A 57,671-nucleotide genomic window follows, 5' to 3' on the forward strand; every position below is an offset into this window, starting at 1 on the left:
TGGTCAGACACAGATAAGTGTGGGAGCTGGCTTGCCTGCGATGGCGGTGGGTCAGGCAGCTTATCTGCTGCTGATACACCGCCATCGCGGGCAAGCCCGGCTCCCACATTTGAACTGCGAAGGACGCAGAACTTTGGTCATGCACAAATAAGTGTGGGAGCTGGCAAGCCAGCTCCCACATTTGACCGCATTGCAGCATTGGAACGGGTTAAGCGGTTAGTCCGCGATCACCACAATCGACACTCGACGATTCTCCGTGCGCCCCGCCACCGTGGTGTTAGACGCCACCGGTTCGCTGCTGCCCAAGCCGCGCAGCTTAATGTTTTCTTCCTTCATGCCCACACCCGTCAGCACTTTGCCCACGCTTTTGGCGCGGCGCAGGGACAGTTGCTGGTTGTAGCTCTCTTTGCCCGAGGCGTCGGTGTGGCCGTCGACGCGCACGCGTTCGATGCCCGCGCCCACCAGGGCCTTGCCGATACGTTCGACGATGTCGGTGCTGGCTTTGTTGAGGCTTTCAACGTCGCTGCCGAACAGCACTTTGCCCGAGAGCCCGAACGCCCAGCCTTCGTCGGTGAGTTCGAAACCTTGCTGTTTGAGCACTGCGACTTGCGCCGGTGTCAGGCCTTTGGGTGGGGCTGTCTGGCAGCCGCCGAGGGCAAGGAAGGCCACCAGTAAAGTGATAAACATAAAACGCGCGTTCGAGAACAAGGGATCAACTCCTGTGGTTAACATTTGCGGCGGTGGGCTCCGATTCCGCCGTTTGCTGGCCGCCCTGGGATAAGCGTTTGGCCTGGTACATCGCCGCATCAGCGGCATTGAGCAAGGTGCCGGGAGTGGCGCCATGATCGGGGTAAACGGCAATGCCGATACTGAGGGAGGTTACAACTTGGGTGTTGCCGGGCAGTGGGATCGGCTTGTCCATGCTGGCAATGATCTTGTCGGCGATACGCTGGGCGTCCTCCACCTTGTGCAGGGGCGCGAGCAGGATCGCGAATTCATCGCCGCCCAGGCGCGCCACTAAGTCATCTTCACGCAATTGCGCGCGCACGCGCTCGGCAACGGCCACCAACACGGCATCACCGGCGGCGTGGCCGAAGTTGTCATTAATGTCTTTGAAACGGTCGCTGTCGAGGAACAGTACGGCGACTCGCTCATTGATCTTGGCGGCGCTGCGCAGGGCGCGGATCAGCCGGCCTTCGAAAAACGCGCGATTGGGCAGCCCCGTCAGGCTGTCGTGGCTGGCCTGGTGGGCGAGTGTTTCGTTTTCGCTTTGCAGGTGGCTTTGCCAGGCTTCCATCTCGCCGAGCAGGGCATTGAAGTCACTGCCCAGGCTGTCGAGCTCGGCGATCTGCGCCGGGGGTACGCGCCGGTCGAAATCGCGCTCGCTGCGGGCGGCGTGGGCTACGGCGGCAAGGCTTTGCAACGGTTTGGTGATGCCCAGCAACAGGCGCCGCGCCAAGTACAACGCCACCCAGGCGCTGAGGGCCGTGCAAATCACGATGCCGGCCAGGCCGCTGAGCAGGAAGCGCAGCAGGCTGCCGCCATGGCCGACCACATGAATGCTGCCGACCGTTTGCCCTTGACGCAAAATCGGCTGGCTGATGGGCTGTTCGAGCAAAGCATGCGCCAGCGCCAGTTCGACCTGGGACAACATGCCTGTTTCCGGCCGTGACCATTGGGCCAACAGCTTGCCGTTGGCATCGAACACTTCCGCCTGGGCCACTTCCTCGGTGGAGGCGATGAGGCTGAGGGCTTCGGTGGCGGCGGCACTGTCGTTGAACACCACCGCGGCTTCCACGGTGTAGTTGATGGAGCGCGCGATCAGGTGCAGGTTGTGATCGGCATACACGCGCAGCGCCAACACGCCGAGCAGGGTCAGGGACACGCTGGCCAGGGTCACCGCTACCAGCGCCAGAATCAGATGCCCTCGGCCGATGACTGAACGCAGGGTGGGCCGCGCGTTATGAGCCCTCATGGCACCGTCGCTCGACGGCGGGACAACTGCAACACGCTGGGGTGGATGCGCACGCCACTGCGGGCAACGGAATCCAGGTTGACCTCGAACGACACCTGCTGATCACCCACGCGCAGGCAGAACAGGCTGCCCACAGTGCATTGGTCGCCACCTTCGCTGATGCTGAGCACCGGGTGACCAATCAATGAGGTAAACAGCCGGGTGCGCTCATCGGCGCTGAGTTTGCCGATGTACACGGCGTCGCACGCACTGACAATATCGGGGTGATCGGCCAGCAGGCGCTGCACCACAACCGGACGGCCGGTCGCCTGGGTCGTGCCCTTGACCAGGTCGTCGGTGTATTGGGTCGGCCCGACAATGCACAGGCGCAATTGCGCAGGCTCTACGGGCCAGCGTGCATAACTGAGAATACCGAGCACCACCTGAGTCACCGCCTGGGCGCGTTGGTCCGCCGGGCTGGGTGCCTGGGCAAATGCTCGCGGCGCGAGCACGCACACAAGCGCCACCAGTAACATGCGTCTCCAGCTCAAACTGCGCTCTGTGGGCGAGACAGCCACGTTCATGCAGCAATTCTCTTCAGGTATTTTTTCAAGGTGATGCCGCAACGATAGCACAGCGGCGCAAAGCCCCGGGAAAGCGTGCTTTCGCGAGGCCTGCTATTTTTTCAGAAAAATCAGACGATCGAATCAGAAATATTTCATGACCGATCAGTCAGTTTTTATCCGCAGCGTCCAGCTCCAACATCAAACCACTCAGGCGCTTGACCTTGCGGCGCACGGCTTCCTCAAAGACGCCACCCCGCGGCTCGATCAGGCTGAACCAGCGTTTGGCACGGGTGATGCCGGTGTAGATCAGCTCTTTGGTCAGCACCGGGTTCAGCGCGTCCGGCAGGATCAACGCGGTGTGGGTGAACTCCGAGCCCTGGGATTTGTGCACGGTCATGGCGTACACGGTTTCCACATCGTTCAGACGGCTGGGCAGTACAAAGCGCACACCGCCTTGGCCATCGTTGCGTGGGAAGGCTACGCGCAATACCTGTGGGCCATCGTCGCTTTCGGGCAGTTTGAGCGCGATGCCGATGTCGCCGTTCATCAGGCCCAGGCCGTAATCGTTGCGGGTCATGAGCACCGGGCGGCCTTCGTACCATTGGTCATCACCCTCGATCAGCCGCACTTTGCGCAAGGCGGCGGTGATGCGCAGGTTCAGCCCTTCCACGCCCCAAGGGCCTTTGCGCACGGCGCAGAGCAGTTGGAAGGCATCGAACGCTTGCAGCAGCTGTTGCGCCCAGTGCGTCCAGGCGGCGTCTTCGCGCGGGGTGTCGAGGGCCGGGCGCGCGCTTTGCAGCAGGTTGAGGTAATAGCGATAACCTTGGGCGTCGTCGCCCTGCCCATCCAGCACCAGCCGCTCCAGGGCCTGGTCGTGTTCGCCCTTGAGGCTGAGGCAGAAGAGGTCGCTGTGGCTGCGAGCGGCCAGCAGTTTGCGCGCCTCTTCGGCGTTTTGCTGGTTGACCCAACGCGCCAGTTGGCCGATACCGCTGCCTTCGCCAAAACGTCGCGAGTAGCGCAGCATCACCACTTGCTGAGCCAGCGGATGGCTGCCGTCGAGGTCTTCGTGGAGGCCGCTGGTGCTGAGGTCTTCGCCGCTCACGGCTTGCAGCCATTGGCGTGTGTCGGGGCTGTACCAACCGGCTTCAGCGTCGCGGCACAAATCGCCGAGCACGGCGCCGGCCTCCACCGAGGCGAGTTGGTCCTTGTCGCCCAGCAACACCAAGCGGGCGTGGGGCGGTAAGGCGTCCAACAGGTTGGCCATCATTTCCAGGTCGATCATCGAGGCTTCGTCCACCACCAGCACATCCAAAGGCAAAGGGTTGCCAATGTGATGACGGAAGTGCCGCGTGCCCGGGCGACTGCCGAGCAGGCGGTGAACCGTGGTGACCTGGGTCGGGATTTTTTCCCGCACGCTGTCAGGCACGTTCAGCGACAGCACTTGCTGGCTGATGGATTCGGTGAGGCGTGCGGCGGCTTTACCGGTGGGCGCGGCGAGGCGGATGCGCAACGGGCTGCCGGCTTCCACAGCGGGGGCCTGCAACAGGGCGAGCAGGCGCACCACGGTGGTGGTTTTGCCAGTGCCGGGGCCGCCGGTGACGATGCTGAATGCACCGCGAGTGGCCAGGGCGCAGGCGAGTTTTTGCCAGTCGATGACGCCGTCGGGTGGCGGTTGGTCAAACAGACGGTTCAGGCGCTGGGGCAAATCGGCGGCGACGTTTTCCGCGGTCGCCAGGCGCAGGCGCAGCGCCGTGTCGATACGCCGCTCGTAAGTCCAGTAACGGCGCAGGTACAGACGTTTGCCAGACAGCACCAATGGCCGGCTGTGAGCGGCTTCGCTGCCATCAACCGCCAGGGCGACCAGGTGACTGGCGGCCAACGCTTGGCACCAATGCGCACCGTCGAGGCCGGTGAGCAGTTGCGACGGCAACAGCATGGCACCGGTTTGCACGTCGCCTTCGGGTGGCAGTGACAACGCAAAGTCCGGCGCCTTAAGGGTTTCGAACAGGTCGAGGCACACGTGGCCATGGCCCAATTGATGGCTGGTCAATGCCGCAGCCAGCAGCACCAACGGATCGGCTTGCGCGTCGAGTTCGTGGAGGAAGCCGACGAAGGCTTTGTCCAAGGCGCGCAGCCAGCCTCGGTCGACCCAACGTTCCAGCAGTTGCAGCAAGTCGGCAGCGCGGCTGAGCGGCAGCAGTTCCTCAAGCGGTAACGGCGACAGGCTCATAGCAGCACTCCTTGTTCCCAGGCAGGTTCGACTTTGGGCGGTATGGGTTTGCCCTGGAACAGCAGGTCCAAGCCTTCGATCAGTTCACGTGGTGGCCGAGTGAAATACGCGCCTTGGCTGGCCGCCTGAGTGCCGCGCAGGAACAGGTACAGCGCACCGCCGACGTGACGGTCGTAGTCGTAATCCGGCAGGCGTGCCTTGAGCTGGCGGTGCAGAGCCAGCAGGTAAAGTACATATTGCAGGTCGTACCGATGCTCGAGGATCGACTGTTCCATCGCGTCTTGGGTGTAGGCCGAATCGTCGGGGCCGAGCCAGTTGGATTTGTAGTCGGCCACGTAATAGCGGCCGTCGTGTTCGAAGGTCAGGTCGATAAAGCCCTTGAACATGCCGTTGAGCAACACCGGTTCGGCGGCGACCCGGGACACACCATTGTGGGTCTGCTGGCATACCAACTTGTCGAGGGCGAGCACGTCGACCTTGTGGCTGGCGAACCAGAACTCCATTTCAATCTGGTACTGCTGCAGGCTGCTCAGGGTGACGTGGTCGTTATCCACAGGCAGCGGGGTTTGCAGCAGATGGCCGAGCCAACCGCTGAGGGTGACGATCCAACCTTCCCAATTGCGCCGGTTGCAGCGCGCGCCCACGGCTTTTTCGATGGCCTCGGGTGTCACGTTGAAGCCCTCCTCACCCGCCCATTCCAACAGGCCGTGGAGGAAAGTCCCCGGATTAGGGCCACGTGGGAAACGGTGAATGTCACCGCCAGACGCCGCCACTTCGCGCGGAGCATCAGGGTCGAGGCGTTCGTCATCGAACAGCTTCTGGGCCTGTGGGTTTTCCGGCGCTTCGGGGGGGGCGGCACTCATGCTGTCGCCAATGCGCAATGCACTGTAGGAGGCGATCCACCAGTTCTCGGCAGCCTTGCGCTTGGGCAGCAAGGGCGCGAGCAAGGTGGCTTCGTTGCGCGGCGGGTGGAACAGGATGTCTAGCGCGTCGGGCACGTGGGCGTAGTGGATGGCTGCGCAGCCTTCCTGCAAGTCCAGCAGCCAGCGCGCCAGGCCGGCGGATTCGCCGAGCGATGCGCCGGCGCCGAGCAGATAACCCAGCGCTGACAGGTGCAAGACGGAGCTGTTGGTATTGCCACGCTTAAGGTCGGCAATGCCGAGCCAGCAGGCATGTTTGGCGCGGGTCAGTGCAACGTAGAACAAGCGCAGGTCTTCGGCCAGGCGCTCATCGTCGGCCTGGGCGATCAACTCGGCGCTGGGCCGCAGGCTGACGTGGGATTTGCCGTGTTCGTCGTGGTAATGCAGCGGCAATCGGCTGCCATCCACCGGTTTGGCCGAGCAGATAAAGGGCAAAAACACCAGGTCGTATTCCAGGCCTTTGGACTTGTGAATGGTGACCACTTTGACCAGTTGCTCATCGCTTTCCAGGCGCAGGATCTGTTCTTCACCGGCCTGACCAGACAGCGCCAAGTGTTCGGCCAAATGGCGGATCAGCGCTTGTTCGCCGTCCAGTTCCGACGCGGCCTGTTGCAGCAGTTCGCTGAGGTGCAGCAGGTTGGTCAGCACACGTTCGCCATCGCTGCGGGCGATCAGGGTTTGCGGCAGTTTGAAATCGTGGAGCAGGCGCCGCAGCATCGGCAGCACGCCTTGGGTGCGCCAGATTGCACGGTAGCCACGGAACTGCATCACGCGGGTTTCCCACGCCAGTTCGTCCTGATTCAGACGTTCCAGTTCCGGCAATGAGAGGTTCAAGGTGACGCAGGCCAGGGCGGCGCGCAGCGGGCGCTCGACGTCCGGTTCGGCGCAGGCCTTGAGCCAGGCCAGCAGGTCATGGGCTTCCTGGGCGGCGAAGACGGAGTCTTTGTCGGACAGGTACACGCTGCGCACGCCACGGGCGGCCAACTCAGCGCGCACGGCTTGAGCTTCCTTGCCGTCGCGCACCAGGATGGCGATGTCTGACGGGAGTACGCCTTTGAAACTGCCATCCTCTTGTAGGAAACCGGCAGTGCGTTGCTGTCCGCCATTGAGTAACGCGACGATTTGCGTGGCGCAGGCGGCAGCCAGTTGCTGGCGATACACCGCGTTGGAAATCGGCTGGTCGGTGGGCAGGTGCCAGAGGTTCATCGCCGGCAGCGTTTGACCATCGACCTGCAGTTGCTCTTTACGGCCTTGGGATAACACCGAGTGGAACGGCACCGGGTTGTCGCCATTCGGCTCGCGGAACAGGAACGCACCACGGCCGGTTTCCGCGCGTTGGAACACGTGGTTCACCGCCTCGACCATCGCATGGCTGGAGCGGAAGTTGGTGCCCAGGGTGTGATGGCGGCCAGCGGTGGACTGGCGGGCGCGCAAGTAGGTGTAGATGTCGGCACCGCGGAAAGCGTAGATCGCCTGCTTGGGGTCACCAATCAGGAACAGGCCACTGTCGAGGTGGTTTTCTTCGATGCGGTAGATGCTGTCGAAGATGCTGTATTGCACCGGGTCGGTGTCCTGGAATTCATCGATCAGCGCCACGGGGAACTGCTCGCGGATCACACTGGCCAGACGCTCGCCGCCTTCGGCTTGCAGGGCGGCGTTGAGGCGAATCAGCATGTCGTCGAAGCCCATTTCGGCACGACGGCGTTTTTCTTCTTCGAAACGTTTACCCACCCAGCCGGCGGCGTGTTGCAACACCGCAGCGTCGGGCGTTGGCAAGGCATCGAGGCTGGCTTTGAGACTGGCCATGGCGTCAATGCCAGGGTGGCGCGGCGGTTCGCCCTTCCAGGCTTCGGCCATGCCGTCGGGCGTGAGGCGGGTGAAGCCGGTGCCGATGTCCAACTGCTCGAGGGTTTCGTCAGCGGCCCAGGCACTGATCTTTTCGAACCAGGGCTCGAAGTAACGCGCTTGCATCTTGCGGCCGTCGACGGCTTTGGCGGCCACGGCCTGCAGGCAGATATCACGCAGCTCGGCGGCCCATTGTTGCCAGGGTGCCTTGAGGGTGACCAGCGCTTCGCGGCGCTCTTGCAGGCAAGCGTTGATCAGCTCGGCTGGCTCGCGGGTTTCGTCAGTAGGCCGTTCGCTGCCGAACAGCGCACGCACGCGCGGCATCAGCGCGGCGGGGCCGCTCCAGTTTTTGCGTACCCAATTGAGTGCGTCGTCATGCATCGGGTAGCAGAACAGCCGCCAGTAGTCGCGCAGCACTTCGCCGAGCAGGTCGCTGTGGTCGGTTTCCAGGGTCTGGGTGAACAGGCTGCCGCTGTCGAACGCGTGTTCGCGCAGCATGCGCTGGCACCAACTGTGGATGGTCGAGACGGCCGCTTCGTCCATCCATTGGGCGGCGATGTCCAGACGGTTGGCGCAGGCAGGCCATTGCTCGGGGCGGTATTGATCGCGCAGGTCGGCGATCAGGGCGTCAGGCTGGTCGATTTCGTCGCGGAAAAAACGCGCCGCCTCGGCGAGGCGGATACGGATGCGTTCGCGCAGCTCTTTGGTGGCCGCGTCGGTGAAGGTCACCACAAGGATTTGCGGTGGCAGTAGTTCGCGACCGAAGCCGGACTCATCACCCCCATGGCCAAGTACCAGGCGCAAATACAGGGCGGAAATGGTAAAGGTCTTGCCGGTGCCGGCGCTGGCTTCAATCAGCTGGCTGCCTTTTAGCGGGAAGGCCAGGGCTAAAGGTTTGCCGATCATGCGCTGGCCTCCTCACGGGTGAGCGATCGCCAGGGGGCGTTGAGCAACGGGCGATACAGGGTTTCGCACCAACCTTCGAATTCTTCGCTGGCTACCAGGGTGGCGTAGTCGGGGAACTGGCGGGTGAGCGCCGGGGTTTCTCGTCGTTCGCCGTCGGTGGTCAGGCCGTCGCCTTCGTAGGCTTTGCTCGCGGCGGCCTGGGCCTTGACGGGGTCGGTTTGGCCGAGCCAGGCAAAGGCGGTTTTCACGGCCACGGGGAGCGGTTTTCGCATGCCGGTGTGCCAGGCCAGCAGTAGGTTGCCGAGGATTTCCTGAGCATTGGATGTATCCAGTGGGCCCAGTAACAAGGTGTCGTCACTCGCGACCAAGCCGGTGCTGAGTGGCAGGCCGCAGGCGCAGGCAACGACGTGATTGACCCATGGGCGAATCAGGCGATGCCACTTGCGGGTCTTGATTGAGCCAATGCTGTTGGGAATGGTGGTCACACTTAACAACCCGCCATCACTGCGCCCATGCAGGCCACTAATCCAGCCTTCCAGCTGCAGACCTTGGTGCTCAAAACTGATCGGCTCGGCGGTTGTTTGTGGAGTAGGCCACAGCGCCAGTAAGTGTTGATAACGCTGCAGCAAATCGGGCAATGGCTCGATCAGTTCGTTACGCAGGCACTCGCCAAAACCGACCATTGGCAACAGGCCACTGCCTTGCAGGCGCAGCGCCTGGGCGTGTAGGGCCTGATCCACGTGATCGGGCTGGGTCAGCGCGGCGTTCAGCAGGCTGTCGCTGAGGCTGTAGCGTTGCAGCGCGTCGAGGACGAAGGGCTCTTCATCGGCCAGAGGCACTTCAGCGGCTTCGAAGAACACTTTCAGACGCTGGCTGAAGAAATGTTTGACTGGGTTGCGTAGGAAATCCTGCAACTGGCCAAGGCTCAAAGGTTCTTCTTGTTGGTGTGGCGCCAGTTCGTGTTCTTGTGTGGGGACATCGGACGCTTCGTGGAGCAACTGCCACTCACGTGCGTAGCTGAACAGTGGGTCGCCGGCATGGAAGTAGCGTGCGCTGAACGGTTGGAGTGGGTGCTCCTGGGTCATCGCTTCCAGCAGCGGTTCTTCTGCTTGTGCGTTGTGCCATCCGCTGGCGAGATGATCGCGCAGTTGGCCAATCAGTACGGAGGCCGGGCGGTCGCTGTTGTCACGGATGCTGCGGCCGACCCAACTGATATACAGCTGGTCGCGGGCTGACAGCAGGGCTTCGAGCAGCAGGTAGCGGTCGTCTTCACGGCGTGAACGGTCGCCGGGGCGGTAGTCGCTGCCCATCAGGTCGAAGTCCAACGGCGGTTGGGCGCGCGGGTAGTCGCCGTCGTTCATACCCAACAGGCAGACAAGCTTGAACGGGATGGCGCGCATAGGCATCAGTGTGCAGAAATTGACAGCGCCTGCGAGGAAGCGCTGGGACAGGCGGCCTTGGTCCAGACCGGCCAGCCAGGCTTCGCGGACTACGGTGAGAGGTAACTCGTCTTGCAGGCCGACGGACTCGCAGGTCTCTAGCCAAGTCTCTCTGAGTTGTTCGAGTTGGCCCAGGAGGTAGTCGTCATGTTCACTGCTGGGCAGGAAGAATAACTGCATCAGGCGCTGCAGACGCGCGCCCCACTCTGTTGGAGGCGCTGGTTGGGACAAGGCTTGATGCGCGTCATTCAATGCATCCAGCAAGGCGACCAGCGGGCCAATCAATGCGGCATCGAGACCACCGATTTCATCATAGGGCTCGATACCATCGCAGGCCGCGCCGGTGCCGACGGCATAGCCCAACAACATGCGGCGCAAGCCGAATCGCCAACTGTTTTGCTCCAGCTCGTTTGGCAAGCCCAGGCCGGCACGTTGCTCGGCGTTAAGGCCCCAACGGATGCCGGCGCCTTCGATCCAGCGGTGCAGTGTGGGCAGGTCGCGCTCCTTGATCGCGAAACGTTCGCGCAATGCAGGAACGTCGAGCAGATCGAGAATTTCGCTCACCGGGAAGCGGCTGTCCGGGAGTTTCAACAAGTGTTCGACGGCGATCAGCAGAGGGTCGCGGCCGCGCTGGCCCTGGTCGGTAAGGGTGAAGGGGATAAAGCGTGGGTCAGTTCTTTCCAGTTGGCCGAACACGGCGCGAATATGCGGTGCGTAGCTGTCAACGTCGGGGACCATGACGATGATGTCGCGCGGGCGCAGCGTAGGGTCGGCACTGAAGCGTTGGAGCAGTTGGTCGTGGAGAATTTCCACTTCGCGTTGGGCGCTGTGGGCAATGTGGAAGCGGATGGAGCTGTCGTTATTGAGGTCGACGCCGGGCCACAGCTCACGCGTTTCGTTGAGTGGGCGCAGTTCGAGAATGTCGTCCTGCAACTGGTTGAGCAGCGTGGTCGGTTCGCTTTCGCTGAACAGGTCGATGCGCCCGTCACGGAAGGCGGCGCGGTAGCTGTTGGGGTCGTCGTAACTGTCCAGCAGGCTGATGTAGTCACGGCCCTGTTTGCCCCAGGCGGCGAGCAGCGGGTGCGCATGCTGGTGCAGGGTTTGCGGGTCGATGGTGACTGGCATTCCGACTTTGCGCGCTTGCCGTTTGTACTCGTTGCGCAGCAGGTCTTTGTCCGCGACGATGTCAGACCAATGGTGGCGGCAAGGGTTGTGTACGCACAGCAAGACTTGGCTGAATCTCGCCAGGCCAGCGAGCGCTTCCAGCGCCTGTGCGGGCAAAGAGGAAATGCCGAAAACAATCACTCGGGACGGCAGGCCTTGGGGGGCTTTTTCAAGGGTGTTGATCCGTTCAATGAAACGCTGATGAACACCGGCGCGGCTTTCAGCCATGCCCTCTTCACCTACATCCAGTAGCAGTGCACGCCATAACTCTGCTTGCCAGCAGTTCGCTGGGTTTAGTGGCTTGGACTCGCCTCGACCGTTGCGCAGTTGGTGACGGCCGGCGGCCCAGTCTTCCAGCCAGTCGGCGCGGTAGACCTGGTACTGGTCGAACAAGTCGGCCAATCGCTCTGCGAGTTGATAGCGTTTGCGCAGGTCAGTGTCGTGGGTGAGGAAACGCTGCAGCGGCTCGAAATGCGCTTGATCGATGAGCTCTGGTAGAAGGCGCATCAGGCGCCAGGTCAGGGGGGCTTTATCAAGCAGAGACTTGGGCGGGATTTCATCCTTACCCAGGACCATGCGATAGAGCTGCCACATAAAGCTGCCGGGAAGTTGCACGTCGATAGCGGCGGCGATGCCGCAGCCGCCCATATCATCTTCTTCGGGGTCTTCGGCCAAAGCCAACTTGAGCCATTGGGCAATGCCGTTGCTTTGGACCAGCGCGATTTCGTTTTCCAGGGGGGCCAGCGGATAACGACGCATCCAGCTGACGACCAGGCTGCGCAGTTCGTCCAGACGGTTGCCGTGAACCACCATAAATCCAGCGCTGAGGGACGTCGCATCCGGCATAACGGCTTCCTTGGGAAAAGCAAAATCGAGGCATGGACTTTAGCACTGTAGGCGGCCGCAATAAGCCCCTTTGTACTTTTCGACCGCCCAAAACAAAACCCCTGTTTGCGTTAGCAAACAGGGGTTCTGGAATTTAATCTTGACGATGACCTACTCTCACATGGGGAAACCCCACACTACCATCGGCGATGCATCGTTTCACTGCTGAGTTCGGGATGGGATCAGGTGGTTCCAATGCTCTATGGTCGTCAAGAAATTCGGGTACTGAGTCGTGACCAGATGGCCTCGCTTCAGCAAATTGGGTATGTGATAGCTTTCGGTGTTTTGTGAGATTCGAACTTTCGGTTCTATCGTCTTCACACACCGCAATCTGGTCTCTTTCGCTTTTCAGCTCGGAGCATGCAAATTGCTTGGGTGTTATATGGTCAAGCCTCACGGGCAATTAGTATTGGTTAGCTCAACGCCTCACAGCGCTTACACACCCAACCTATCAACGTCGTAGTCTTCGACGGCCCTTCAGGGGACTCAAGGTCCCAGTGAGATCTCATCTTGAGGCTAGTTTCCCGCTTAGATGCTTTCAGCGGTTATCTATTCCGAACATAGCTACCCGGCAATGCCACTGGCGTGACAACCGGAACACCAGAGGTTCGTCCACTCCGGTCCTCTCGTACTAGGAGCAGCCCCTCTCAAATCTCAAACGTCCACGGCAGATAGGGACCGAACTGTCTCACGACGTTCTAAACCCAGCTCGCGTACCACTTTAAATGGCGAACAGCCATACCCTTGGGACCGGCTTCAGCCCCAGGATGTGATGAGCCGACATCGAGGTGCCAAACACCGCCGTCGATATGAACTCTTGGGCGGTATCAGCCTGTTATCCCCGGAGTACCTTTTATCCGTTGAGCGATGGCCCTTCCATACAGAACCACCGGATCACTAAGACCTACTTTCGTACCTGCTCGACGTGTCTGTCTCGCAGTCAAGCGCGCTTTTGCCTTTATACTCTACGACCGATTTCCGACCGGTCTGAGCGCACCTTCGTACTCCTCCGTTACTCTTTAGGAGGAGACCGCCCCAGTCAAACTACCCACCATACACTGTCCTCGATCCGGATAACGGACCTGAGTTAGAACCTCAAAGTTGCCAGGGTGGTATTTCAAGGTTGGCTCCACGCGAACTGGCGTCCACGCTTCAAAGCCTCCCACCTATCCTACACAAGCAAATTCAAAGTCCAGTGCAAAGCTATAGTAAAGGTTCACGGGGTCTTTCCGTCTAGCCGCGGATACACTGCATCTTCACAGCGATTTCAATTTCACTGAGTCTCGGGTGGAGACAGCGCCGCCATCGTTACGCCATTCGTGCAGGTCGGAACTTACCCGACAAGGAATTTCGCTACCTTAGGACCGTTATAGTTACGGCCGCCGTTTACCGGGGCTTCGATCAAGAGCTTCGCGTTAGCTAACCCCATCAATTAACCTTCCGGCACCGGGCAGGCGTCACACCCTATACGTCCACTTTCGTGTTTGCAGAGTGCTGTGTTTTTAATAAACAGTCGCAGCGGCCTGGTATCTTCGACCGGCATGAGCTTACGGAGCAAGTCCTTCACCCTCACCGGCGCACCTTCTCCCGAAGTTACGGTGCCATTTTGCCTAGTTCCTTCACCCGAGTTCTCTCAAGCGCCTTGGTATTCTCTACCCAACCACCTGTGTCGGTTTGGGGTACGGTTCCTGGTTACCTGAAGCTTAGAAGCTTTTCTTGGAAGCATGGCATCAACCACTTCGTCATCTAAAAGATGACTCGTCATCAGCTCTCGGCCTTAGAATCCCGGATTTACCTAAGATTCCAGCCTACCACCTTAAACTTGGACAACCAACGCCAAGCTGGCCTAGCCTTCTCCGTCCCTCCATCGCAATAACCAGAAGTACAGGAATATTAACCTGTTTTCCATCGACTACGCTTTTCAGCCTCGCCTTAGGGACCGACTAACCCTGCGTCGATTAACGTTGCGCAGGAAACCTTGGTCTTTCGGCGTGGGTGTTTTTCACACCCATTGTCGTTACTCATGTCAGCATTCGCACTTCTGATACCTCCAGCAAGCTTCTCAACTCACCTTCACAGGCTTACAGAACGCTCCTCTACCGCATCACTTACGTGATACCCGTAGCTTCGGTGTATGGTTTGAGCCCCGTTACATCTTCCGCGCAGGCCGACTCGACTAGTGAGCTATTACGCTTTCTTTAAAGGGTGGCTGCTTCTAAGCCAACCTCCTAGCTGTCTAAGCCTTCCCACATCGTTTCCCACTTAACCATAACTTTGGGACCTTAGCTGACGGTCTGGGTTGTTTCCCTTTTCACGACGGACGTTAGCACCCGCCGTGTGTCTCCCATGCTCGGCACTTGTAGGTATTCGGAGTTTGCATCGGTTTGGTAAGTCGGGATGACCCCCTAGCCGAAACAGTGCTCTACCCCCTACAGTGATACATGAGGCGCTACCTAAATAGCTTTCGAGGAGAACCAGCTATCTCCGAGCTTGATTAGCCTTTCACTCCGATCCACAGGTCATCCGCTAACTTTTCAACGGTAGTCGGTTCGGTCCTCCAGTTAGTGTTACCCAACCTTCAACCTGCCCATGGATAGATCGCCCGGTTTCGGGTCTATTCCCAGCGACTAGACGCCCTATTAAGACTCGCTTTCGCTACGCCTCCCCTATTCGGTTAAGCTCGCCACTGAAAATAAGTCGCTGACCCATTATACAAAAGGTACGCAGTCACCCAACAAAGTGGGCTCCCACTGCTTGTACGCATACGGTTTCAGGATCTATTTCACTCCCCTCTCCGGGGTTCTTTTCGCCTTTCCCTCACGGTACTAGTTCACTATCGGTCAGTCAGTAGTATTTAGCCTTGGAGGATGGTCCCCCCATATTCAGACAAAGTTTCTCGTGCTCCGTCCTACTCGATTTCATGACTAAGAGATTTTCGCGTACAGGGCTATCACCCACTATGGCCGCACTTTCCAGAGCGTTCCGCTAATCTCAAAGCCACTTAAGGGCTAGTCCCCGTTCGCTCGCCACTACTAAGGGAATCTCGGTTGATTTCTTTTCCTCAGGGTACTTAGATGTTTCAGTTCCCCTGGTTCGCTCCATACACCTATGTATTCAGTGTAAGGTAACCATCTTATGATGGCTGGGTTCCCCCATTCAGACATCTCCGGATCAAAGTCTGTTTGCCGACTCCCCGAAGCTTTTCGCAGGCTACCACGTCTTTCATCGCCTCTGACTGCCAAGGCATCCACCGTATGCGCTTCTTCACTTGACCATATAACCCCAAGCAATCTGGTTATACTGTGAAGACAACATTCGCCGAAAATTCGATAATACTCAATTACGAGTAACTCACAAATTTTACCTTAGCCTGATCCGTTACCAGTGAAAGTAACGTTCAGTCTATCTTTCTATCACATACCCAAATTTTTAAAGAACGATCTAATCAAAGACTAGAAATCAACATTCACCATCATAACGATGGAATGCTCATTTCTAAGCTTTCAAAACTTCAGAAGCAGTAGTGGTGGAGCCAAACGGGATCGAACCGTTGACCTCCTGCGTGCAAGGCAGGCGCTCTCCCAGCTGAGCTATGGCCCCGTATTTCTACAGGCGTTTCCCACACAAAATTGGTGGGTCTGGGCAGATTCGAACTGCCGACCTCACCCTTATCAGGGGTGCGCTCTAACCAACTGAGCTACAGACCCAATTTCGGGCTGCTTCTTATCGTCTTCTTCAATGAATCAAGCAATTCGTGTGGGAACTTATGGAGCAGCTGATGTCGTCGATTAAGGAGGTGATCCAGCCGCAGGTTCCCCTACGGCTACCTTGTTACGACTTCACCCCAGTCATGAATCACACCGTGGTAACCGTCCTCCCGAAGGTTAGACTAGCTACTTCTGGTGCAACCCACTCCCATGGTGTGACGGGCGGTGTGTACAAGGCCCGGGAACGTATTCACCGCGACATTCTGATTCGCGATTACTAGCGATTCCGACTTCACGCAGTCGAGTTGCAGACTGCGATCCGGACTACGATCGGTTTTGTGGGATTAGCTCCACCTCGCGGCTTGGCAACCCTCTGTACCGACCATTGTAGCACGTGTGTAGCCCAGGCCGTAAGGGCCATGATGACTTGACGTCATCCCCACCTTCCTCCGGTTTGTCACCGGCAGTCTCCTTAGAGTGCCCACCATTACGTGCTGGTAACTAAGGACAAGGGTTGCGCTCGTTACGGGACTTAACCCAACATCTCACGACACGAGCTGACGACAGCCATGCAGCACCTGTCTCAATGTTCCCGAAGGCACCAATCTATCTCTAGAAAGTTCATTGGATGTCAAGGCCTGGTAAGGTTCTTCGCGTTGCTTCGAATTAAACCACATGCTCCACCGCTTGTGCGGGCCCCCGTCAATTCATTTGAGTTTTAACCTTGCGGCCGTACTCCCCAGGCGGTCAACTTAATGCGTTAGCTGCGCCACTAAGAGCTCAAGGCTCCCAACGGCTAGTTGACATCGTTTACGGCGTGGACTACCAGGGTATCTAATCCTGTTTGCTCCCCACGCTTTCGCACCTCAGTGTCAGTATTAGTCCAGGTGGTCGCCTTCGCCACTGGTGTTCCTTCCTATATCTACGCATTTCACCGCTACACAGGAAATTCCACCACCCTCTACCATACTCTAGTCAGTCAGTTTTGAATGCAGTTCCCAGGTTGAGCCCGGGGATTTCACATCCAACTTAACAAACCACCTACGCGCGCTTTACGCCCAGTAATTCCGATTAACGCTTGCACCCTCTGTATTACCGCGGCTGCTGGCACAGAGTTAGCCGGTGCTTATTCTGTCGGTAACGTCAAAACACTAACGTATTAGGTTAATGCCCTTCCTCCCAACTTAAAGTGCTTTACAATCCGAAGACCTTCTTCACACACGCGGCATGGCTGGATCAGGCTTTCGCCCATTGTCCAATATTCCCCACTGCTGCCTCCCGTAGGAGTCTGGACCGTGTCTCAGTTCCAGTGTGACTGATCATCCTCTCAGACCAGTTACGGATCGTCGCCTTGGTGAGCCATTACCTCACCAACTAGCTAATCCGACCTAGGCTCATCTGATAGCGCAAGGCCCGAAGGTCCCCTGCTTTCTCCCGTAGGACGTATGCGGTATTAGCGTCCGTTTCCGAACGTTATCCCCCACTACCAGGCAGATTCCTAGGCATTACTCACCCGTCCGCCGCTCTCAAGAGAAGCAAGCTTCTCTCTACCGCTCGACTTGCATGTGTTAGGCCTGCCGCCAGCGTTCAATCTGAGCCATGATCAAACTCTTCAGTTCAAACATCTTTGGGTTTTTAAGAAACCCTAAACTTGGCTCAGCAATCGTTGGTTACATCTTTGATTTCTCGCGGAGTAACTTGTGATGCTGATAATCTTGTTGACTATCAGTCTGACTCCACAAGCACCCACACGAATTGCTTGATTCAGTTGTTAAAGAGCGGTTGGTTAAGATCTTTCGTCTCAACCGAGGCGCGCATTCTACAGCAGCCTCATTTGCTGTCAAGTGATTATTTTCAGAAGTTTTCGAAGAATTCTTCAACAACTTCAACCACTTGCGCTTCCGATCTCTCGTTAGCGGGAGGCGAATTCTACAGCGTTACACGCTGCTGTCAACACCTCTTTTTCTCCGCTTTCGACCGAGAGGATCGAAACGTTAATAGAGCCAAACAACACTGCCCTACCAACTCCTTCTGGGCTTCGATGAACTGAAGCAACTCGCTGTCGAACTCTGCATAACTCTTTGTTTACCAAGGAGTTTTCCGTTTCGACTGCGCCGGAAGTGGGGCGAATTATAGACTTCCAGAATTTGCCGTCAAGCGCTAATTACGCTTTTGTCGTAGAAAGTGGTTTTTTCGCAATAAGGCGGGGAATTCGACGCATCACTGGTGGAATCCGCAAGAGCAAAAGCAACGCGCCTATAGATGCATAGATAGCCCACTCCTTCAGGTCGGCCCGCACGATCCAAAGCATATGCAGCAAACCAAGCCCAAGAATCACATACACCAGACGATGCAGCTTCTTCCAACGGCTGCCGAGCCGACGCTGGCTATAACGATTTGACGTCACCGCCAGCACCAATAAACAGAGAAAACCCAGCGCGCCCACAATAATGTAAGGCCGCTTGCGCAGCTCTACACCAAATTGCGACCAATCAAGTCCAAGGATGAACACACAATAAGCCGCCAGGTGCAGAGCCACATACGCAAAACACCAGAGCCCCAACTGTCGGCGGACGGCTATCCACCCCGCCCACCCGCTGAGTTTCTGCAGTGGCGTCATGCACAGCGTGATCAGCAACAGAATCAACGTTCCAAGCCCCAGTCGATCCATCAACACTTTCCCGGGATCCGGCCCGAGCACAGAGCTCCACGCCTCATACAGCCAGAAAAATGGCCATATCGCCGGGGCTATAAAGACGCCAACGCGCCAGATCGGATAACGCATCAGTAGTTCTTCCGCAAATCGAGGCCTGTATAAAGAGAAGCGACCTCATCCGAGTAGCCATTGAACATCTGCGTCTCGCGCACATTCGGACTGAACAAGCCGCTCGGCAGACGACGCTCCCGCGCCTGGGTCCAGCGAGGATGATCGACTGTAGGATTCACGTTCGCGTAGAACCCATACTCATTGGCCGCAATACTCTGCCACGTGGTCTTAGGCTGCTCGCTCACCAGACTGATACGCACAATGGACTTCACACTCTTGAATCCATACTTCCACGGCACCACCAAACGCAATGGCGCACCGTTCTGGTTAGGCAACTCACGCCCATACATGCCAACCGCAAGGATCGCCAACGGATTCATCGCCTCATCCAGACGCAGCCCTTCTACATAAGGCCAGTCGATCAAGCCGAAGCTGGAGCGCTGCCCCGGCATGCTTTTGGGGTCCTGGAGCGTTTCAAAGCGTACGTACTTGGCCTTGGAGGTTGGCTCAACCTGTTTGAGCAAGGCTGATATTGGAAAGCCCATCCACGGAATCACCATCGACCACGCCTCGACACAGCGCAGCCGGTAAATGCGTTCTTCCAACTGATAAGGCTTCATGAAGTCTTCCAGCGCATAACGCCCAGGCTTCGCGACCTCCCCATCAATGACCACACTCCAGGGCTCAGTCTTGAGTGAACCCGCGTTCTTCGCTGGGTCGCCCTTATCCGTGCCGAACTCATAGAAGTTGTTGTAGTGGGTTGCATCCTTGAACGGAGTGATGGCTTCGCCCTTGACCGTGACAGCCTGCCACTGGGTACTTGGCAGTTTCTCGGCAAACCAGCTCGGAGCGTTACCCGGTTCGACATCAGCGTAACGCGCAGCATCGTCCGCACTCGCCCAACGCGGCAACGTACTCGCAGCGACACCGGCAAGCGCACCGCCGAGCAAGCTACGGCGAGAGAGATAGAAGGATTCAGGGGTGACATCCGATTCGTGGCAATCGGACGCTTTGGGGGTCTTGATTAACATGGCAACTCCGCAGCATTGGAGAACTGATGCACCAATAGACTGCGGAGTATGGGGAATATTACATTAAGGCAATGTTTTGTCCCGACGAAGATGCAGCAGGTACTGAATCGGCCCCGAAGCGGCATAGACCAAAAATGCCAGCAGTAATATGCGCGGCGGGTCACTGAACACGACGGCAAACACCAGTACCACCACCAGGATAGCCACGAAAGGCACGCGCCCCTTGAGGTCAAACTCCTTGAAGCTGTTGTACTTGATGTTACTGACCATCAACATCCCGGCCGCGGCAACCATCAAGGCCACCAGGAAAGACATCTTCGATCCCTGTATCCCGTAGTCACTGAACGCCCAGACGATACCCGCCACCACTCCCGCAGCAGCGGGGCTCGCGAGACCAATGAAGTAACGCTTGTCGGCGGTACCCACCTGGGTATTGAAGCGCGCCAGCCGCAAAGCTGCGCCCGCGACGTAGATAAAGGCAACCATCCAGCCGACCTTACCCATATCACCCAGCGCCCAAGCGAACGCCAGCAGTGCAGGCGCCACACCAAAGGCGACCATGTCCGACAACGAGTCGTACTCGGCACCGAAGGCGCTTTGGGTATTGGTCATGCGCGCGACACGACCATCAAGGCCGTCGAGCACCATGGCCACAAAGATTGCGATGGCAGCAAAACCGAAATACTTGCTGGCACTCGCCGCATCACCCGCCGCCAATGCGCTCTGAGCGCTCATGGAGTTGATGATGGAATAGAACCCGGCAAACAGGTTCGCGGTGGTGAACAGATTGGGCAGGAGATAGATGCCACGATGCCGGACCTTGCGGCCTTCCGCGTCATGCCCTTCTTCGACATGTTCATCGATCGGTAGCAGGCTATCGGCGCCAGAAGCCTGGCTTGGCTCGTCGGGACGTTCGCTCATGGACTTTACCTTGCAACGGTGTGAAAAAAATTCGACAAATACTTGCGGCGAGTGTTCGCCCGCAAACGATGCAGCTTTATACCAGAACCTGCCTCCCAAACGAAAAAACGCGGCCTAAGCCGCGTTTTCTCTTGATGCGTACGACTTAGTTTTTGGCTTTGTCGACGATCTTGTTGGCACCGATCCACGGCATCATGGAGCGCAGTTGCTCGCCGATGATTTCGATACCGTGAGCGGCGTTGTTACGACGCTTGGCGGTCATCGAAGGGTAGCCGGTTGCGCCTTCGCTGATGAACATTTTGGCGTATTCGCCGTCCTGAATACGTTTCAGGGCGTTGCGCATAGCCTGACGGGACTCGGCGTTGATGACTTCCGGGCCAGTCACGTACTCGCCGTATTCGGCGTTGTTGGAGATCGAGTAGTTCATGTTGGCGATACCGCCTTCGTACATGAGGTCAACGATCAGCTTCAGTTCGTGCAGGCATTCGAAGTAGGCCATTTCCGGCGCGTAGCCAGCTTCAACCAGGGTTTCGAAACCGGCTTTAACCAGTTCAACGGTACCGCCGCACAGAACAGCTTGCTCGCCGAACAGGTCGGTTTCGGTCTCGTCCTTGAAGGTGGTTTCGATGATGCCGGTACGACCGCCACCAACACCCGCTGCGTAGGACAGTGCAACGTTTTTGGCGTTGCCCGAAGCGTCCTGGTAGATCGCGATCAGGTCAGGAATACCGCCGCCTTTGACGAACTCGGAGCGCACGGTGTGGCCCGGTGCTTTCGGCGCGATCATGATCACGTCGAGGTCGGCACGCGGCACAACCTGGTTGTAGTGAATCGCGAAGCCGTGGGAGAAGGCCAGGGTTGCGCCCTTCTTGATGTTCGGCTCGATTTCGTTCTTGTACAGCGCGGACTGGAACTCGTCCGGGGTCAGGATCATGACCAGGTCGGCAGCAGCAACAGCGGAAGCAACGTCAGTTACTTTCAGGCCATGAGCTTCAGCCTTGGCAACAGTGGCCGAGCCTTTACGCAGGCCAACAGTCACGTCAACGCCGGAATCTTTCAGGTTGCACGCTTGAGCGTGGCCCTGGGAACCGTAGCCGATGATGGCGACTTTTTTGCCCTGGATGATCGACAGGTCACAATCTTTTTCGTAATAAACTTTCATGAGGTTCCTCTATATATCCAGGCCGTTAGGCCATTCACTAATTGGGTTAGATGCTGAGTACTTTGTCGCCACGAGCAATCCCGGTGACGCCACTGCGTACAGTTTCCAGAATCGAGGCCGTCCCGATCGACTGGATGAAGCTGTCCAGCTTGTCGCTTGTACCGGTCAGTTGCACGGTATAAACGCTGGCGCTCACATCGACGATCTGCCCGCGATAAATGTCGGTAGTCCGTTTGATTTCGGCACGCTGGGCACCCGTGGCCTTAACCTTCACCAACATCAGCTCACGCTCGATGTGGGCACTTTCCGACAGATCGACCAGCTTGACCACTTCGATCAGTTTGTTGAGGTTCTTGGTGATCTGCTCGATTACCTCATCGTGGCCCACGGTGGTCAACGTCAGGCGCGACAGGGTCGGGTCTTCGGTCGGGGCCACGGTCAGGCTTTCGATGTTGTAGTTGCGTTGCGAAAACAGGCCGACAACACGAGACAGAGCGCCGGGTTCGTTCTCCAGAAGCAGGGAGATAATGTGCCGCATGATTAAGTACGCTCCGTCTTGTTCAGCCACATATCGCGCATAGAGCCGTCTTTGATCTGCATCGGGTAGACGTGCTCGCTGGTGTCAACCTGAATATCAAGGAACACCAGGCGGTCCTTCATGGCGAACGCCTCTTCCATCATCGGTTTCAAATCCTTCAAATCAGTGATGCGCATGCCGACGTGGCCATAGGCTTCAACCAATTTGACGAAATCTGGCAGCGATTCCATGTAGGAGTGGGAGTGACGGCTACCGTAGCTCATGTCCTGCCACTGACGAACCATGCCCAGCACGCCGTTGTTCAGGCAGACGATCTTCACCGGGAGGCCGTACTGCAAGCACGTCGACAGTTCCTGGATGTTCATCTGGATGCTGCCCTCACCGGTGACGCACGCGACGTCGGTGTCGGGGAAGCTCAGCTTTACACCCATGGCCGCAGGAAAACCAAAGCCCATCGTGCCCAGGCCACCGGAGTTGATCCAGCGGTTAGGCTTGTCGAACTTGTAGTACTGCGCGGCGAACATCTGGTGCTGGCCCACGTCGGAGGTCACAAAGGCGTCGCCCTTGGTCACTTCGCAGAGGGTTTCGATCACGGTTTGCGGCTTGATGATGCTGCCGTCGCCCTTGTCGTAAGGGAACAGGCCGCGATCACCGCGCCATTCGTCAATCTGCTTCCACCAGCTGGCAACGGATTCCTTGTTCGGCGTTTCGCCGATGTCCTTGAGGGCGGCAACCATTTCAGTCAACACGCTTTCCACTGGGCCCACGATTGGCACGTCGGCCTTGATCGTCTTGGAGATGGACGCCGGGTCGATGTCGATGTGGATGATCTTGGCATTCGGGCAGAATTTGCTCGCGCCATTGATCACTCGGTCATCAAAACGCGCGCCTACAGCCAGGATCACATCGGCATGGTGCATCGCGAGGTTGGCGGTGTAGCTACCGTGCATACCGAGCATGCCGACGAACTGGCGGTCCGTGCCCGGAAATGCGCCGAGGCCCATCAAGGTGTTGGTCACCGGCAGATTGAGCAGTTTGGCCAGTTCGGTCAAAGGCGCCGAACCGCCACCCAGAATCACGCCACCACCCGAGTACAGCACAGGACGCTTGGCCGCCAGGAGCATTTCTGCCGCCTTGCGAATTTGCCCCGAGTGCCCACGAACGGCCGGGCTGTAGGAACGCAGCTTGGCTTTCTTCGGGAAGACGTATTCAAATTTCTCAGCCGGGTTGGTCATGTCTTTCGGGATATCGACCACTACAGGGCCCGGGCGACCGGACTGTGCAAGGTAGAACGCCTTTTTCATGACTTCCGGGATTTCCGAGGCATGCTTGATCATGAAGCTGTGTTTCACGATCGGCCGAGAGATACCGATCATGTCGGTTTCCTGGAATGCATCGGTACCGACCATGGTGCTTGCGACCTGGCCGGAAATGATCACCATCGGGATGGAGTCCATATAAGCAGTCGCGATGCCGGTAATGGCATTGGTTGCGCCTGGGCCGGACGTTACCAGTACCACGCCGGCTTTACCGGTGGCACGGGCGTAACCGTCAGCCATATGGGTCGCAGCCTGTTCGTGGCGCACCAGGATGTGGGTAACAGCCGGTTCCTTGAACAGTGCGTCGTAGACATGCAGCAGAGCACCACCTGGGTACCCGTAGATATAGTCGACGCCTTCGTCACGCAAAAAGCGGACGAGCATCTCACCACCAGATAAAAGCTCCACGTTGTTCACCTCTAAAACGCCAGAATACCGTCCGTTAAAAACCGACGGGTCTTAATAGGTTTACTTCTCAACAGAGCATGAGCGACGGTGGTCGCCGACTACGTCAGCACTGACTGAGCAAGTATTGGGATCGTCCCAAGTGTTGCGGGCTTTTCCCACCCAGCGCGAGGTAACGCGTTGCGGGTGTTACAGGTCGGCGCGGGTGTGCGCCTCATGATCTGCTGAGCGGGCCTGCTTCTGGCAGTCCCGATACAGCGGACTTTGGATTCTTCTGTTTCAGCCCCTTCAAGTCAAGCAATAATTGCGCTTTTTTCCAACTAAGCGCATGAGAACGTAGAAGAAAGGGGTTTGAGGAGGGATAAAACTCGCCTGAATGTCGTCAAGCGGTAGAAATGTGCGCAAGACTGCCGGAAAAACCGGCAGTCAGGCAATTAACGAGCGTCGACGATCAGTTGGTCGAACTTTTTCAGCGCATTTCGTAAACCCAGGCTCTCGACCGGCCGATCGGCATAGACCATCTCGGCCATTTCCATGATCCCTGACGCATTGGGCAAGGGCAGGTCCTGCTGCAGAATCTGCTTCATGCGCACCAGGAAAATCCACTGCAGCCACTGGTGAAAGTCCAGGGTATCAACCGAGAAAGGCTCGACGCTGCTGAGCGCCTCGGCGCTGGGGGACACTTCGTCCCACCAACCCTGCACGCGCAACTCGCGCTCAATCAGCAATAACTGTTCAGCAATCGCTGGAAAACGTGCATCCATCAGAGGCTGACCTTGGCTTTTTGCCGAGCTTGAGCGGCCCCGGCAGCATCGCCTTGTGCGGCACGCGCGTCACCAATCAAGGCCCACAGGTTGGCTTGCAGGTCTGGACGACCATTGGCCATGGTCAGGCCGCGACGTGCGAACTGTTCGGCCTGCGGCGCATCACCCTGAGCCATACGCACTTGGGCGAGGCGATACAACACTTGCGGCTCGCGAGGTGCCACACGCTGGGCACGCTCAAGGCTCGACGACGCACCGTTCAAGTCGCCGCCGGCCTGCTGCTGCTGGGCAGTGGTCAGCAAAGCCAACACCGGACCATCCAGCTGCTCGTCAGCCGACAGACCGCCAGCGCTCGAACGCGACGGAATACCGCTCGGCGTGGACGGCATGTTGTAGTTGCCCTGGTTGACCGGCGCCGTTTGGATCGGCGTGGCGTCGATTGGCCCCGACGTGCTTGGCCCCGGGGTCCAAGGCTCCGCACTGATCGGTGCCGACGTAGCGGCACCCGCGCCCGGCACCATCACCACCACGCCCGAATCCTGCGGTATGGCTTGCGGTGTGGCTTGGGCAGGACGCTTGACTACGGTCTGACGGAAGCCGCCAGTGGCCGAAATGCGGTCGCTGTTGGAAACGGTCGTGCTCGAATCCACCACTGGAATCGAACCACGCTGCACGCTGGAGCAACCGCTGAGCACCGCCAGAGCTGTAATAGCTGGAATCAACCACTTGTTCACTTGAAACCCTCTTTAGCTTAATTCATCCAGCCCTTGACCCAATCCATCACCGATTCCGCGTCAGCAGGGGCACTGCCACCGCACGCGGCGCCGGGTGGTGGCTCGCTGCCGCGAATATACGGCATCTGTACCGCGCCCGGACAGTTGGCATCAGAACCTTGGCCGGTGTGTGGATCAATCCAAGCCTGCACGATGTTATCCGGCTGCGGCATGTTCAGCGGCAGCGGGTCGGCCTTGCGCATGAAACTGGTCCAGACCTGCAGGGCACCGGTCGCGCCGGTGAACGGCGTCTTGCCATTGTCGTCACGCCCAAGCCACACCACCGCCAGCACGTCCTGGCCGAAGCCGGCGAACCAGCTGTCACGCGAATCGTTACTGGTACCGGTCTTGCCCGCCAGCGTCAGGTTCGAGGGCAGCACGCTGTAGACCGAGCGCCCGGTGCCTTCACGCATTACGCGCTGCATGGCGTTCTGGATCAGGTAGATGGAACCCGCATCAAAACGCTGCTGAATCTGGAACGGGTAGCGCTTGAGCGGCTCGCCCTCGGCGGTCAGCACACTGCGAATGCCGCGCATCGGAGTATTGAAACCACCGTTGGCGAGAGTCTGGTACATCGTGGCCACTTCCATCGGGGTCATGGCGCCAGCCCCCAGGAGCATGGACGGGAACGCCGGGAACTCACGGGTAATGCCCAGGCGCCCCAAGGTTTTCAGCACATTCGGTACACCCACTTCAAGCCCGAGGCGCGAGGTGGAAATGTTGTAGGAATGCGCCAGGCCCTGGTACAGGAACACGGTGCCGTGGGAGCGTCGATCGAAGTTCTGCGGCGTCCACACTTGGCCATCAGCACCTTTGACCGAGAGCGGATCATCCGACAACCAACTGGTCAGGGTGTATTTGCTCGGTTTTTCCAAAGCCGTCAGGTAGACCGCCGGCTTAACCAGCGAGCCAATCGGCCGCACGGCATCCAGTGCGCGGTTGAAACCGGCAAAACTGGCTTGTCGACTGCCGATCATGGCCTGGACTTCGCCGGTTTCCGGGTTGGTCACGACCATCGCCGCCTCGACTTCATCCGAGCCTTTACGGCCGGTCAGGCGCTTGAATGTGTCGTTCACCGACGCTTCGGCCTTCATCTGCAGAATCGGGTCGAAACTGGTGAAGATCCGCAGGCCTTCTTCGGTCAAGTCTTCGTCGCGGTAATCTTCACGCAACTGGCGTTTGACCAGGTCGATAAAGCCTGGGAAGGAGCTGTCCGCGAGCTTGCCGCGAGTGGTTACACCCAGTGGCATTTTCTTCGCGGCAGCGACTTGTTCGGCAGTGGCAACACCCTGCTGCTCCAGCACATCCAACACCAGGTTACGACGCTCGAGCGCACGCTCCGGGTTGCGGCGCGGGTTGTAATAGGACGGCCCTTTGACCATCCCCACCAACAACGCGACTTGATGCAACTTCAGCTCGGACAAAGGCTGGCCAAAGAAGAACTGACTGGCCAAGCCAAAACCGTGCACGGCGCGCTGGCCATCCTGACCGACGAAGACCTCGTTGAGGTACGCCTCAAGGATTTCCTGCTTGCTGTAATGCAGTTCCAGCAGCATTGCCATCATGGCTTCGGTGAGCTTACGGGTCAGGCTGCGCTCGTTGGTCAGGTAGAAGTTCTTGACCAATTGTTGCGTCAGCGTACTGCCACCCTGAGTCATCTTCCCGCCGGAGGTGTTGACCCAGATGGCGCGAGCAATCGACTTCGGTGACACACCCCAGTGGCTATAAAAGTCGCGATCTTCTACTGCAACCAAGGTTTCCAGCAGGTATGGCGGCACTTGGTCAAGCTTGATCAGGATGCGATCTTCAAGGTTCTTCGGGTAAATCCCGCCGATCATCAAGGGTTCCAGACGCACCACGGGCAACTTCGAGCCATTGAGCGACGACAGCTCTGCAACGTAATCGCCAGAGAAGCGCACGCGCACCGGCTGGGCTTTTTCCAGGCCTTCATAGAACTGGAAGCCGCGAGTGTTCAAATCGACGGTGTTGCCACTGACGGCGGCGGCACCCGGGCCGTTGCTCACGGGTTCGCGGCGGTAACCCAGGGCATCGAGTTCAGTGAGGAAGTCATCCTTGCTCAGCTTCTGGCCGGTGAACAGTTCCAGCGGGCGGGCGTACACCTTGGCCGGGATGGTCCAGCGCTTGCCGGAGAACTTCTCCTGGACCACGGCGTCGAGGTAAACCGCGAAGCCGGCGAGCACGACAAGGCCCACCAGGCTTAGCTTGAGCGCCCAGCCCAGCCACGGGCGCAGGCCGCGGGAAGGAGGTTTTTTACGGGAACGGGGAGATCGGGTTCGAGTCATGGCGGCGGATTATACGCACTTTATCGATGATCAACATGAGCCGGACAGCGGTTTGCACGACCGGCTGTAACCGCCATAATGCCGGCCATGATTTCCCCCAGACTTTGAAGGATCGCCTGTGAGCCAGTCCCTGATCGCTGCACTGCAAAACCCGGCTTTGTATCCGCATCCGGTTGAAGCGTTTCAAGTCATCGAGACCCATATTTCCTGGGTCATACTGACGGGCCCCTTCGCTTATAAACTGAAGAAACCGATGAATTTCGGCTTTCTGAATTTCACTGAGCTGGCCGATCGTGGTCATTTTTGCAACGAAGAGTTGCGACTCAACCAGCGCCTGACCAAAGACTTGTATCTCGAAGTGTTGCCGATCACCGGCACTGCCGAAGCCCCGCAACTCAACGGCGAAGGCCCGGTAATCGAGTACGCGCTGAAAATGCGCCAGTTCCCGCAAAGCCAAATGCTGAGTACCTTGCAAGCCAACGGCGAACTGACCAGCGCGCACATTGATGAGATGGCCAAGCAGATTGCGCATTTCCACCTGACCGCACCGAAAGTGCCGCAAGAACACCCAGCCGGCACCCCGGACGAAGTGATGGCGCCGATACGCCAGAACTTCGAGCAGATTCGCCCATTTCTCAGCGACAAGGCTGACCTGGCTCAACTGGAAGCCCTGCAAGCCTGGTCTGAAAGCAGCTTCGAACGCCTCAAGCCGCTGCTGGCACAGCGCAAGCTGGAGGGTTTCACTCGCGAATGCCACGGTGATATTCACCTGGGCAACGCCACGCTGATCGATGGCGAGGTCGTGATCTTTGACTGCATCGAGTTCAACGAACCCTTTCGCTTCACCGACGTCTACGCCGACACCGGCTTCCTGGCCATGGACCTGGAAGACCGCGGCCTCAAATCCCTGGCACGCCGGTTTATCAGCCAATACCTGGAGTTGACCGGCGACTACCAAGGCCTTGAACTGCTGAACTTCTATAAAGCCTACCGTGCGTTGGTCCGCGCCAAGGTGGCGCTGTTCAGCATGCCGAGCGAGGCAAGCCCGGTGCAGCGCGCCACCACCCTGCGCCAGTACCGCAACTACGCCAACCTGGCGGAAAGCTACAGCACCATTCCTTCGCGTTTCCTCGCCATTACCCACGGCGTATCGGCAGTCGGCAAAAGCCACGTTGCCATGCGCCTGGTGGAAGCACTCGGCGCTGTGCGCCTGCGCTCGGATGTGGAGCGCAAGCGCCTGTTCGGCGAGCAGAAGGTAGAGAACACGCCGCAAGCCGGTATCTATGCTGCCGATGCCAGCGCAGCGACCTACGCTCGCTTGAACGAAATCGCCGACACCCTGTTGCGTGCCGGGTATCCGGTGGTACTGGATGCCACCTTCCTGAAACGCGAGCAACGCGACGCCGCAGCGAAGATTGCTGAGGCCACCGGCGCGCCCTTCCTGATCCTGGATTGCAATGCGCCGCAAGCTGTTATCGCCAGCTGGCTGGCACAGCGTCAGGCCGATAAAAACGATCCTTCCGACGCAACGCTGAGCATCATCGAAGAGCAGCAAGCCAGTCGCGACCCACTGACGGCCGAGGAGCAGCTCCTCAGCAAGCGTGTCGAGACGAATGAAAGCGGAACGCTGGACGCGTTAGTCGCGCACATTCGTCAGCACCTGCCCGGTCTGTAAGAAATATTTCTTGGTCGTGTCACCGATCTTGGGTGCACGACCCAGCAATAGTGGCACTATAATGGCGCCATAATTCCAACGGGAGTCGCCGTCATGAGTCAGCCCAAGCTTCTTGATACCCCGCTCTACGCGCTCCTGCACAAGGACGACATTCGAGGCTTCAATCAGGAACGCCCAATAGACGGGATTATCGACATGCGCGGTGGCGACTTCCGAGGGCTGGACCTGCGCGATTTGAATGCCATAGGCGTGGACTTCACCGACGCGTACTTCCGCTCTGCCGACCTGCGCGGGCTGGATTTGCGCGATTGCTCACTGGAAGGCGCCAGCCTGGCCCATGCGCAGATCTCCGGCACCTACTTCCCTGCCGAATTGACGGCTGACGAGATCTTGATGTCGGTTAATTTCGGCACTCGTCTGCGTTACCGCACCAAGTAACATCACACTCTGAGCCCCGGGTACGTATCGTGCGTACCGGGTGCCTCCTGCCTGCTTATCGTCAAAATTCCTGTGCCACTCTTATAGCTTTTCAGCCGCGCCTGACCAAAGAATCACGCTTTTCCTACTGAGCGCTACACTCCCTTTCAGGCCTGCCTGGTCACGATACCCACCGCACCATTCGGCCGTCGCAAGGAGGCTTGATGAACGATGAGCTGCAACACTTGAAAAATCTGGGAAAGACGTCAGCGCAGTGGCTGCACGCGGTGGGCATCCACAGCGCGTCCGACTTGCGCCGGCTGGGAGCGGTCGATGCCTATCGGGCCGTAAGGACTCGCGGGTTCCGAGCGTCGAAAGTCCTGCTGTATGCGATTGAAGGGGCGCTGATGGATGTGCACTGGAACGATATCCCGGCGGAGCGCAAGGAAGCTCTGAACCGTCAATTGGATGCGATTTCAGCGCGCCAGAAGAATTAGGTGAGTTAGCAAACCCAATATTTACAGGCGGTTCTAACGCTCGTTTGAGAAAAACGAAAGGACGTTCAAAAACAAATGTTGACTCTCAAATGAGAATCGTTATGATTATCACAACTGGTCGCGAGATCAGCCGATAACTGAAAGACCATTGGTTCGGACTCTCAGATTATCTCCTCATCAGGCTAATCACGGTTATTTGACCCGGCTCTTGCCGGGTCTTTTTTTGCCTACGAAAAACTGATTTCAGCGCGCAATAATCAGTGGATGCCCGCGCTCGGGGTGTGGCTGCACCAATACGTCCAGGCCAAACACCGCCTTGAGTGGCCCAGGCCGCATCACCTGTGCCGGCGTGTCCAGGGCATGTGGACGCCCGCCTTCCAGCAGCAGAATGCGATCACAGTAACGCGCCGCCAGATTCAGGTCATGGAGGATCACCAACACTGCCGCTCCCCGGTCGGCAAATGTACGTATTGCCTGCAAGGTCGTGTGTTGGTGCAAGGGATCGAGCATCGATGTCGGCTCATCCAACAGCAACGTCTGCCCCGCTTCCCCCGGCCACAATTGCGCCAGAACCCGCGCCAGGTGCACACGTTGGCGCTCACCGCCCGAAAGGGCCAGGTAACTGCGACCGCTCAAGTGCCCGATATCCGCCGCCTGCAGCGCCGCATTAATAATCTCGTCATCACGCACCCGCCCGGTCTGATAGGGCAAGCGGCCCATGCCTACAACCTCCTCGACACGAAAAGCGAAGTCCAGGGTGGAAGTCTGCGGTAACACTGCCAGACGCTGGGCGCGCTGCGGTCCGCTCCAGTCCTGCAAGGCTTGCTGATCCAGCCACACATTGCCCTGATCCGGCTGAAGCTCTCCGCACAGCGCACCGAGCAACGTGCTTTTGCCAGCACCATTCGGGCCCAGCACACCGAGCACCTCGCCCGGTAACACGTCCAGGGTGACGTCGGACAGCACGGTTTTGCGACCACGCCTCACCTGCAACGCTTCGACTCGCAGCATCAGGCGCGCCCTCGCAGCAACAAATACAGAAAAAATGGCGCACCAATAAACGCAGTCACGATGCCGATCGGCAATTCAGCCGGCGCCAGGGCCAAGCGGGCCACCAGATCGGCAAACAGCAACAAGCTCGCCCCGGCCAGCACCGAGGCCGGCAACAGCACCCGATGATCAGGCCCCGCCAACATCCGCACAAGATGCGGCACTACCAGCCCGACAAACCCGATCATTCCCGCCGCCGCTACCGCCGCGCCCACCCCCAAAGCCGTACAGAACACCAGTTCACGCTTGAGACGCTCCACATCAATCCCAAGGTGATTGGCCTCCGACTCACCCAGTAACAACGCATTCAACGCTTTCGCCCGGCGCGGCAACCACAACGCAACACCGGCACTTACCAGCAACAGCGGCCACAACCGCGAATAGCTTGCGCCATTGAGGCTGCCCAGGTTCCAGAAGGTCAGAGTGCGCAACGTGGCGTCATCCGCCAAATAGGTAAACAACCCCACCGCCGAGCTGGCGAGGGCTGTGAGGGCGATACCGGCGAGCAACATCGTCGCGACGTTGGTCTGGCCGTTGCGGCGGCCCAGCCGGTAAACCAGTGCAGTGACGCCCAAACCGCCGAGAAACGCGCACAACGACAGCAGGTAAGGACCGAACGCATCCGGCAGGCCGCCAAAAAACGAGCCGCCGACGATAGCGATCGCCGCGCCCAACGCCGCACCACTGGAAACACCGACCAACCCCGGATCGGCCAACGGGTTGCGAAACAGCCCCTGCATCGCCACGCCCGACAATGCCAGGACACCGCCAACGGCCAGCCCCAATAAGGTACGCGGCAAACGAATCTGCCCTAAAATCAGCTCTGCCTGCTCCAGGCCCTGGGCTTCAATCGGTGCGCCCATCATGCGCAAGGCGGCCTTCAGTGTATCCAGCAAAGGCAAGTTGACAGGCCCCAAGGCCAAGGAAAGCCAGGTTGCCAAAAGACATAACAGCGCCAGCCCAATAAATAGCGTTTTCGGTTTAACCAAAGTCGTCATGGGGCAGGTTTAGCCTGGGACGAATAAAACCCGGCAGACAGTTTCACCAGACTTTGCGGCAGGCGTGGCCCGAGCCCACCGACCAGCAGGGTCGGGTCCAACTCAAACACCCGACTATTCTTGGCCGCCGGCGTCGAAGCCAAAATCGGGTTCTCCTTGAACAAGGCGGCCCTCGCGGCGTCACCGGTTAAGGCGCGGTCAGCAAACACCAGCACATCTGGGCTCAACCCCGCCAACGACTCCACCGAAAATGGCTTGTAACCCGTATGGGTCGCCAAGTTTTTGCCGCCCGCCAGCTGCAACATCCAGTCGGCAGCCGTGTCTTTACCGGCGATCAGCGGTTTGCCACCCGCGTGACCGAGCAACAACAACACGCCCGGTGTCTTTTGGGTGGATTGGGCCTTGGCAACCCAGGCTTTTTGCTGCTCAAGAGCCTGCTCATACCCGGCAAACAATTCGTTGGCCTTGGCCTCACTGCCCAACAACTTGCCCAGATGCTGAAGATTCCCCTTCAACGTCGGTAAATCGGGCTGCGCCGAAAACATCTCCACCTGCACACCAGCCCCCCGAATCTGCGCCAGCACCGGTGGTGGGCCCATTTCTTCAGTGCCGACCAGAACCTGCGGGCGCAGGCTCAAAATACCTTCAGCCGACAACTGCCGTTGGTAGCCAATACTGGGCAACTTCTTGAGAGCATCAGGATGCTGACTGGTGGTATCGACGCCCACCAACTTCGACTCACCACCCAGGGCCGCCACCCATTCCGATAGCGCCCCACCGGCACTGACCCAGCGTTGTGGCAGTTCAGAGGCTTGCGCCCCGTGATTGACCAGAAGTGAGGCAACGAGCGCAATAGCGCTGGTACTCAGGCGCATATCAGGGTTTCCTTCCAAGGGCAGGGCCACTCAAGCACTCACCGATGTGACAGATTAAACCCGTCTGGCATCGTACTGAGCGCCCAATCAGCTAACGGGCGAAGCCGGCATTTGATAATTGTTTGCATTTGAACGTCAAGGCACTTAAGGATTGAAATGAAGTTTCTCTGCTCCTCCGACAGGCTCGCACCCAACAGCAGCCTCGGTTTCGAGATCGACGGCTGCAAGCTGTTGGCCGTGCGCCGGGACGGCGTTGCCTACTTCTATATCAACCGTTGCCCACATCGCGGCATCCCGCTGGAATGGCAGCCTGACCACTTCCTCGACGCCAGCGCCAGCCTGATCCAGTGCGCGACCCATGGCGCGCTGTTCCTGATCGAAAACGGCGAATGCATCGCCGGGCCGTGTGCAGGCCAAAGCCTCAAAGCCCTGCACGGCCGCGAAGACGCAAAGGGCCTGTGGGTTGAACTCTAGTCGCCGATCAGCACTTCCAAGCGGCGGTCGACGTAAATTTCCTCAGGCGTGACCTGTACACCATAAGCCATCACTTCCACACCGGCCGCCTTGGCCTCACGCAACGCGGCAGCGTAACCAGCGTCGATTTCCACGGCCGGGCGCACGGCCTCGATACCCGACAGGTTGACGCAATACAGCTGCACCGCCCGCACGCCGTCGCGGGCCAGGTGTGCCAGCTCGCGCAGATGCTTGGCGCCACGTTGTGTCACCGCATCGGGGAAGGCCGCCACCGCCGAGCCATCGAAACCCAGGGTTACACTTTTAACTTCCACGTACGCCGCGCCCAGCGGGTATTCCAGGCGAAAGTCGATGCGGCTTTTTTCCTGGCCGTAAGGCACTTCACGTTTCAGCGCGGTAAAGCCATTGAGCTCAGTAATAACCCCGGCGCGCAGTGCCTCCTCAACCAACTGATTCGCGCGTGCCGTATTGACGCACGCAAGTCGGCCCTGCGGCGTTTCGGCAATTTCCCAGGTGCCTGGCAACTTGCGCTTGGGGTCGTCGGAACGACTGAACCAGACCTGGCCGCCCTCCACCATGCAATTGAGCATCGAGCCTGTGTTCGGGCAGTGAATAGTCAACAACTCGCCGGTAACGGTTTCGATATCCGTGAGAAAGCGCTTGTAGCGGCGAATCAGCCGCCCTTCTTCGAGGGGAGGATGAAAGCGCATCAGCCTTGCCAACTCCGCAGTCCACGGGCGATCCGGTCCACCGCCTCTTGTAGTCGATCGAGGTTTTGCGTGTAGGCGAAACGCACATGGTGACTGGCTTGATAGCGGCCGAAGTCCAGCCCCGGCGTAAAAGCCACATGTTCAGTTTCGAGGAAATGGCGGCAAAACGCGAAGGCATCGCCGCCGAACGCGCTGATATCGGCATACAAGTAGAACGCCCCTTCCGGCTCCACGGCGATGCCGAACCCCAGCTCGCGCAAGGCGGGTAACAGGAAGTCACGACGGCGACCAAATTCGGCGCGGCGCTCTTCCAGAATGCTCAGGGTTTGCGGGGCAAAACAGGCCAAAGCCGCGTACTGGGCCATGCTCGGCGCGCTGATGTAGAGGTTTTGCGCCAGCTTCTCCAATTCACTCACCGCATCCGACGGCGCTACCAGCCAGCCCAGGCGCCAGCCGGTCATGCCGAAATACTTCGAAAAACTATTCAGGACGAAGGCCTCGTCGTCGACTTCCAGCACACTGGCGGCGTCAGTGCCGTAAGTGAGGCCGTGATAAATCTCGTCCACCACCAGATGCCCATTGCGCGCCTTGATTGCACTCGACAACCCGGCCAATTCGTCGCGGGTGAGGACGGTGCCGGTGGGGTTTGCAGGGGACGCGACCAATGCGCCAACGCTGTCCTGGTCCCAATGCCTGGCAACCAGATCGGCGGTCAATTGGTAGCGCACTTCCGGGCCTACCGGCACCAGTTGCGCCGCACCTTCCACCAGCCGCAAAAAGTGCCGGTTGCACGGGTAACCCGGGTCCGCCAGCAGCCAGTGCTTGCCTGGGTCAACCAGCAAGCTGCTGGCCAACAATAAGGCGCCGGAGCCACCGGGGGTGATCAGAATGCGCTCGGGATCGACGCTCAGCCCATAGCGTTGCTGGTAAAAACCGCTGATGGCCTCGCGCAACTCCGGCACCCCACGTGCCGCGGTGTAGCGAGTCTTGCCGCTGGCCAGCGCAGCCTGGCCGGCCTGGATGATAGGTTCGGCCGTGGTGAAATCCGGCTCGCCGATTTCCAGGTGGATGACATCATGACCGGCTGCCTGCAGCTCATTGGCTCGCGCCAGCAACGCCATGACATGAAAAGGTTCGATGGCGCGACTGCGCGCACTGTAGGGCTGAGCCATTAGCCTTCCTTAGACGGTGAGGACAAAGTTTGGATTCTACCGAACCCGCGACGTAAAACATGTTCTATTGCCTGCTCGGCCACTTGTGCGGCCCGGGCAAGCGCGCGCAAAACGACTAAAATCAATATTCAGGCCCATGCATACCCAGCCATGGCGGGCTGCAGCAGTTTGCAACCCCCTGGCGATGGGCCACGACAACCGGGAGTGGCGCACCCCGAATCTATCTGGTAAGTTCGCCCGCTTGCAGCCGCAGGGCCGGCAGGTGTCGGTGACGTTGCAATCCTGCGCAATGGATTAGAAGAGTGAGAGGCGGTCTATTCATGTCCACCCAAGCAAAGCAACAGCAGACTCAAGGCCTCAATGGCTTCGAACCTTACGTCGAAAAGAAAGGTGAGGAGTACATGGGCGAGCCCATGCGCGAGCACTTCACCAAAATCCTCAACAAGTGGAAACAGGACTTGATGCAGGAGGTTGACCGCACCGTTGACCATATGAAGGACGAAGCAGCCAACTTTCCTGACCCGGCCGACCGTGCCAGCCAGGAAGAAGAGTTCGCCCTCGAACTGCGCGCCCGTGATCGCGAGCGCAAGCTGATCAAGAAAATCGACAAGACGCTGCAACTGATCAAGGACGAAGAATACGGCTGGTGTGAATCCTGCGGCGTCGAGATTGGTATTCGTCGTCTGGAAGCCCGCCCAACTGCGGACCTGTGCGTAGACTGCAAGACCTTGGCTGAAATCAAGGAAAAACAGGTCGGCAAGTAACCCTGCCGGGCTGAACGAATGGGGCGTGCGAACGCCCCATTTTTGTTTCTGGGATTTACCGTTTTTCCAGTAGTATCCGGCCCATGACAGCCTCTACCTATATCGGGCGTTTCGCCCCCACGCCCAGCGGCCATTTGCATTTCGGCTCGCTGGTTGCCGCCCTCGCCTCCTACCTCGATGCCCGCGCCAATCACGGCCGCTGGCTGATGCGCATGGAAGACCTCGACCCACCCCGTGAAGAGCCCGGCGCCCAGGCAGCGATTCTCCATGCCCTGGAAAGCTATGGCTTCGAGTGGGAGGGTGAACTGGTCCGACAAAGCGAGCGGCATGAGTCTTATGCCAAAGTCCTGAACGATCTGTTCAACCACGGCCTGGCCTACGCCTGCACCTGCTCGCGCAAACAGCTGGAGCCCTACAACGGGATCTACCCGGGGCTATGCCGAAATGCCGGGCATGATCAGCAAGATGCGGCTATCCGCTTACGTGTCCCTGAGCTGGAATACCACTTTACCGACCGCGTACAGGGCGAATTCCGACAGCACTTGGGGCGTGATGTAGGCGATTTCGTCATCCGTCGCCGCGACGGCCTGTATGCCTACCAGTTGGCCGTGGTACTCGACGACGCCTGGCAAGGTGTTACCGACATCGTGCGCGGTGCCGACCTGCTGGATTCCACACCGCGCCAGCTTTACCTGCAAGAACTCTTGGGGCTGCGCCAACCGCGCTACCTGCACGTGCCGCTGATCATCCAGCCGGACGGTCACAAGCTGGGCAAATCCTACCGCTCCCCACCTTTGACACCCGACCAGGCCACGCCTTTGCTAGTGAGGGCCCTGCGCGCGCTCGGCCAACAACCCGGCAGCGAACTTCTCCACGCCAGCCCACGGGAGCTGCTGGATTGGGGCATTGCGCACTGGGATGCCACAATGATCCCGCGCACACTCACACTGGCCGAAGCGCAATTGAGCTGAAGGCGCTTGCAGCTTCCCAGCCATCCGTTACCATCGCCGCAGTTTTTTACTCAGAGGCCAACATGTACATCTATCGATTGGTCCTGCTGCTGGTCGTCGGGATCTACCTGTTTTCCCCCGCCATCATGGATTGGTGGATCGACGCCACGGGCGCCTGGTACCGCCCTTATCTGCTGTGGCTGATCCTGATCGTCGTGACCTTCATCCTGCAGAGCCAAAAAGATGCCGATGAGCTTTAGCCTCACCCAGATGCTGCTGATCAGCGCCGCCTACCTGGCAGCATTGTTCGGCGTCGCCTGGATCAGTGAGCGCGGAATGATTCCGCGGGCGATCATTCGCCATCCGTTGACCTACACCTTGTCCTTGGGCGTATACGCCAGCGCCTGGGCGTTTTATGGCACGGTGGGCCTGGCCTATCAGTACGGCTACGGCTTTCTTTCCAGTTATCTCGGGGTGTCCGGCGCATTCCTGCTGGCGCCGGTGCTGCTATACCCGATCCTGAAAATCACCCGTACATATCAGCTGTCGTCCCTTGCGGACTTGTTTGCCTTTCGCTTTCGCAGCACCTGGGCTGGCGCACTGACCACGATCTTCATGCTGATCGGCGTGCTGCCGCTGCTGGCCCTGCAGATCCAGGCTGTGGCGGACTCCATCAGCATCCTCACCCGCGAGCCGGTGCAGCATCGCGTTGCCCTGGCCTTCTGCGCGCTGATTACGCTGTTCACGATTTTCTTTGGCTCACGCCATATCGCCACCCGCGAGAAACACGAAGGCCTGGTGTTTGCGATTGCCTTTGAGTCGGTCATCAAGCTGATCGCCATCGGCGGTGTCGGCCTCTATGCGCTGTACGGCGTATTCGACGGCCCGCAACAGTTGGAACTGTGGCTGCTGCAAAACCAGACCGCCCTCGCCGCCCTGCACACCCCGCTGCAGGAAGGCCCGTGGCGCACGCTGTTGCTGGTGTTCTTCGCCTCGGCAATTGTGATGCCGCACATGTACCACATGACGTTCACCGAGAACCTCAACCCGCGCTCACTGGTCAGCGCCAGCTGGGGCTTGCCGTTGTTCCTGCTGCTGATGAGCCTGGCGGTGCCACTGATTCTCTGGGCTGGCCTCAAGCTGGGGGCGACCACCAACCCCGAATACTTCACCCTCGGCGTCGGGATTGCCGCCAACAGCAAATCCCTGGCATTGCTGGCTTACGTCGGCGGCTTATCGGCGGCCAGTGGCTTGATCATCGTCACCACGCTCGCGCTCTCGGGCATGGCGCTCAATCACCTGGTGCTACCGCTTTACCAGCCGCCAGCTGAAGGCAATATCTACCGCTGGCTAAAGTGGACACGGCGCGCGCTGATCGTCGCAATCATCATGGCCGGCTTTGGTTTCTACCTGTTGCTGGGCCCCGGACAAGACCTGGCCAACCTCGGCATCGTCGCGTTTGTCGCCACGTTGCAGTTCCTGCCCGGCGTGCTGTCGGTGCTGTACTGGCCAACCGCTAATCGACGTGGATTCATCGCCGGGCTGCTGGCCGGGATCCTGGTGTGGATTGTCACCATGCTGCTGCCGCTGGTCGGCAACCTGCAGGGCTTTTACATTCCCCTGTTGAACATGATCTACGTGCTGGACGACACCAGCTGGCACATGGCGGCCATTGCCTCCCTCGCTGCCAACGTGCTGATGTTCACCCTGATCTCGCTGTTCACCAACGCCAGCCCGGAAGAAACCAGCGCTGCCGAAGCGTGCGCGGTGGACAATGTGCGGCGCCCGCAACGACGCGAACTGCATGCCGCCTCACCCCAGGAGTTCGCCACCCAATTGGCCAAACCACTGGGCGCCAAGGCCGCACAGAAAGAAGTCGAACAGGCGCTGCGCGATCTTTACCTGCCGTTCGACGAGCGTCGCCCGTATGCCTTGCGCCGCCTGCGTGACCGTATCGAAGCCAACCTGTCCGGCCTGATGGGGCCAAGCGTGTCTCAGGACATGGTAGAAACGTTCTTGCCCTACAAGGCCAGCGGCGAAAACTACGTCACCGAAGACATCCATTTCATCGAGAGCCGGCTGGAGGATTACCACTCACGCCTCACCGGTCTCGCCGCCGAACTCGATGCCCTGCGCCGCTATCACCGTCAAACCCTTCAGGAGCTGCCGATGGGCGTGTGTTCCCTGGCCAAGGATCAAGAGATCCTGATGTGGAACAAGGCCATGGAAGAGCTGACCGGCATCGCTGCTCAGCGCGTAGTGGGTTCGCGCCTGAATACGCTGGCCGACCCGTGGAAAGAACTGCTGCAAGGCTTTATCAACCTGCCCGACGAGCATTTGCACAAGCAGCATCTGGCGCTGGACGGCCAGACCCGCTGGCTCAACCTGCACAAGGCCGCCATCGATGAGCCACTGGCGCCTGGCAACAGTGGCCTGGTGCTGCTGGTAGAGGACCTGACCGAAACCCAGATGCTGGAAGACAAGCTGGTGCATTCCGAACGCCTGGCGAGCATTGGCCGCCTGGCAGCGGGTGTTGCCCATGAAATCGGCAACCCCATCACCGGCATTGCCTGCCTGGCGCAGAACCTGCGCGAGGAGCGCGAAGAGGACGGTGAAATCACCGAAATCAGCGGGCAGATCCTTGAGCAGACCAAGCGCGTTTCCCGCATCGTGCAGTCGCTGATGAGCTTTGCTCACGCGGGCGCTCATCAGAATCAGGACGAGGCGGTGTGCCTCGCCGAAGTGGCGCAGGATGCCATTGGCCTGCTGGCCTTGAACCGGCGCAATTTCGAAGTACAGTTCTTCAACCTGTGTGATCCGGACCACTGGGTTGACGGCGACTCCCAACGCTTGGCGCAGGTGCTGATCAACCTGCTTTCCAACGCCCGTGACGCCTCCCCGCCGCACAGCGCGGTACGCGTCAAGAGCGAGGCTTTCGAGCACACGGTCGATCTGATCGTGGAGGACGAAGGCAGCGGTATTCCACAGAACATCATGGACCGATTGTTCGAACCCTTCTTCACCACCAAGGACCCAGGTGAAGGTACCGGTCTGGGCCTTGCACTGGTCTATTCCATCGTTGAAGAGCATTATGGACAAATCACCATCGACAGCCCGGCTGACACTGAAAGCCAACGCGGCACCCGTATTCGGGTGACCTTGCCGCGTCATGTCGAAGCGACGTCCGCTGTGAACTGAGACCGTCGAGAGAATTGAATCAATGCCGCACATTTTGATCGTCGAAGACGAAACAATTATCCGCTCTGCCTTGCGTCGCCTGCTTGAACGTAATCAATACCAGGTCAGCGAAGCCGGCTCGGTGCAGGAAGCCCAAGAGCGATTCAGCATTCCCACGTTCGACCTGATTGTCAGCGACCTGCGCCTGCCGGGCGCGCCGGGTACCGAGCTGATCAAGCTTGGCCAGGGCACTCCCGTGCTGATCATGACCAGCTACGCCAGCCTGCGTTCGGCAGTGGACTCGATGAAGATGGGCGCGGTGGACTACATCGCCAAGCCGTTCGACCACGACGAAATGCTCCAGGCCGTGGCCCGCATCCTGCGCGACCGCCAGTCGGCCAGCAGTGCCCCGGCCGAACAGCGCCCCGCCGGCAAAGGCGCCAACGGTGCGGACAAGCCAGGCGTCGACAACAGCAACGGCGAAATCGGCATCATCGGTTCCTGCCCTCCGATGCAGGACCTGTACAGCAAGATCCGCAAAGTCGCGCCGACCGACTCCAATGTATTGATTCAGGGCGAATCGGGCACTGGTAAAGAACTCGTCGCCCGCGCGCTGCACAACCTGTCCAAGCGCGCCAAGGCGCCGATGATCTCGGTGAACTGCGCGGCGATCCCTGAATCCCTGATCGAGTCCGAACTGTTCGGCCACGAGAAAGGCGCGTTTACCGGCGCCAGCGCCGGGCGCGCGGGTTTGGTGGAGGCGGCGGACGGCGGCACCTTGTTCCTCGACGAAATCGGCGAACTGCCTCTGGAAGCCCAGGCACGTTTGCTGCGCGTGCTACAGGAAGGCGAAATTCGCCGCGTAGGTTCGGTGCAATCGCAGAAGGTCGATGTTCGCCTGATCGCTGCGACCCACCGGGACCTGAAGAGCCTGGCCAAGATCGGCCAGTTCCGTGAAGACTTGTATTACCGCCTGCACGTGATCGCCCTTAAGCTGCCGGCCCTGCGCGAGCGTGGCGCCGACGTCAACGAGATCGCCAGCGCCTTCCTGCTGCGCCAGAGCGCGCGTATCAACCGTACCGACCTCAAGTTTGCCCCGGACGCTGAGCAGGCAATTCGGCACTACTCGTGGCCGGGTAACGTGCGAGAGCTGGAGAATGCGGTCGAGCGCGCAGTAATTCTGTCGGAAAGCCCGGAGATTTCCGCCGAGCTGCTGGGTATCGATATCGAGCTCAGTGACCTGGAGGACGACGATTTCATCGGCCTGGCCCCGCAACAGGGCGGCGCCAGCAATACCAGCCATGAGCCGACTGAAGATTTGTCACTGGAAGACTACTTCCAGCATTTCGTCCTTGAGCATCAGGACCACATGACCGAGACCGAGCTGGCCCGCAAGCTGGGCGTAAGCCGCAAGTGCCTGTGGGAGCGGCGCCAGCGCCTGGGCATTCCACGGCGCAAGACCGGGGTTGCCAGCGAAAGTTGAGGGTGCGCCCTCACAGGTAACACCCTCAGATGTGAAAAAACTGTTACCGCTGAATTTTCACGTAACAAAAGCCGGGGCTTACGGTAACGAAGCCCCGGCTTTTTTTGGTCCATCAAAAAGCCAAAACCACCTCAACCCCCCGTTTTTGCTGGGCGGCACAAAAGTTGGCACGCACCCTGCTATATGCTTAGTACAAAAACAATAACAAGCTTTGTACAAGACAATAAAAATAAGACGAATCGACTCACGCATAACAAAAACAACACGGCGGAGGCGCAGCTAACTGATTCTTTTGGAGAGGCGTTGCATTTGGGGCTTGCCCCGCAACCAGGCCGAGAACAACAAAAACTGCCCTAAGGCAGAGCCTGAACTGGTTGGATCGTAGATCAGCAACACAGCGACCAAAGCAATCCGTTTGCTCTTGACTCCCGATTGGGAGTGTCATGAAGGTGAAGCTTCATGGCGAGGGCGATCAACAAAAACAAGAAGCCCGCAATCAATAATAAAAATAGAGCACGCAACTACTTCTGGGGGAGCTTCGGCTCCCCTTGTAGTTTCCGGGATTTGACAATTTTAGGCTTCTGGCTCAAGCCTTGCAGCTTGTTCCTACACCATCCCCCGACTAAATGCTAGAATCCCGGCCCATCATGCGGTCATTCTTCGTTATGGCCGAACATTCCTTCAAACAGTGCATCCCATGCTGAAGAAGTTGTTCCAGTCATTCCGTTCCCCCTTGCGTCGTACGCAACACATTCGCAGCACGCCTGAAGTGCTTAACAGCAATCAGCATTCATTGCAGCGCGCCCAATTCAGCCGTTATGCGGTGAACATCGTCGAACGTTTGCAGAACGCCGGCTACCAGGCTTACCTGGTGGGCGGGTGCGTGCGCGACATGTTGCTCAACATCACACCCAAAGATTTCGACGTCGCCACCAGCGCCACGCCCGAGCAAGTGCGTGCCGAATTCCGCAATGCGCGAATCATCGGCCGCCGCTTCAAATTGGTGCACATCCACTTTGGTCGCGAAATCATCGAGGTCGCGACCTTCCGTGCAGGCCATCCGCAAAACGATGAAGAGGAAGACACTAACCAGTCTTCCCGCAACGAGAGCGGACGCATCCTGCGCGACAACGTTTACGGCACCCTGGAAGAAGATGCGCAACGCCGCGACTTCACCATCAACGCGCTGTATTACGACCCGGTCAGCGAGCGCATCCTCGATTACGCCAATGGCGTACACGACATTCGCAACAACCTGATCCGCTTGATCGGCGACCCGACTCAGCGCTACCAGGAAGACCCGGTGCGCATGCTGCGCGCCGTGCGGTTTGCCGCCAAGCTGAACTTCGGCATCGAAAAACACACCGCCGCGCCCATTCGCGAGCTGGCGCCGATGTTGCGTGAGATTCCTTCCGCGCGCCTGTTCGAAGAAGTGCTCAAGTTGTTCCTGTCGGGCTATGCCGCCGACACGTTCGAAATGCTCGTCGACCTGCAGTTGTTCGATCCGTTGTTCCCGGCGAGCGCCGAGGCTCTGGAATACAACCCGACGTACACCCACACCTTGATCAGCGAAGCGTTGATCAACACCGACCTGCGCATCAAGCAGAACAAACCGGTGACCCCGGCGTTCCTGTTTGCCGCCTTGTTGTGGCCAGCCCTGCCCAAACGCGTCCTGCGTCTGCAAGACCGTGGCATGCCGCCGATCCCGGCCATGCAGGAAGCCGCGCACGAGCTGATAGCCGAGCAGTGCCAGCGTATTGCTATCCCGAAACGCTTTACCATGCCGATCCGCGAGATCTGGGACATGCAGGAGCGCCTGCCGCGCCGCAGCGGCAAACGCGCCGACCTGCTGCTGGACAATCCGCGTTTCCGCGCCGGCTATGACTTCCTGTTGCTGCGCGAAAGCGCGGGTGAGCAGACCGACGGCCTGGGCGAATGGTGGACTGACTACCAGGACGCCAATGACAGCCAGCGTCGCGACATGATTCGTGACCTCGGCAGCAAAGGCGATAGCGCCGGCGAAGGCCCGAAGAAGCGTCGCCGCAGTGGCGGCAAGCGCAAACGCAGCTCCACCGATGCCTCGGGCGCCACAGGCGAATAAACGTGGACCGTATCTACATCGGCATGGGCAGCAATCTCGCTGCCCCGGACCAACAATTGCGCAGCGCCGTCGAGGCGTTAGCGTTATTGCCAGGCACCACCGTCGCCGGCGTGTCGGCGTTTTATCAAAGTGACTCCCTGCTCCCGGGCCAACCGCGCTATACCAATGCGGTCGCCGCCCTGGACAGTGGTCTCGCGCCACTGGCGTTGCTCGATGCGTTGCAAGCCATCGAGAACGACCAGGGCCGCGAGCGCCTTGAGCGCTGGGGCCCACGCACCCTGGACCTGGATATCCTGCTGTTCGGCGATCGCCTGATCGATGAACCGCGCCTCAAGGTGCCCCATTACCAGATGCACCTGCGGGCGTTCGCGTTGTACCCGCTGGCCGAGCTGGCACCCGCCAACCTGCAACTGCCAAACGGCCAAACGCTCAGCGACCTGCTGGCAGCTTGCCCGTTTGTCGGCCTGGAACGCCTCCCGGAAGCTTGATGCGATCCCGTTGGAAGCTGGCTTGCCTGCGATAGCGTCAACTCGGTGTGACGGATGTACCGAGTCGCCTGCATCGCCGGCAAGCCAGCGCCCACACTTGATCTCTGGCGTGACTCAAAGCGGCGGTCAACCTGCTGAATCGCGTCAGTAACAGCGGTAACACCGCACTCGTAACAATGCGGTAACACATCCAATTGACTTCCCGTGTCCTCATCACGACTATAGGCGTCCCGCTGCCGCCGACCCGGCGCTAAAGGGCGCAATCCAGGCCTTATAAGCACTGCTCTCAAGACAGTGCGCCTGTATAAACGAAGACTCGCGCGCGTTACTCGCTGTTTCCAAGCGCCTGAACGAGGACCCTTTTCATGCCAGACATTACCCTGACCACCTTGCAGAGCCTGAAGCTCAAAGGTGAAAAAATCACCATGCTGACCTGCTATGACGCCACCTTCGCCCAGGCCTGCTGCCAGGCCGGAGTCGAGGTGCTACTGGTGGGTGACTCCCTGGGCATGGTTCTTCAAGGGAATGACAGCACCCTGCCCGTCACCACCGATGAACTCGCCTACCACACCGCCAGCGTTAAACGTGGTAACGACGGCGCCTTCATCATCGCCGACCTGCCGTTCATGGGTTACGCCACGGTCGAACAGACCTTTCAAAACGCCGGCAAACTGATGCAAGCCGGTGCGCACATGATCAAAGTGGAAGGCGCCGTATGGCTCGCCGAGTCGATCCGACTGCTGGCTGAGCGCGGCGTACCCGTGTGTGTGCACATGGGCCTGACACCGCAGTCGGTCAACCTCCTCGGCGGCTACAAAGTACAAGGTCGCAATGAAGCCCAGGCGCGCCAGATGCGTGCCGACGCCATCGCCCTGGAACAAGCAGGTGCGGCGATGATTCTGCTGGAATGCGTGCCGAGTGAACTGGCGGCGGAAATCACGCAGGCTGTCAAAGTGCCGGTGATCGGCATTGGCGCAGGTTCCGCCACCGACGGCCAGGTCCTGGTGATGCACGACATGCTCGGCCTGTCGCTGACCGGCCGTGCGCCAAAGTTCGTGAAGAACTTCATGGCCGGCCAGGACAGCATCCAGGCGGCGTTGAGCGCTTACGTGGACGAAGTCAAAGCCGTTAATTTCCCAGGTGCCGAACACGGATTCTCTGCATGAACACCGTTAAAACCGTACGAGAACTGCGAGCCGCCGTCGCTCACGCGCGCAGTGCCGGCAAGCGCATCGGCTTTGTGCCCACCATGGGCAATCTGCACAGCGGCCACGCCACCCTGGTGACCAAGGCCGCGCAGCAATCGGACTTCGTGGTGGCGAGCATTTTCGTCAACCCGCTGCAGTTCGGTGCAGGCGAAGACCTGGACAAATATCCCCGCACACTGGCTGCCGACCAGGAAAGGCTGCTGCAAGCCGGTTGCAACCTGCTGTTCGCGCCGACCGTCGAAGAAATGTACCCCGGCGGCATGACCGGCCAGACCCGCGTGAGTGTCCCGCAGCTGTCCGAAGGCCTGTGCGGCGCCAGTCGCCCAGGGCATTTCGAAGGTGTGGCCACGGTAGTCAGCAAGCTGTTCAATATGGTCCAGCCGGACATGGCCGTGTTTGGCCAGAAGGACTACCAGCAACTGGCGGTTATTCGCGCCATGGTCCATGACCTGAACATGCCGATCCAGATCATCGGCGAACCGACCGTACGTGCCGCCGACGGCCTCGCGCTGTCATCGCGCAACGGTTACCTCACCGAAGAACAACGCGCCATCGCCCCCGTGCTGTACCGCAGCCTCAGCCAGATCGCTACCGCCATCAAAGCGGGTGACCACGATTTCGCCAAGCTGCGCGCCGAACAGATCCAGCACATCGAAGCGGCCGGCTTGCGCATGGATTACCTGGAAGTGCGCCAAGGCGTGCACCTGCGTCCGGCCACGACTGAAGACCGTGATGTCGTTATCCTGGTGGCCGCGTATTTGGGCGCTACGCGCCTGATCGATAACTTGCACTTGAATCTGGCCTGACCCACCCGGCCTTTCCCCCTTAAAAACCGCTAAACAGTTGCCCTCCCTGCTGCGCCGGTATAAAAAAGTACCGGCTACAGCGCAGACAAAGCCAAGACATATCGACACGCTAGGTTTAATGTAATCGCCCTGCGCCATTATTGGCGCTGACCGGAACCCAACGCCTGATGAAAGACTGGACGTTCCGGATTTAGAAGTGTCCTAAAGGCAAGTCCCCGTAATAAAAAGGAAACCCGCAGCGATGGCGTACTACCGCACCCCTCATGACGTTACCGCTCTGCCCGCTTGGCAAGCGCTCAATCAACACCGCCACGCCATGCAGGATTTCAGCATGCGCGAAGCGTTTGATGCCGATCCCCAGCGCTTCTCCCAATTCACCCTGAGCAGCTGCGGGCTGTTCCTCGATTACTCGAAAAACCTGATCACCAGCGAAACCCGTGACCTGCTGGTGGCGCTGGCCAAGGAAGTCGACCTTAAAGGCGCGATCGAAGCGCTGTATGCCGGCGAACCGGTGAACTCCTCCGAAGGCCGCCCGGCCCTGCACACCGCCCTGCGCCGCCCAGTGGGCGACAAGCTGTCGGTCAACGGCGTGAACATCATGCCGGATGTGCACAAGGTGCTGAACCAGATCACCGACCTCGTGGGCCGTATCCACGATGGCCTGTGGCGTGGCTACACCGAAAAGCCGATCACTGACGTGGTCAACATCGGCATCGGTGGTTCGTTCCTTGGCCCGGAGTTGGTCTCCGAGGCGCTGTTGTCGTACGCTCACAAAGGCGTGCGTTGCCATTACCTGGCGAACATCGACGGCAGCGAATTCCACGAGCTGACCCAGAAGCTACGCGCCGAGACCACGCTGTTTATCGTCTCGTCGAAGTCCTTCAACACCCTGGAAACCCTGAAAAACGCCCAGGCTGCACGCGCCTGGTACCTGGCCCAGGGTGGTTCGGAAGCCGAGCTGTACCGCCACTTCATCGCCGTATCGAGTAACAACGCGGCGGCGGTAGCTTTCGGTATCCGCGAAGAAAACATCTTCCCGATGTGGGACTGGGTCGGTGGCCGTTACTCGTTGTGGTCCGCCATCGGTTTGCCAATTGCCCTGGCCATCGGCATGTCCAACTTCAAGGAGCTGCTGTCCGGGGCCTACACCATGGACCAGCATTTCCAGAATGCTCCGTTCGAAGCCAACATGCCGGTGCTGCTGGGTCTGTTGGGCGTGTGGTACGGCAACTTCTGGGGTGCGCGCAGCCACGCGATCCTGCCGTACGATCACTACCTGCGTAACATCACCAAGCACTTGCAACAGCTGGACATGGAATCCAACGGCAAGAGCGTGCGCCAGGATGGTTCGCCAGTGTCCACCGATACCGGCCCGGTTATCTGGGGCGGCGTAGGTTGCAACGGTCAGCACGCTTACCACCAGTTGCTGCACCAAGGGACCCAACTGATTCCGGCCGACTTTATCGTGCCGATCGTCAGCTTCAACCCTGTGTCCGACCACCATCAGTGGCTGTTCGCCAACTGCCTGTCGCAAAGCCAGGCACTGATGCTCGGCAAGACACGCAGCGAAGCCGAAGCCGAACTGCGCGAGAAGGGCATGCCGGAAGCCGACGTGCAGAAGCTGGCCCCGCACAAGGTGATCCCGGGCAACCGCCCGAGCAACACCCTCGTGGTCGAGCGCATCAGCCCGCGTCGCCTCGGCGCACTGGTGGCCATGTATGAACACAAAGTGTTCGTGCAGAGCGTGATCTGGGGCATCAACGCCTTCGACCAATGGGGCGTGGAGCTGGGTAAAGAGCTGGGCAAAGGCGTGTACAACCGTCTGACCGGCGCCGAAGAAACCTCGGCCGAGGATGCTTCGACCCAGGGCCTGATCAACTACTTCCGCGGTCGTCACCGCGGCTGATCCAGGTATCGCAAGGCCAACGTCCGTTTGGACGTCGGCCTTGAACCCTCCCCCCAGTGCGCGCATCTTTATGGCTTGTTCCGAAAACAAGAATAAGGACCGCTCATGTTCGATATCAGCACATTTCCCACCGCCGATGCCGTGCGCCGGGCGGCGCAGCTTAGTCAAGAAGACTACCAGCGCCTCTATCGCCAATCGATTGAGCAACCCGACATCTTCTGGGCCGAACAGGCCAAGCGCTTTCTCCACTGGATTACTCCGTGGCATACCGTTCAACACTCGGACATCAACACCGGCGCGGCCCAATGGTTTGCCGGCGGCCAACTGAACGTCAGCTACAACTGCATCGACCGTCATCTGGCGCAACGCGCTGACCAGCCCGCTTTCATCTGGGAAGGCGACGATCCTGCAACGTCTTCCAAAATCACCTACCGCCAACTCCACCAGAACGTCAGCCGCTTGGCCAATGTGCTGAAAAGTCGTGGCGTGAAGAAAGGCGACCGGGTGTGCATCTACATGCCGATGATCCCGGAAGCCGCCTACGCGATGCTGGCCTGCACGCGCATTGGCGCAGTGCATTCGGTGGTGTTTGGCGGGTTCTCGCCGGACGCCTTGCGCGATCGCATTCTCGATGCCGACTGCCGCACGGTCATCACCGCTGACGAAGGCGTACGCGGTGGCAAGCCGGTGGCCTTGAAAAAAAATGTCGACAAGGCCCTGGCCAGCTGCCCGAACGTCAGCACGGTAGTGGTGGTGGAACGCACCGGTGCGGACCTTGCCTGGGTAGAAGGCCGCGACCTCAAGTATCAACAGGCTCTGGAGGCCGCCAGCGACGACTGCCCGCCCGAGCCGATGGACGCCGAAGACCCGCTGTTTATTCTCTACACCTCCGGCAGCACCGGCAAACCCAAGGGCGTGTTGCACACCACGGGTGGCTACCTGCTGCAAGCGGCGATGACCTTCAAGTACGTGCTGGATTACCGCGACGGCGAAGTGTTCTGGTGCACCGCCGATGTGGGCTGGGTTACCGGCCACAGCTACATCGTGTACGGCCCGCTGGCCAATGGCGCCACTTCGCTGATATTCGAAGGTGTGCCGAGCTACCCGAACAGCTCGCGTTTCTGGCAGGTGATCGACAAACACAATGTGAATATCTTCTACACCGCGCCCACCGCATTACGCGCCTTGATGCGTGAGGGCCACGGCCCACTGGAGAGCACCTCCCGCGCCAGCCTGCGCCTGTTGGGCAGCGTCGGCGAGCCGATAAACCCGGAAGCCTGGGACTGGTATTTCAACGCCGTGGGCGAGCAGCGTTGCCCGATCGTCGACACCTGGTGGCAGACCGAAACCGGCGGCATCATGCTCAGCCCGCTGGTCAGCGCCCAACGGATCAAACCGGGGTGCGCAACCCAGCCCATGTTTGGCGTACAGCCTGTATTGCTCGACGAACAAGGCAAGGAGTTGAGCGGCGCCGGCAGTGGCGTACTCGCCATCAAAGCCAGCTGGCCTGGGCAAATCCGCAGCATCTACGGCGACCCGCAACGCATGCTCGACACCTATTTCAAACCCTACCCAGGCTACTACTTCACCGGCGACGGCGCGCGGCGCGATGACGACGGCGACTACTGGATCACCGGGCGCATCGATGACGTTATTAACGTGTCCGGCCACCGTATCGGCACCGCCGAAGTGGAAAGCGCGCTGGTGCTGCATGACCAAGTGGCCGAAGCGGCCGTGGTCGGCTATCCCCACGACGTTAAAGGCCAAGGGATTTATGCCTTTGTCACACCCATGAATGGGGTCGAGCCCAATGACGAGCTGAAAAAGCACCTGCTTGACCTGGTCAGTAAGGAAATCGGCAGCTTTGCCAAGCCGGAACTGATCCAATGGGCACCCGCCTTGCCGAAAACCCGTTCCGGCAAGATCATGCGACGGATCTTGCGCAAGATTGCCTGCAACGAACTGGACAGCCTCGGCGACACCTCAACCCTGGCTGACCCCAGTGTCGTCGACGGCCTGATCGACAAACGCCTGAATCGATAGGAACCCCCGAGTCGCCATGGAATTTATCCGCAGCCGTATCGAAACCCAGCTGATGAGCCTCACCGGTCTGTCACTGGGCCAGTTGGACCTGGAAAACCCCAAGGGCGACCCAGGCCTGTTCGGACCGGACTCGGTCAGTTGGCAAGTCCATGGCGACTTCAGCAGCATGCTCATCGGCGGCATCAGCGCGTTGATGCTGCAAGCCTTGCATCCGCTGGCCCTGGCCGGCGTGTGGGACCACTCCAACTTTCGCCAGGACATGCTCGGACGCTTACGGCGGACCTCGCAGTTTATTTCCGGCACCACGTTCGGTTCGCGCAAGGACGCCGAATGGCTGATTGAAAAAGTCCGCACCATCCACCTGCAAGTGGTCGGACACGCCCCGGACGGGCGAGCCTACGCGGCCAGCGACCCGGAGCTGCTGACCTGGGTGCATGTGGCGGAAGTCAGCAACTTTCTCGCGGCGCACCTGCGTTATCGAAACCCGCACCTCAGCGGGCGGGACCAGGATCGCTACTACAGCGAAATCGCGCTGGTAGCCGAAAGGCTTGGCGCGCGACATGTTCCGCGCTCCCGGCAGGAAATTTCGGATTATCTGGCGCGCATTCGTCCGCAATTGCTTTGCGACGAGCGCAGCCGCGAAGTGCTGCGCCTATTGGTCAATGCGCCCGCCCCCAGCACACTGGCCAAACCCTTTGGCAGCTTGATGATGCAAGCAGGGATCGACCTGCTGCCGGACTGGGCCAGCGCGATGCTCGAACAGCACCAGAGCCCGCTGCAACGCCAGATGATCCGCGCCGGGGTCAAGCGCAGCGCGCCGTTACTGCGTTGGGCGATGCGCAATGGGTCGGTACAGCGCGCCCATCGGCGGATGGGGTTGATGTAGGCCTGCGCCTATAGCTGTTAAACTCCGCGCCCCCATTTACAGTAAGGCGCGCTCCATGACTCCCTTGAATCAGGCGCTGCGCGCCGCCCTCGACCACCGCCAAGACCTGATCAACGAGCTGCATGCCCAAGGCACCGACTGCTACCGGCTGTTCCATGGCAGCCAGGAAGGCGCCGGTGGCCTGACCATCGACCGTTATGGCCCGCAACTGCTGGTGCAAAGCTTCCATCAGTCCCTGCACACCGAGGAACTGCTGGACCTGCACCAACAGGTCAATCAGTTCATGGGCCTGGAATTGCTGCTGGTGTACAACGACCGTTCCCGTGGCAACTCGCGAATCGACCGTGAAGACACGGTGTATCGCGCCGAACCCGTGGCCCTGGAAGACAAGGTCGGCCACGAATGGGGACTCAATTACCGTGTACGTGGGCGCCATGCCGGGCAGGACCCCCTGCTGTTCCTGGATCTGCGCAACACCCGCGGCTGGGTCAAGGACCACAGCGCCGGCAAAAGCGTACTGAACCTGTTCGCCTACACCTGTGGCGTAGGCTTGAGCGCGGCAGCCGGTGGCGCAAGTGAGGTGTGCAACCTGGACTTCGCTGAGGGCAACCTGGCAGTCGGTCGCGAAAACGGCCTGCTCAACCCGCACTTGCCGACCATGGATTTTGTGCAGTCCGACTACTTCCCGGCGATTCGCCAACTGGCGGGCTTGCCGATCACCCAGCGGCGCGGCCAAAAGCTGCCGAGCTATCCACGCCTTGAGCAACGTCAATATGACTTGGTGTTGCTCGACCCCCCGGCCTGGGCCAAGAGCGCTTTCGGCACCGTTGACCTGTTGCGCGACTACCAGAGCCTGCTCAAACCCGCGTTGCTGGCGACGGCCGACAATGGCGTGCTGATCTGCTGCAACAACCTCGCAAAAGTCAGCATGGATGACTGGCGTGAACAGGTGCTGCGTTGCGCCGAAAAAGCCGGTCGCCCGGTACGCGACTGGCAAATCATCACGCCGGGGGCGGACTTTCCTTCCCAGGACCAGCAGCCCCCCCTGAAAACACTGATGCTGCAACTGTAAGACTTGTCTCAACAGACCCGCTTCTTCGGAACCGAAATCCCGTGCCATACTCCAAGGCACTCTCGTTCGACATAGATGGCGTCACCCATGCCCAAAGGATTGATTCGCGCCATAGGCGCCTTGTTGACTGCCCTTGCTTTGTACAGCTTGCTGGGCTTTTTGATTCTGCCGGGCATCGCCCTTCGTATAGCCAACCAGCAACTGGCCAATTACGCCACGGTGCCGGCGCGAATCGAACGGATCGAGCTCAACCCGTTCAGCCTGGAGCTGACACTGTGGGGTCTGAAGATCGGTGAACCCGGCAAGGAACAGGTTGGCTTCGAGCGTCTTTACGCCAACCTGCAGATCGACAGTCTCTGGACGCGCGCCCTGCACCTGGCGGATGTGCAACTGGACCAGCCCAAGACCGAATTGCTGTTCGATAAATCCGGCCAACTGAATCTGGCGCAACTGTTCAAGCTGCCGCCGAGCGAGCCGACGCCGGCCGACCCGAATGCCAAACCCTTCCCGCTGCGTATCGACAGCATCAAGCTGGCCGGCGGTTATGTGCACTTCAAGGATCTGCGCCCGAGCGAGCCGATCGAATTCCTCTACAACAAACTCGACTTCGAGTTGAAAAACCTCAGCACCTTGCCGGAAGACAACGCCGACATGACACTGGTGGCTGCCGGTCCTGAAGGTGGGCAGATCGACTGGAAAGGCAATTTCAGCCTGGTGCCAATCACTTCCGAAGGCACGCTGAAAGTCACCGACGGCAAGATGAAAGCCTGGTGGCCGTACGTACGAGACGCCGTGCCGTTGGTACTTGAGGACGGTGTGTTGAATTTCAGCACCGACTACAAGTTCAGCCTGGCCAAAGAAACCGAGCTGAACCTGACCAACACGGCTGCGAGCATCGCGCCCTTTGCCATCAAGGCACCGGATGGCCGGCCATTGGTGCGGCTGGAACGCCTGGATGTCAGCGAAACCACTGTAGACCTGGCCAAGCAGCAAGTTGTTGTCGGCAAGATTCGCAGTAACAAGCTGGAAACCTGGGCCGCCCGCGAGGCCGATGGGCAACTGGATTGGCAAAAACTGTTTGCCGGCCAACCGAGCAAACCGGCCAAGGCGCCGGAACCCGCCACTGCGCCAGCCACCGCCGACTCGCCAAAAGCTCAACCGGCAGCGCCCAGCAAACCCTGGCAAGTGCTGCTCAAGGACGTGCAACTGCGTAATTACCAGGTACACCTGGCTGACCGTCAGGCCAAACCCGCCGTCGCACTGGAACTGGGCCCGTTGAATGTCGATGTGCAGAACTTCGACAGCCTCAATCAGAAGCCCTTTAGCCTGAAAGTCGACTCCGGGCTGGGCAAGCAAGGCAAGATCCAGGCGGCCGGTGAGGTCAACCTCAACCCGGCCAGCGCCAGACTGAAAGTGAATACTCAGGATATCGACCTGCGGGTCGCTCAATCCTATATCAGCCCCTTTATTCGCCTGGAATTGCGCAGCGGCATGCTGGGCAGCAATCTGGATGTGAACCTGAAAAGCACGGACCCACTGGCCCTTCAGGTCACCGGCAGCGCTCAGGTCGATCAATTACACACCCTGGACACCCTCAAGAACCGCGACTTCCTCAAATGGCAACGCCTGATGCTGGAGGGCGTGAACTATCAGCACGGCAATAGCCTGTCGATCGACAAGGTCAACCTGCTGCAGCCTTATGCACGTTTCATGATCAACGATGATCGCACCACCAACATCGATGACTTGCTGATCCCGCAACCAGCCGACAGTGGCAACAAGACGGCGGCCAAGCCTGCGACCAGTAAAGAGAAGCCTTTGGGCATTCATATCGGGCAGATTGCGATCAATGACGGTTCGGCCAACTTCGCCGACTTCAGCCTCACGCCCAACTTCGCCACCGCCATCCAACAACTCAACGGGCAGATTGGCACCATTGACAGCCGCCAGGCCAAACCGGCGAGCGTCGACATCAACGGTAAGGTAGATCGCTACGCCCCCGTAACCATCAAGGGCAGCGTGAACCCATTTGATCCGATGGCGGCGCTGGATATCGCCACCAGCTTCAAACGCGTCGAACTCACTACATTGACGCCGTACTCCGGCAAGTTCGCGGGCTTTCGTATCCGCAAGGGCCGTCTCAACCTCGATCTGCACTATGTCATCACCAAAGGCCAGTTGAAGGCCGAAAACAAAGTTGTGGTCGAACAGCTGCAATTGGGTGAGAAGGTCGACAGTGCCGACGCCGTGGACTTGCCGATTCGCCTGGCAATCGCCCTGCTCAAGGACTCTGACGGCAAGATCTCCATCGAACTGCCGGTGACCGGCGACCTGAATAACCCGCAATTCAGCGTGATGCCGATTGTGTGGCAGACCCTGCGCAACCTGGTCGTACGCGCGGCAACGGCGCCGTTCAAGTTTATCGGCGGGCTGGTAAGCGGTGGGGGCTCGGAAGACCTCGGTAATGTGTCTTTCGCCGCAGGCTCCAGTGAGTTGAACAAAGACGCCGAAGGCGCCCTGAACACCCTGGCCAAGGCGCTGAAAGAGCGCCCTACCCTGCGCCTGGAAATCGAAGGCACGGCGGCTGCCAGCAGTGATGGGCCATTCTTGGCCGCAGAGCGTCTGGAGCGCGAATACCAATACAACTACTACAAGATCCTCCAGCGCCGTGGTGACAAGGTTCCAGCCCAGGCATCGCTGCTGGTTGTACCGGAGAAGGAAAAGGCGCCGTTGCTCGAAGGCATCTACCGCACTCGCCTGAAACAACAACCACCGGCTGAATGGAAAGACCTGAGCAGCGATGATCGCACCGCGAAGCTGAAGGATGGTTTGATCAAGTTCTGGAGCGCCAGTGACGTGCTGCTGCGCCAGTTGGGCCAAGACCGCGCCAGCACCATCAAGGACTACTTGGTGGACAAGGGAAAACTGGAAGATGACCGGGTTTACTTCATTGACGCCAACCTGGGGCAGGCTGAAAAGGATGGTCGGGTAGTGACGCCGATGCATCTGGATGCCGAGTAACGCCTGAACGACATTATCCAAATGTGGGAGTTGGCTTGCCTGCGAATAGCATCACCTCGGTTCAACTGAACGACCGAGGTGCCTGCATCGCAGGCAAGCCAGCTCCCACTTTGATGTATGTCGGCCTTGAAGTTTTGTTCCGGCCCACAATAGAACAGGCCCCGACACAAGTGCCGGGGCCTGTAATGACCACATCCGTGTGGTCGGTCGCATGAACTCAAGAGGTGCATCGGGTGGAAATCTAACTCACCCTAAGCCGCCGCCGTCCAGTTCAGACGAATAGTTGAGCGTTACTCTGCCTTCAGGCCATCGGCCGAAACAGCTTTAACGCCTTTGATTTTCTTGGCAATCGCAACAGCAGTGGTTTTCTGAGCTTCGGTCACTGCGACAGAAGAGGACAGGGAAACAACACCTTTATTGGTTTCAACTTTGATGTCGGTGCCAGGAATACCTTTCTCGGTAACCAGGTCAGCCTTCACTTTGGTAGTGATCCAAGTGTCCGAAGTGGCATCTTTGGATTTGTCGATGTTGTCAGCTTTCATCGCACCGCCAGCCATCAGGCCATCAGCGGATACAGCGGTAACACCTTTGATTTTCTTGGTGATCGCTACAGCAGTCGCTTTCTGCGAGTCCGAGATAGCTACAGTCGACGACAGGGAAACCACGCCTTTGTTGGTTTCAACCTTGATGTCCGAGCCAGGAATACCTTTTTCAGTCAGCAGGTCAGCTTTGACTTTGGTGGTGATCCAAGTGTCGGAAGTGGACTCTTTGGCTTTGGTCATTTCGCCAGCGGCCAGGGTCATTGGCGCTTGGGAAGTCTGAGCAAAGGCCACGTTAGCACCCATGGCCAGGGTCAAAGCGGTAGCAGTAGCGAGAGCGAACTTCTTCATACGAGTAACTCCTGTTTTATTGAAAGTCTGCAGTGTGTGAACCTTGATGCTGCAGCGTTAACAGGGTTATTGCAGGCACTGTGCCAAGTTCTGAATTCGAATATTCCCCTTATAAAACAGCAACTTACAAAAACATCCAAATCTCGGAATCGTGCAAGTTGCATGAAACTGATCGTGCCTGCGTGCAAGTTGCGGCTTTTTGAATTAACTAAGCGACTGATTTCCCGACATTTTCCTCCGCGCATAAAAAAAGGACTCCGAAGAGTCCTTTTTCAGCTTAAAGCGAAGGGGTAATTAAACGCCCGAAGCCTTGGCTGCTGCTACGTCCTTGATGGACAGCTTGATACGGCCGCGGTTATCCACGTCCAGTACCAGCACTTCCACTTCCTGGCCTTCTTTCAGAATGTCGGTCACTTTCTCAACACGAGCGTCGCTCAGCATAGAGATGTGAACCAGACCGTCTTTGCCTGGCAGGATGTTGACGAACGCGCCGAAGTCGACGATGCGCTCAACTTTACCGACGTAGATCTTGCCGATCTCGGCCTCAGCGGTGATACCCAGAACGCGCTGACGTGCAGCTTCTGCAGCTTCCTTAGTTTCGCCGAAGATCTTGATCGAGCCGTCGTCTTCGATGTCGATCGAAGCCTTGGTCTCTTCACAGATTGCACGAATGGTCGCGCCGCCTTTACCGATAACATCACGGATTTTGTCGGTGTCGATTTTCATCGCAATCATGGTCGGAGCATTTTCCGACAGTTCGGTACGGGACTGACCAATGATCTGGTTCATCTGACCGAGGATGTTCAGGCGCGCTTCCAGGGCTTGGCCCAGAGCGATTTCCATGATCTCTTCGGTGATGCCCTTGATCTTGATGTCCATCTGCAGCGCGGTAACACCTTTAGCGGTACCGGCTACTTTGAAGTCCATGTCGCCCAGGTGGTCTTCGTCTCCCAGGATGTCGGTCAGGATGGCGAACTTCTCGCCTTCTTTAACCAGGCCCATGGCGATACCGGCAACCGGTGCCTTCATCGGTACACCAGCATCCATCAGCGCCAGGGAAGCACCGCAGACCGAAGCCATGGAGCTGGAACCGTTGGACTCGGTGATTTCCGACACAACACGGATGGTGTACGGGAACACGTCAGCAGCCGGCAGCATGGCTGCAATCGAACGACGAGCCAAACGGCCGTGACCGATTTCGCGACGGCCAGCGCCACCCATGCGACCACACTCACCTACCGAGAACGGAGGGAAGTTGTAGTGCAGCATGAACGGGTCTTTTTTCTCGCCTTCCAGGGTGTCCAGCAACTGTGCGTCACGCGCAGTACCCAGGGTCGCAACTACCAGAGCCTGAGTTTCACCGCGGGTGAAGAGCGCCGAACCGTGAGTCTTCGGCAGAACACCCACTT

40 protein-coding genes, 2 tRNA genes and 3 rRNA genes (1 of these 45 running past the window's edge) are annotated in these 57,671 nt (G+C 59.0%); 18 read left to right on the forward strand and 27 right to left on the reverse strand.

What is annotated here, in order from left to right:
- Positions 1-216: 216 nt before the first annotated feature.
- The 20 genes from ACDZ94_RS03395 to mrcB all read right to left on the reverse strand — a co-directional run bounded on the left by ACDZ94_RS03395 (position 217) and on the right by mrcB (position 27,599).
- Positions 217-708: an OmpA family protein gene (locus ACDZ94_RS03395; protein WP_064454141.1), complete on the reverse strand. Its 492-nt coding sequence runs from the start codon at positions 706-708 to the stop codon at positions 217-219.
- Between the two features lie 4 nt (positions 709-712).
- Complete coding sequence (locus ACDZ94_RS03400) at positions 713-1,975, reverse strand: diguanylate cyclase domain-containing protein (protein ID WP_432751074.1); 1,263 nt, start codon at positions 1,973-1,975, stop codon at positions 713-715.
- Entirely contained in the window at positions 1,972-2,538 is a 567-nt protein-coding gene (locus ACDZ94_RS03405; RefSeq protein ID WP_064454143.1) for a YfiR family protein, read from the reverse strand. Before ACDZ94_RS03405 ends, ACDZ94_RS03400 begins: the two co-directional genes overlap by 4 nt.
- A gap of 148 nt (positions 2,539-2,686) precedes the next feature.
- Positions 2,687-4,750: an exodeoxyribonuclease V subunit alpha gene (gene recD, locus ACDZ94_RS03410; protein WP_432751075.1), complete on the reverse strand. Its 2,064-nt coding sequence runs from the start codon at positions 4,748-4,750 to the stop codon at positions 2,687-2,689.
- On the reverse strand, positions 4,747-8,421 hold the full coding sequence (gene recB, locus ACDZ94_RS03415; protein ID WP_432751076.1) for an exodeoxyribonuclease V subunit beta: 3,675 nt from the start codon (positions 8,419-8,421) through the stop codon (positions 4,747-4,749). Before recB ends, recD begins: the two co-directional genes overlap by 4 nt.
- Positions 8,418-11,870 carry an exodeoxyribonuclease V subunit gamma gene (gene recC, locus ACDZ94_RS03420; RefSeq protein ID WP_064454146.1) on the reverse strand — a complete coding sequence of 1,151 codons (3,453 nt, stop codon included), beginning with the start codon at positions 11,868-11,870 and terminating at the stop codon, positions 8,418-8,420. The genes recB and recC overlap by 4 nt, the downstream gene beginning before the upstream one ends.
- Before the next feature lie 137 nt (positions 11,871-12,007).
- Positions 12,008-12,123 (reverse strand): 5S ribosomal RNA (gene rrf / locus ACDZ94_RS03425).
- A gap of 168 nt (positions 12,124-12,291) precedes the next feature.
- Positions 12,292-15,183 (reverse strand): 23S ribosomal RNA (locus ACDZ94_RS03430).
- 250 nt (positions 15,184-15,433) lie between these two features.
- Positions 15,434-15,509 (reverse strand) — tRNA-Ala (locus tag ACDZ94_RS03435).
- Between the two features lie 30 nt (positions 15,510-15,539).
- Positions 15,540-15,616: transfer RNA gene (locus tag ACDZ94_RS03440), tRNA-Ile, on the reverse strand.
- Positions 15,617-15,698: 82 nt separating this feature from the next.
- Positions 15,699-17,235, reverse strand: a 16S ribosomal RNA gene (locus ACDZ94_RS03445).
- The 16S, 23S and 5S rRNA genes sit together here with 2 tRNA genes alongside, the layout of an rRNA operon.
- Before the next feature lie 545 nt (positions 17,236-17,780).
- Positions 17,781-18,401 (reverse strand): protein-methionine-sulfoxide reductase heme-binding subunit MsrQ, encoded by a 621-nt coding sequence (gene msrQ, locus ACDZ94_RS03450; RefSeq protein WP_432751077.1) that lies wholly within the window; start codon positions 18,399-18,401, stop codon positions 17,781-17,783.
- Positions 18,401-19,414: a protein-methionine-sulfoxide reductase catalytic subunit MsrP gene (gene msrP / locus ACDZ94_RS03455; RefSeq protein WP_432751078.1), complete on the reverse strand. Its 1,014-nt coding sequence runs from the start codon at positions 19,412-19,414 to the stop codon at positions 18,401-18,403. Before msrP ends, msrQ begins: the two co-directional genes overlap by 1 nt.
- A gap of 63 nt (positions 19,415-19,477) precedes the next feature.
- Positions 19,478-20,335 carry a CDP-diacylglycerol--serine O-phosphatidyltransferase gene (gene pssA / locus ACDZ94_RS03460; protein WP_064454149.1) on the reverse strand — a complete coding sequence of 286 codons (858 nt, stop codon included), beginning with the start codon at positions 20,333-20,335 and terminating at the stop codon, positions 19,478-19,480.
- 145 nt (positions 20,336-20,480) lie between these two features.
- The gene (gene ilvC, locus ACDZ94_RS03465) at positions 20,481-21,497 is read right to left on the reverse strand and encodes a ketol-acid reductoisomerase (RefSeq protein WP_007948647.1); all 1,017 of its coding nucleotides are present in this window, start codon (positions 21,495-21,497) and stop codon (positions 20,481-20,483) included.
- Between the two features lie 46 nt (positions 21,498-21,543).
- Complete coding sequence (gene ilvN / locus ACDZ94_RS03470; protein WP_003176102.1) at positions 21,544-22,035, reverse strand: acetolactate synthase small subunit; 492 nt, start codon at positions 22,033-22,035, stop codon at positions 21,544-21,546.
- Between the two features lie 2 nt (positions 22,036-22,037).
- Complete coding sequence (locus ACDZ94_RS03475) at positions 22,038-23,762, reverse strand: acetolactate synthase 3 large subunit (protein ID WP_053258279.1); 1,725 nt, start codon at positions 23,760-23,762, stop codon at positions 22,038-22,040.
- Positions 23,763-24,193: 431 nt separating this feature from the next.
- Positions 24,194-24,523, reverse strand: coding sequence for a YqcC family protein (locus ACDZ94_RS03480; protein ID WP_064454151.1), 330 nt, complete (start codon positions 24,521-24,523; stop codon positions 24,194-24,196).
- Positions 24,523-25,257 (reverse strand): hypothetical protein, encoded by a 735-nt coding sequence (locus ACDZ94_RS03485; protein ID WP_221295651.1) that lies wholly within the window; start codon positions 25,255-25,257, stop codon positions 24,523-24,525. The genes ACDZ94_RS03480 and ACDZ94_RS03485 overlap by 1 nt, the downstream gene beginning before the upstream one ends.
- Before the next feature lie 17 nt (positions 25,258-25,274).
- A complete protein-coding gene (gene mrcB / locus ACDZ94_RS03490; RefSeq protein ID WP_064454153.1) occupies positions 25,275-27,599 on the reverse strand; it encodes a penicillin-binding protein 1B in 2,325 nt (774 codons plus the stop codon).
- A 118-nt stretch (positions 27,600-27,717) separates the two neighbouring features.
- Here mrcB and ACDZ94_RS03495 point away from each other — a divergent pair, with 118 nt between their 5' ends.
- The 3 genes from ACDZ94_RS03495 (at position 27,718) to ACDZ94_RS03505 (ending at position 30,188) form a co-directional block, all read left to right on the forward strand.
- The gene (locus ACDZ94_RS03495; RefSeq protein ID WP_221295652.1) at positions 27,718-29,274 is read left to right on the forward strand and encodes an AAA family ATPase; all 1,557 of its coding nucleotides are present in this window, start codon (positions 27,718-27,720) and stop codon (positions 29,272-29,274) included.
- Positions 29,275-29,367: 93 nt separating this feature from the next.
- Entirely contained in the window at positions 29,368-29,712 is a 345-nt protein-coding gene (locus ACDZ94_RS03500; protein ID WP_262666277.1) for a pentapeptide repeat-containing protein, read from the forward strand.
- A gap of 203 nt (positions 29,713-29,915) precedes the next feature.
- On the forward strand, positions 29,916-30,188 hold the full coding sequence (locus ACDZ94_RS03505) for a TfoX/Sxy family protein (protein ID WP_010562703.1): 273 nt from the start codon (positions 29,916-29,918) through the stop codon (positions 30,186-30,188).
- Between the two features lie 243 nt (positions 30,189-30,431).
- On the opposite strand, the gene ACDZ94_RS03510 is transcribed toward ACDZ94_RS03505, so the two are convergent.
- The 3 genes from ACDZ94_RS03510 to ACDZ94_RS03520 are packed head-to-tail and all read right to left on the reverse strand — an operon-like array spanning position 30,432 to position 33,111.
- The gene (locus ACDZ94_RS03510) at positions 30,432-31,175 is read right to left on the reverse strand and encodes a heme ABC transporter ATP-binding protein (protein WP_410524806.1); all 744 of its coding nucleotides are present in this window, start codon (positions 31,173-31,175) and stop codon (positions 30,432-30,434) included.
- Between the two features lie 23 nt (positions 31,176-31,198).
- Complete coding sequence (locus ACDZ94_RS03515; protein ID WP_262666278.1) at positions 31,199-32,236, reverse strand: FecCD family ABC transporter permease; 1,038 nt, start codon at positions 32,234-32,236, stop codon at positions 31,199-31,201.
- Positions 32,233-33,111 (reverse strand): heme/hemin ABC transporter substrate-binding protein, encoded by an 879-nt coding sequence (locus tag ACDZ94_RS03520; protein ID WP_432751079.1) that lies wholly within the window; start codon positions 33,109-33,111, stop codon positions 32,233-32,235. The genes ACDZ94_RS03515 and ACDZ94_RS03520 overlap by 4 nt, the downstream gene beginning before the upstream one ends.
- A gap of 156 nt (positions 33,112-33,267) precedes the next feature.
- Here ACDZ94_RS03520 and ACDZ94_RS03525 point away from each other — a divergent pair, with 156 nt between their 5' ends.
- Positions 33,268-33,585 carry a Rieske (2Fe-2S) protein gene (locus tag ACDZ94_RS03525; RefSeq protein WP_064454159.1) on the forward strand — a complete coding sequence of 106 codons (318 nt, stop codon included), beginning with the start codon at positions 33,268-33,270 and terminating at the stop codon, positions 33,583-33,585.
- Here ACDZ94_RS03525 and sfsA read toward each other — a convergent pair.
- Entirely contained in the window at positions 33,582-34,295 is a 714-nt protein-coding gene (gene sfsA / locus ACDZ94_RS03530; protein ID WP_432751080.1) for a DNA/RNA nuclease SfsA, read from the reverse strand. The genes ACDZ94_RS03525 and sfsA overlap by 4 nt on opposite strands.
- On the reverse strand, positions 34,295-35,467 hold the full coding sequence (locus tag ACDZ94_RS03535; RefSeq protein WP_432751081.1) for a pyridoxal phosphate-dependent aminotransferase: 1,173 nt from the start codon (positions 35,465-35,467) through the stop codon (positions 34,295-34,297). The genes sfsA and ACDZ94_RS03535 overlap by 1 nt, the downstream gene beginning before the upstream one ends.
- Positions 35,468-35,787: 320 nt before the next feature.
- Here ACDZ94_RS03535 and dksA point away from each other — a divergent pair, with 320 nt between their 5' ends.
- From dksA to ACDZ94_RS03605, 14 genes are all read left to right on the forward strand, one after another.
- A complete protein-coding gene (gene dksA, locus ACDZ94_RS03540; RefSeq protein WP_025857127.1) occupies positions 35,788-36,231 on the forward strand; it encodes an RNA polymerase-binding protein DksA in 444 nt (147 codons plus the stop codon).
- Between the two features lie 83 nt (positions 36,232-36,314).
- Positions 36,315-37,202, forward strand: a complete 888-nt coding sequence (gene gluQRS / locus ACDZ94_RS03545; protein WP_262666280.1) for a tRNA glutamyl-Q(34) synthetase GluQRS — start codon at positions 36,315-36,317, stop codon at positions 37,200-37,202.
- A gap of 62 nt (positions 37,203-37,264) precedes the next feature.
- Entirely contained in the window at positions 37,265-37,441 is a 177-nt protein-coding gene (locus ACDZ94_RS03550) for a hypothetical protein (protein WP_003176118.1), read from the forward strand.
- Complete coding sequence (locus ACDZ94_RS03555) at positions 37,425-40,379, forward strand: sensor histidine kinase (RefSeq protein ID WP_432751082.1); 2,955 nt, start codon at positions 37,425-37,427, stop codon at positions 40,377-40,379. The genes ACDZ94_RS03550 and ACDZ94_RS03555 overlap by 17 nt, the downstream gene beginning before the upstream one ends.
- Before the next feature lie 22 nt (positions 40,380-40,401).
- Positions 40,402-41,841 (forward strand): sigma-54-dependent transcriptional regulator, encoded by a 1,440-nt coding sequence (locus ACDZ94_RS03560; protein WP_053258060.1) that lies wholly within the window; start codon positions 40,402-40,404, stop codon positions 41,839-41,841.
- 697 nt (positions 41,842-42,538) lie between these two features.
- The gene (locus ACDZ94_RS03565) at positions 42,539-43,942 is read left to right on the forward strand and encodes a polynucleotide adenylyltransferase PcnB (RefSeq protein WP_064454163.1); all 1,404 of its coding nucleotides are present in this window, start codon (positions 42,539-42,541) and stop codon (positions 43,940-43,942) included.
- 2 nt (positions 43,943-43,944) lie between these two features.
- Complete coding sequence (folK, locus tag ACDZ94_RS03570) at positions 43,945-44,430, forward strand: 2-amino-4-hydroxy-6-hydroxymethyldihydropteridine diphosphokinase (protein WP_432751083.1); 486 nt, start codon at positions 43,945-43,947, stop codon at positions 44,428-44,430.
- Positions 44,431-44,795: 365 nt separating this feature from the next.
- Positions 44,796-45,596, forward strand: a complete 801-nt coding sequence (gene panB / locus ACDZ94_RS03575; RefSeq protein ID WP_221295659.1) for a 3-methyl-2-oxobutanoate hydroxymethyltransferase — start codon at positions 44,796-44,798, stop codon at positions 45,594-45,596.
- Entirely contained in the window at positions 45,593-46,444 is an 852-nt protein-coding gene (gene panC, locus ACDZ94_RS03580; protein WP_432751084.1) for a pantoate--beta-alanine ligase, read from the forward strand. The genes panB and panC overlap by 4 nt, the downstream gene beginning before the upstream one ends.
- Before the next feature lie 241 nt (positions 46,445-46,685).
- A complete protein-coding gene (gene pgi / locus ACDZ94_RS03585) occupies positions 46,686-48,350 on the forward strand; it encodes a glucose-6-phosphate isomerase (protein WP_064454167.1) in 1,665 nt (554 codons plus the stop codon).
- Positions 48,351-48,455: 105 nt separating this feature from the next.
- Positions 48,456-50,393 carry an acetate--CoA ligase gene (gene acs / locus ACDZ94_RS03590; RefSeq protein WP_064454168.1) on the forward strand — a complete coding sequence of 646 codons (1,938 nt, stop codon included), beginning with the start codon at positions 48,456-48,458 and terminating at the stop codon, positions 50,391-50,393.
- Between the two features lie 16 nt (positions 50,394-50,409).
- A complete protein-coding gene (locus ACDZ94_RS03595) occupies positions 50,410-51,279 on the forward strand; it encodes an oxygenase MpaB family protein (protein WP_432751085.1) in 870 nt (289 codons plus the stop codon).
- A gap of 55 nt (positions 51,280-51,334) precedes the next feature.
- Complete coding sequence (locus ACDZ94_RS03600; protein ID WP_064454170.1) at positions 51,335-52,351, forward strand: class I SAM-dependent rRNA methyltransferase; 1,017 nt, start codon at positions 51,335-51,337, stop codon at positions 52,349-52,351.
- An 87-nt stretch (positions 52,352-52,438) separates the two neighbouring features.
- On the forward strand, positions 52,439-55,372 hold the full coding sequence (locus ACDZ94_RS03605; protein WP_432751086.1) for a DUF748 domain-containing protein: 2,934 nt from the start codon (positions 52,439-52,441) through the stop codon (positions 55,370-55,372).
- 290 nt (positions 55,373-55,662) lie between these two features.
- Here the strand turns inward: ACDZ94_RS03605 and ACDZ94_RS03610 are convergent, their stop codons facing one another.
- The gene (locus tag ACDZ94_RS03610) at positions 55,663-56,262 is read right to left on the reverse strand and encodes a BON domain-containing protein (RefSeq protein WP_064454172.1); all 600 of its coding nucleotides are present in this window, start codon (positions 56,260-56,262) and stop codon (positions 55,663-55,665) included.
- A gap of 294 nt (positions 56,263-56,556) precedes the next feature.
- Positions 56,557-57,671: the 3' portion of a polyribonucleotide nucleotidyltransferase gene (pnp, locus tag ACDZ94_RS03615; protein ID WP_053258071.1), read on the reverse strand. The gene runs 991 nt beyond the window's last position; only the last 1,115 of its 2,106 coding nucleotides appear in the window; the start codon falls outside the window, past its right edge; the stop codon is at positions 56,557-56,559.

The sequence above is a fragment of the Pseudomonas sp. UBT genome (assembly GCF_050915955.1).
Lineage (GTDB): Bacteria > Pseudomonadota > Gammaproteobacteria > Pseudomonadales > Pseudomonadaceae > Aquipseudomonas > Aquipseudomonas antarctica_A.

Bases quoted from the DNA above. Each gene is read 5' to 3' on its own strand.
- ACDZ94_RS03610 (WP_064454172.1), bottom strand. From the start codon at position 56,262: ATGAAGAAGTTCGCTCTCGCTACTGCTACCGCTTTGACCCTGGCCATG.
- acs (WP_064454168.1), top strand. From the start codon at position 48,456: ATGTTCGATATCAGCACATTTCCCACCGCCGATGCCGTGCGCCGGGCG.
- ACDZ94_RS03515 (WP_262666278.1), bottom strand. From the start codon at position 32,236: ATGACGACTTTGGTTAAACCGAAAACGCTATTTATTGGGCTGGCGCTG.
- msrQ (WP_432751077.1), bottom strand. From the start codon at position 18,401: ATGCGTTATCCGATCTGGCGCGTTGGCGTCTTTATAGCCCCGGCGATA.
- panC (WP_432751084.1), top strand. From the start codon at position 45,593: ATGAACACCGTTAAAACCGTACGAGAACTGCGAGCCGCCGTCGCTCAC.
- recB (WP_432751076.1), bottom strand. From the start codon at position 8,421: ATGATCGGCAAACCTTTAGCCCTGGCCTTCCCGCTAAAAGGCAGCCAG.
- ACDZ94_RS03535 (WP_432751081.1), bottom strand. From the start codon at position 35,467: ATGGCTCAGCCCTACAGTGCGCGCAGTCGCGCCATCGAACCTTTTCAT.
- ACDZ94_RS03525 (WP_064454159.1), top strand. From the start codon at position 33,268: ATGAAGTTTCTCTGCTCCTCCGACAGGCTCGCACCCAACAGCAGCCTC.
- ACDZ94_RS03600 (WP_064454170.1), top strand. From the start codon at position 51,335: ATGACTCCCTTGAATCAGGCGCTGCGCGCCGCCCTCGACCACCGCCAA.
- sfsA (WP_432751080.1), bottom strand. From the start codon at position 34,295: ATGCGCTTTCATCCTCCCCTCGAAGAAGGGCGGCTGATTCGCCGCTAC.
- pssA (WP_064454149.1), bottom strand. From the start codon at position 20,335: ATGAGCGAACGTCCCGACGAGCCAAGCCAGGCTTCTGGCGCCGATAGC.
- ACDZ94_RS03550 (WP_003176118.1), top strand. From the start codon at position 37,265: ATGTACATCTATCGATTGGTCCTGCTGCTGGTCGTCGGGATCTACCTG.
- ACDZ94_RS03405 (WP_064454143.1), bottom strand. From the start codon at position 2,538: ATGAACGTGGCTGTCTCGCCCACAGAGCGCAGTTTGAGCTGGAGACGC.
- ACDZ94_RS03560 (WP_053258060.1), top strand. From the start codon at position 40,402: ATGCCGCACATTTTGATCGTCGAAGACGAAACAATTATCCGCTCTGCC.
- ACDZ94_RS03595 (WP_432751085.1), top strand. From the start codon at position 50,410: ATGGAATTTATCCGCAGCCGTATCGAAACCCAGCTGATGAGCCTCACC.
- pgi (WP_064454167.1), top strand. From the start codon at position 46,686: ATGGCGTACTACCGCACCCCTCATGACGTTACCGCTCTGCCCGCTTGG.
- ilvC (WP_007948647.1), bottom strand. From the start codon at position 21,497: ATGAAAGTTTATTACGAAAAAGATTGTGACCTGTCGATCATCCAGGGC.
- msrP (WP_432751078.1), bottom strand. From the start codon at position 19,414: ATGTTAATCAAGACCCCCAAAGCGTCCGATTGCCACGAATCGGATGTC.
- panB (WP_221295659.1), top strand. From the start codon at position 44,796: ATGCCAGACATTACCCTGACCACCTTGCAGAGCCTGAAGCTCAAAGGT.
- ACDZ94_RS03500 (WP_262666277.1), top strand. From the start codon at position 29,368: ATGAGTCAGCCCAAGCTTCTTGATACCCCGCTCTACGCGCTCCTGCAC.
- recD (WP_432751075.1), bottom strand. From the start codon at position 4,750: ATGAGCCTGTCGCCGTTACCGCTTGAGGAACTGCTGCCGCTCAGCCGC.
- recC (WP_064454146.1), bottom strand. From the start codon at position 11,870: ATGCCGGATGCGACGTCCCTCAGCGCTGGATTTATGGTGGTTCACGGC.
- ACDZ94_RS03400 (WP_432751074.1), bottom strand. From the start codon at position 1,975: ATGAGGGCTCATAACGCGCGGCCCACCCTGCGTTCAGTCATCGGCCGA.
- gluQRS (WP_262666280.1), top strand. From the start codon at position 36,315: ATGACAGCCTCTACCTATATCGGGCGTTTCGCCCCCACGCCCAGCGGC.
- ACDZ94_RS03520 (WP_432751079.1), bottom strand. From the start codon at position 33,111: ATGCGCCTGAGTACCAGCGCTATTGCGCTCGTTGCCTCACTTCTGGTC.
- ACDZ94_RS03605 (WP_432751086.1), top strand. From the start codon at position 52,439: ATGCCCAAAGGATTGATTCGCGCCATAGGCGCCTTGTTGACTGCCCTT.
- dksA (WP_025857127.1), top strand. From the start codon at position 35,788: ATGTCCACCCAAGCAAAGCAACAGCAGACTCAAGGCCTCAATGGCTTC.
- ACDZ94_RS03480 (WP_064454151.1), bottom strand. From the start codon at position 24,523: ATGGATGCACGTTTTCCAGCGATTGCTGAACAGTTATTGCTGATTGAG.
- ACDZ94_RS03555 (WP_432751082.1), top strand. From the start codon at position 37,425: ATGCCGATGAGCTTTAGCCTCACCCAGATGCTGCTGATCAGCGCCGCC.
- ilvN (WP_003176102.1), bottom strand. From the start codon at position 22,035: ATGCGGCACATTATCTCCCTGCTTCTGGAGAACGAACCCGGCGCTCTG.
- ACDZ94_RS03565 (WP_064454163.1), top strand. From the start codon at position 42,539: ATGCTGAAGAAGTTGTTCCAGTCATTCCGTTCCCCCTTGCGTCGTACG.
- ACDZ94_RS03505 (WP_010562703.1), top strand. From the start codon at position 29,916: ATGAACGATGAGCTGCAACACTTGAAAAATCTGGGAAAGACGTCAGCG.
- mrcB (WP_064454153.1), bottom strand. From the start codon at position 27,599: ATGACTCGAACCCGATCTCCCCGTTCCCGTAAAAAACCTCCTTCCCGC.